This window comes from Pseudomonas sp. GW456-12-1-14-TSB6, from assembly GCF_059424205.1.
On the sequence record NZ_JBWKZE010000039.1, the window covers coordinates 1 to 48,916 of the forward strand.

The following is a 48,916-nucleotide window of genomic DNA, read 5'->3' on the forward strand; positions in this document are numbered from 1 at the left end:
GCCCCGCAGCCCCCGCATGACCCCGATAGACGCGACAAATCGTCCGACGCCTGCCGCTGGCCGGCGTAATTTGAGTACCCGCAGGCTTTGCTGTTAAATAGGCAGTGTGTCGCTACGCCCCGTTTTCCGGGCCTGCGCATAGGCTGATGCCGGGTACGTGTCCAACGCCTCTTTATTGTTCCGAAGCGAACCGTGCGCCTTCAGCTCTTCCTTGTGAGCCGTCATAACGTGAGTCAATAAAAATGTTGAAAATCGTCCACCTGCTAATGGGCGCAGCAGCCTTGCTGCTGTCCTTCATACCTAGCCTGAAGTCCGAAGCGGTACCTTACCTGCAACAACCCGATGCACTTTACCTGGCCTTTTTCGGCCTGCTGAACCTGATCCTTGCGCCAGTCATCCCTTACTGGAACAAAGGTCCGCGCCAGCATCTGCAAAACCTGGTCAGCGCCTTGCTGGTCCTGACCGTCGTCCTGCAAACCCTGACCCTGATCGCGCCGATGCCTGTCATCGCCGGCCAGCCAGCCGTGCTGTTCAGCCTGGTGATCGCACTGGTCGCTGTGGTTTTGCACCTGGCCGTCAGCTTCTACAAATCCTCACCGGCCGCCGCTACGCAAAGCTACGACATGAGCAATCGCGATACCGGCACCGTCAAGTGGTTCAACACCTCCAAGGGCTTCGGTTTTATCTCCCGGGATTCCGGCGATGATATTTTCGTGCACTTTCGCGCCATCCGTGGCGAAGGCCACCGTGTTCTGGTCGAAGGCCAGCGCGTGGAGTTCTCGGTGATGAACCGTGACAAGGGCCTGCAGGCCGAAGACGTGATCGCCGCCCTGCCGCGTCGCTGATTCACGTCTCCCGCAATAAAAAAACCGCGTACAGCCTGGCTGTTCGCGGTTTTTTTATTCACGGGAGCACGCCCGCGCACTTCTCAATAGTGTGGCGGCGGTGCGTCTTCTTCGAAAGAACCGAACTGGCCCACCATCTCTTCCTGACGCTTGAGTACAGCTGCCATCTGCAATTGCAGACGCTCAACCACCCGCTGCTGCTCCACCAGCACATCGTTCAATGCCTGAATGGTGTCATCCTGAAACGCCAGGCGACTTTCCAGCTCGGTAACACGTTGTTCGAGGCTCATCACTCAGCCCTCCAGAAAGGTGAAATCTTCGTCCAGCACCAGACGCAGGCGCTCGCGGATCGCAGCCACTTGCTCGGCACTGTAAGGCCTGGCGGGGTGCTTGCCCCAGACCGGCGCCGGCCAGGCGGCATCGTCCCGTTTACGCACGATCACATGCATATGCAGCTGGCTGACCACGTTGCCCAGAGTCGCGACATTCATCTTGTCGGCGTCGAAGGAATCCTTGAGCACCTCGGCCAGGGCCGTGGTTTCCTGCCACAAGCGCTGCTGGTCGGCGACATCCAACTGAAACAACTCGCTGATATCGTCGCGGCGAGGCACCAGGATGAACCACGGGTAGTTGGCGTCGTTGGACAACAGCAGTCGACAAAGCGGCAAATCGCCGATGGTCAGGGTGTCCTGTTGAAGTCGTGAATCTAAAGCAAACACTGCGCGCACTCCCGGCGGTTGACCTGTTTTCAGCTTAGCGCCCCACTGCGAAAGCAGCGCGCCAAACGACTGGACGGCAGCATACCTGCGATTGGAGTGACCTTCACGGCGAATGCGCCACGGCAAGGAATCTTACGCGCCCTGCAAAGTGACATTTGTGGCACGAGCGCACCAGAACAGAACCAGCACTGTATTCGAACGCGGGAAATGACCTGTTCAGGAAGCAACGTTTACGCACCATCGACGGCTCAACTGTATGAATTCAGTACAGCCATTGAAATTTTTTGCACCAAAACCGCACAGCACGTCTACGCTCAGTGCGTCGGGCATCCGCCGAATACTCACCGACGGGGTGAACCGGTAACGTTTTTGGTTGTCGCGTAGCGAAAACTCAAGGAGCAACACCATGCGAAGGATGGCGTCAAGCCTGATTGACAGGCCCTCGAAGCCCCCGGTTTTATGAGGTTTTTACAGCGTCAGACGAGCGCTCTGAAAAAAACCGGAACAATTCAGCGGTTTGTGCACGCTTGTTGCATTCATACCCATATGGACTATAAGCGCACCACAAGAAGTGGATGCCTTGAGCCCCATAAAAACAGTGGCAGGGTTGCCCGATGGAGATTCAAGCGTTTTGCCAAGGGACTCTTTTTTACCGATGCTCAAGCTCTGTAAAACAGCGCTGAAGTTGTCAGTCCCATTGCATTTGGACTGTAAATTTGCGACATCTACCAAGCCGTTTGCGACACGCTCGTAAAGAAGCTGAAAGGTTGGATTCGCAAGTATCGCCAACATGGTCGGCGTGATATAAGTTTGCGCCGACACAAAAAGAAAGAGCCGCCCAGATAATAAAACAGGTGGGACGGCAGTACTCTTCTAAAACCAAAGGAGCAAATCACGATGCGCGTGATGAAGTGGAGCATGATCGCACTGGCAGTTGCTGCAGCAGCCAGTACTCAAGTGGCTACGGCCGCACCGTTTGTAAGTGACCAGGCTGAAGCGAAAGGCTTCGTTGAAGACGCGAAAGCTGACTTGCTGATTCGCAACTATTACTTCAACCGCAATAACAAAGACGGCGGCAACGACCAGAAAGACTGGACTCAGGGTATCTGGGGCAACTTCAGCTCCGGTTACACTCAGGGCACCGTGGGTGTAGGCGTTGACGCTTTCGGTTACCTGGCAATCAAACTGGACGGCGGTGATGGCACCGGCGGTACCGGCAACATGAGCCGCGACGCTGACGGTCACGTCAACGACAGCCAGGGCAAAGCCGGCGCAGCCGTGAAATTCCGCGTATCGAAAACCGAGCTGAAAGTCGGCGACATGCAGCCAAGCACCGCTCCGGTATTCGCTGTAGGCGGCTCCCGTATCCTCCCGCAAACTGCCAGCGGTTTCCAACTGCAGAGCAGCGAAGTCAAAGATCTTGACCTCGAAGCCGGTCACTTCTACTCGTCGACCAGCCAGGATCGCAACTCCCGTGAAGGCGACCTGTGGGCCAACTATGCTGGCGTTACAGCCAACACCATCGACTACTTCGGCGGCAAGTACGGCATTACCGACAACCTGACCGCATCCCTGTATGGCGCGAAGCTGGAAGACGTCTGGAATCAGTACTACGCGAACGTGAACCTCACCACCCCATTCGGTGGCGACACTTCGTTGAACACTGACTTCAACATCTACCGCACCACCGACACCGGTGACAAGGAAGCAGGCGACATCAGCAACACCACCTTCTCCCTGGCAACCGCACTCTCCTTCCTGAAGGCGCACACCATTACTCTGGCCTTCCAGAAAGTTAACGGTGACACGCCATTCGACTACGTCGGTGTGGGCAAGAACAACCGTGGCGGCGACTCGATTTTCCTCGCCAACTCCATCCAGTACTCTGACTTCAACGGTCCGAAAGAGAAATCTGCCCAGATCCGTTATGACCTGAAAATGGCCGAGTACGGCGTGCCTGGTCTGAGCTTCATGACCCGTTACGTTAAAGGCTGGGATATCGATGGTACCGGTCTGGCCGCCAACAGTGTTTACCGTAAATCCAACGGTGATCCACTCTACGGCGCTGATGGCAAACACAACGAAACCAACTTGGAAGTCAAGTACGTTGTTCAGTCCGGCCCGGCCAAAGATCTCTCCTTCCGCGTTCGTCAAGCATGGCATAACGCCAACGCTGACCAAGGCGAAGGCGACATCAAAGAGTTCCGTCTGATCGTTGACTACCCGCTGTCGCTTTTGTAATCGCACCGAGTTAGTTGCGGTAACAAAACAAAAAGGCCCATCTTCGGATGGGCCTTTTTTATTGCCTGTCACTTGTAATAGATGCCTGACCGATAAGTCAGGCAATTAATTAGCAACCTATCATTACACTGCCGATTCCTGAACCACACGAATCACTCGTTGTGGAAAAGGAATATCAATGCCTGCAGTCTTTAAACGATCACGCGACTGTTCGTTAAACATGAACATCACATCCCAGTAATCCGCAGTTTTAACCCATACCCGCAGGGAAACAGTGATCGAACTGTCACCCAGTGTCGAAATAACGGCCTGAGGTGCCGGATCCTGCAACACGCGATCATCCTTGGCCAGATCCAGCAGCACCTGACGGGCCTTTTGCAGATCGGCTTCGTAATCCACACCTACGTCGAACACAACCTTGCGGGTCGGCTGACGGTTGGTGTTGGTGATGATGCCGTTCGACAGGTTGCCGTTCGGGACGATGATGGTCTTGTTGTCGCCAGTGCGCAGCACGGTGTGGAAAATCTGGATGCTGTCGACGGTACCCGCCACACCCTGAGCTTCGATCCAGTCACCGATGCGGAACGGACGGAACAACAGAATCAGCACGCCGCCGGCGAAGTTCGCCAGGCTGCCCTGCAACGCCAGACCGATGGCCAGGCCGGCCGCACCGATTGCCGCGACGAACGAGGTAGTCTCGACGCCGATCATCGACGCCACGCTGACGATCAGCAGCACCTTGAGAATGATGTTGGCCAGGCTGCTGATGAAACCTTGCAGCGCCAGGTCGGCATTGCGCAGGGCCAGCAGGCCGCCGAGCTTTTGCGTGACCTTGTTGATCAGCCACCAGCCGATGGCCAGGGTGATCACCGCCAGCAGCACACGGCTGCCGTATTCCATGATCATCGGAATCCACGCCTGGGATGCCTTGACCAGGTTGTCCACCTCAGCATTCAAATCCATGTTTTATCTCCTGATTGCCGGCTTCCCGGGCTGTAAAAACCAGCGGCAGAAAGACCGAACCGAACAGGGCTCAATCGTTTCTGCCGTTGCTTGGGCCTCGGACGCATTAAACGCCGAGAGGTTCCCGACCGAAAAGCTTAGTCGCGGAAGTTGTTGAACTGCAGTGGCATGCCGAATTCCTTGGCACGCAGGGCCGCGATGGCTTCCTGCAGGTCGTCACGCTTCTTGCCGGTCACACGCACCTGCTCGCCCTGGATGGCGGCCTGCACCTTGAGCTTGGCTTCCTTGATGTGGCCGACGATTTTCTTCGCCAGTTCCTTGTCGATGCCTTCCTTGAGGACGGCGTCCTGCTTCATCAGCTTGCCCGAGGCGAAGGAGTCTTTGACTTCCAGGCACTGCACGTCGATCTTGCGCTTGACCAGGGCCAGCTTGAGAATCTCGATCATCGCTTCCAGCTGGAAATCGGCTTCAGCGGTCAGGTGGACGGTCAAGTCCTTTTCCTTGTATTCGAAGCTGCCCTTGCCTTTCAGGTCATAACGACGATCGAGTTCCTTCACGGCGTTCTCGACCGCGTTGGTGAGTTCGTGTTTGTCCAGTTCGGATACCACGTCGAACGACGGCATGTAAGTTCTCCAATAAAAAGGCGCGCTCGTACGGGACGCGGCGCGCTTGGCTTGCGGTTAAAATCGGGCTCATTATAACGGGTCTTTTCCCACCGACACGGCGAGCCTTGCATGCCTGTACCTTACCGAGTGAAAAACTGATGTCCACCCCCTGGCATGTCCTGGGCGCCGGAAGTCTCGGCACGCTCTGGGCCACACGCCTGGCCCGTGCCGGCCTGCCGGTTCGGTTGATCCTGCGCGACATTGACCGCTTGCACGACTATGCAACAGCAGGCGGCCTGACTCTCGTCGAACAAGGCGTGGCCAGCAGCTACGCCATCCCCGGCGAAACCCCGGACAGCCCCGGCCCCATCCGCCGCCTGCTGGTGGCCTGCAAGGCCTACGACGCCGAAGCGGCTGTGGCCGGACTTGCCCACCGTCTGGCAGCGGACGCCGAACTGATCCTTTTGCAGAACGGCCTCGGCAGCCAGGAAGCGGTCGCCGCGCGAGTCCCGCAAGCCCGCTGTATCAGCGCCTCCAGCACCGAAGGCGCTTTCCGCGACGGCGACTGGCGCGTGGTGTTCGCCGGCCATGGCTACACCTGGCTAGGGGACGCCGGTCATCCGGTAGCACCGATCTGGCTGGACGATCTCGAGGCGGCGAAAATCCCCCATGAATGGAGCGCCGACATCCTCACCCGTCTGTGGCGCAAGCTGGCACTCAACTGTGCAATCAATCCGCTGACGGTGCTGCACGACTGCCGCAATGGCGGCTTGCAGCAACATCACTGCGAAGTCGCCACCCTGTGCGGCGAACTGACCGAACTGCTCGAACGCTGCGGGCAACCGGCCGCGGCGGACAATCTGCAACAGGAAGTCGAACGGGTGATCCAGGCCACGGCGGCGAATTTCTCGTCCATGTATCAGGACGTGGCCAGCAAGCGCCGCACCGAGATCAGCTATCTGCTTGGGCATGCCTGCAAGGTTGCAGAACGTCATCAGTTAAACCTTCCGCATCTGAAGCAATTGCAGGAGCGCCTGAGCGCTCATCTGCACAGTCTCGGATTGCCCGTCGACTGAGCAGCGGCTACGCTGGCCACTTGTTCCTTTGCTGCGATAAACCTGATGCCATTGCGCCAGCGTCTTGAAAACCTGCCGGTCGGCCAGAAACTGCTGGCCGCCCTGCTGGTGCTGTTGACCACTGTGTTGCTGGTCGCCAACCTGACCTTTATCAGCGCCGCCTATTACATTTCCCAGGAAAGCATGGCGCCCCAGGCGTTGCAGACCATCGGCCGGCTGGTGTCGAACCCGAGCCTGGTGGCCGACGCCTTGCAGTCGCCACAAAGCGCCGAGCGTCTGCTCAAGGAACTCGACAGCTATTCCCCGCTGCGCGCCGCGGCTCTGTACGACGGCAAAGGCGAACGTCTGGCGCAGTTGCAGCATGGCGACAAACTCAACCTGCCGGAACGCTACCGGCACATCGAAGCCTGGCAACTGACCGAGTTTCGCAGCAACCAACTCATCACCCTGCCCCGCCCCGGCACTGCGCCAGGCCATCTGTTACTGGTGGCCAGCAGCGAGCTGCCGGTGGCGTTCTACACCGGCACGCTCACGGCGAGTCTGGGGATTCTGATTTTCAGTGTGCTGCTGTGGCTGGTCATCGCCCGGCAGATCAAGCGCCTGATCACCCGGCCGATCCATCAGCTCGAAGAACTGTCCCGCCAGGTCACCCGCGAAGAGAACTACGCCCTGCGCGCCTCCCGGGGTAACCATGACGAAATCGGCAGCCTGGCCGAAGCATTCAACACAATGCTTTCGCGTATCGAGGCCCGGGAACAGCAACTCAAGCGCGCCCGCGACGACTCCCAGGCGGCCTACGATCAGGCCCAGGGTCTGGCTGAAGAAACCCGCCACACCAACCGCAAGCTGGAGCTGGAAGTCCAGGTGCGCAGCAAGATCGAGAAAAAACTCACCGGGTTCCAGAACTACCTCAACAGCATCATCGACTCCATGCCCTCGGCGCTGATCGCCCTCGACGAACAGCTCTACGTCACCCAATGGAACCAGGAGGCCAGCGCGCTTTCCGGCACACGACTGGACGAAGCGCTGAACCAGCCGATCTTCCTCGCCTTCGAGCCGCTCAAGCCGTTCCTCCCGCAACTCAAGCAGACCGTAGAGCAACACACGGTGGCGAAAATCGAACGGGTGACGTGGTTCAAGGACGACGAGCCCAAACACTACGCCCTCACCTTCTACCCGTTGATGGGCGGTGCCGGGCGTGGCGTGGTGATCCGGATCGACGACATTACCCAGCGCCTGTCGCTGGAAGAAATGATGGTGCAGTCGGAGAAAATGCTGTCGGTCGGTGGCCTCGCCGCCGGCATGGCCCACGAGATCAACAACCCGCTGGGGGCGATCCTGCACAACGTGCAGAACATCCGTCGACGTCTGTCGCCTGACCTGCCGAAGAACCTCGAGCAGGCCGAGCAACTGGGCATCGAACTCGATACCGTGAACCGCTACCTGCAAGGCCGGGAAGTCCCGCAACTGCTCGACGGCATCCAGCAGGCCGGCGCCCGGGCGGCGAAAATCGTCACCCACATGCTAAGTTTCAGCCGCCGCAGCAACCGCCAGATGGCGCCGTGCGACCTGCCGGCGCTGATCGACCAAGCGGTGGAAATCGCCGGTAACGACTTCGACCTGGCCATCGGCTTCGACTTCAAGGGTCAGGCGATCATTCGCCAGTTCGACCCGGCGCTGGGCCCGGTGCCCGGCACTGCCAACGAACTCGAACAGGTGCTGCTGAACCTGCTGAAAAACGCCGCGCAGGCGATCCACCAGCGCGAAGATGACAGCGAACCAGGGCGAATCACCCTGCGCACCCGGCTCAATCCGCCATGGGCCGAGATTCAGGTCGAGGACAACGGCATCGGCATGAGCGAGAACGTACGCAAGCGCACCTTCGAGCCGTTCTTCACCACCAAGGAAATCGGCCAGGGCACGGGCCTCGGGCTGTCGGTGTCGTACTTCATCATCACCAACAACCACAAAGGCCAGATGGAAGTACAGTCGGCGCCGGGGCAAGGCACCTGCTTCACCCTGCGTCTGCCGCTGGCGCAACCGGCGCCCATCGCCGCCGAAACCAATCAACTACCGAGGTAAACCATGGGCTTTCGCTTGTCGAAGATCTACACCCGCACCGGCGACAAGGGCGAAACCGGACTCGGCGACGGCCGCCGGGTGCCCAAGGATCACCCGCGCATCGAGGCCATTGGCGAGGTCGATACGCTGAACAGTCAGGTCGGTGTGCTACTGGCCGGGTTGATCGCCGAGCGCGAAACCTGCCCCGGACTGAATGAACTGATCGACGTGTTGGCGCCCTGCCAGCATCGGTTGTTCGACTTAGGCGGTGAACTGGCGATGCCGGAATATCAGGCGCTGAACACGGCGGAAATCGAACGGCTGGAAGCCGCCATTGATGTATGGAACGAGGAATTGGGGCCGCTGGAGAATTTCATTCTGCCGGGCGGTTCGATGCTGATTGCCCAGGCCCATGTCTGTCGCAGCCTGGCGCGCAGTGCCGAACGGCGTTGCCAGCATTTGAATGCGATCGAACCGTTGGCCGGAGTTGGTCTGGCGTACATCAATCGCTTGTCGGATCTGTTGTTTGTGGCGGCCAGGCTGATCGCCCGGCGCCAGGGTATTGCCGAGATTCTGTGGCAACCGGCGGCGAAACCCACAGAGGTGTAGCGCCTCTAAGTCAGTCATCGCTGGCAAGCCAGCGATGAGGCCTGAGCCTCTTATAGAGCCTCAGGCCAGAACGCCCGAATCCCCGCCACACCCTGAGCTCCGGCATCCCATGCTTTTTCGCGTTCAGCCGGACCGACTCCGCCCAGCAGAAATACCGGCTTGCTGAAACCTTCGATCAGCGTCGATGCCTGCTCCCAGCCCAACGGCTGCGCATCCGGGTGAGTCAGGGTCGGCTGCACCGGCGACAGGGTGACGAAATCCACGCCCATCTGCTCGGCCAGTGCCAGTTCTTCAGCGTTATGGCAGGACGCCGCCAACCAGCGCTCCGCCGGCAGCGGGCGCCCCGCCGCCGCGTATTTGCGCAACTGCGCAGAAGTGATGTGCCAGCCGGCCGCCGGGAAATCGCCCAGCCACTCGAACGGGCCCTTGATCATCAACTGCGCCTTGCCGGCGCACAGGCCGACCGCATCCACCGCCAGATCGCGGTACTTCGGGTCATAACCATTGGGCGCACGCAGCTGGATCAGCTTGATACCGCCGGCAATCGCCTTCTGGATACCGCGCAGCAAGGCCGGGGTTTCCAGGTCTTCCGGGGTGATCAGGTATTCGGCTGGCAGACGCGCCGCCGCGACGATCGGCTGGTTGGCCGCCGGGAATTCGTAATCCGTCAGCTCTCTGGCGGAAACCCAGGCCAAAGGCTGGCCTTCGACACCATGAGGTTCGCCGGTGAAGCTCGACACTTCCCAGACATCCAGCAACACCTGCTTGTCCGGGTAGTCATGACGCACCTTGATCAGCGGCCGAGCGGCGCCGACGACGATGCCCAACTCTTCGTGCAGCTCCCGAGCCAGCGCGGTTTGCACCGACTCGTCGGCTTCGACCTTGCCACCGGGAAATTCCCAGAGGCCGCCCTGATGCTGGGTATCGGCACGCCGGGCGATCAGAATCTTGCCGCTGTCGTCACGAATGACGGCGGCGGCGACGTGTACACGTTTCACGACTGCAATTCCTCCAGTCCTGCCTTTTGCCAGGCCTTGAAGGCCGGCCATTGGTAGACGGTTTCAACATAGGCTTGATCATCAGCCGGCAACTTCACCTGATAGGTGCGCAGGCGCACGGCAATCGGGGCGAAGAACGCATCGGCCAGCGACACCCGACCAAACAGGTAAGGGCCAGGCTCGGTTGCGACGGCGCGGCATTCGGCCCACAGCGCGAGCATGCGTTCGATGTCGACCTTCACTTCCGGCGGCACCGGGTTGAGCGGCGCGTCGTGGCTCAGATTGAACGGCATGTGGTTGCGCATGGCGAAAAAGCCGCTGTGCATCTGCGCGCAGGCGGATCGCGCCTGGGCTCGGGCGAAGATATCGGTCGGCCAGAGTTGCTCGGAAGGAAACTGTTCGGCCAGGTATTCGGCAATCGCCAGCGAATCGGCAATGGTGCCGCGGGCGGTTTTCAGCAGCGGCACCTTGGCGGTCGGCGAATGGGTAAGCAACCGCTCGCGGGTGTCGGGCTTGCCGAGTTTGACCAGTTCTTCGGTGTAGGGCGCGCCGGTCAGTTCAAGCGCCAGCGCCGCGCGCAGGGACCAGGAGGAAAGCAGTTTGTCGCCGATGATCAGGTGAAGGCTCATGTTCGGGTCCTTTCATGGGACAGAAGAAAAGGAGGTCCGCAGACCTCCCTCTTCGGCAGGGATCAGGTGCGGTATTCGGCGTTGATCTTCACGTACTCGTGGGACAGGTCGGTGGTCCAGATGGTTTCGCTGCAATCGCCGCGACCCAGTTCGATACGGATGGTGATTTCTTCCTGCTGCATCACTGCCGAACCCTGGGCTTCGGTGTAGGTCGCGGCGCGGGCGCCACGGCTGGCGATGCACACTTCGCCGAGGAATACGTCGATCTTGCTCACGTCCAGATCCGGCACGCCGGCACGACCAACGGCAGCGAGGATTCGGCCCCAGTTCGGGTCGGAGGCGAACAGCGCGGTCTTGATCAGCGGCGAGTGGGCCACGGTGTAGCCAACGTCCAGGCACTCCTGGTGATTGCCGCCGCCGTTGACTTCAACGGTCACGAATTTGGTCGCACCTTCGCCGTCACGCACGATGGCCTGGGCCACATCCATGCACACCTCGAACACGGCCTGTTTCAGCTTGGTGAACAGCTCGCCTTCGGCACGGGTGATTTCCGGCAGCGCAGCCTTGCCGGTGGCGATCAGCATGCAGCAATCGTTGGTCGAGGTGTCGCCGTCGATGGTGATGCGGTTGAACGACTTGTTGGCGCCGTCCAGGATCAGGTTGTGCAGCACGTCGCGAGAGACTTTGGCGTCAGTGGCGATGTAACCGAGCATGGTCGCCATGTTCGGACGGATCATGCCCGCGCCCTTGCTGATGCCGGTGACGGTGATGGTCACGCCGTCATGCTGGAACTGGCGGCTGGCGCCTTTCGGCAGCGTGTCGGTGGTCATGATCCCGGTGGCGGCGGCTTCCCAGTTGTTTTCCGACAGGTCGTCCAGCGCGGCCTGCAGGGCGCCTTCGATCTTCTCGACCGGCAGCGGCTCGCCGATCACGCCAGTGGAATACGGCAGGATCTGGCTGGCATCCACGCCGGTCAGTTCAGCCAGTTTGGCGGTGGTGCGCTCGGCGGCAGCCAGGCCCGGTTCGCCGGTGCCGGCGTTGGCATTGCCGGTGTTGGTCAACAGGTAGCGCACAGCGTTCTGCACGCGTTTCTTGGCCAGGATCACCGGCGCTGCACAGAAAGCGTTCAACGTAAACACGCCCGCCACGGTGGAACCTTCGGCGCAACGCATCACGACGACATCCTTGCGCCCCGGGCGCTTGATGCCGGCCGAAGCGATACCGAGTTCAAAACCGGCAACCGGGTGCAACGTTGGCAAAGGACCAAGACCAACAGCCATGAATGCGCTCCTTACTCAATGATGTCAGCACCGCCAAGCGTAGTGACGGTGGTGTAAATGGCAAAACGCCGCGACGGCTGGTGCCGGTCGCGGCGCGGGTATTTCAGCGATTGAAACGGGTTTTACTGGATCTGCCCGTGGCAATGCTTGAATTTCTTGCCCGAACCGCAGTAGCACAGTTCGTTGCGGCCCAGCTTCTGCTCGTTGCGCACCGGGGCGGTGGCAAGGGCCACGTCGACCTCTTCACCGACCAGTGCTTCCGGTTGATCCAGACCTGGCGCTTCAGCATGTTCGAACTGCATGCGGGCGGCCAGTGCTTCGGCTTCCTGACGCAGGCGTTGCTCTTCCTCGGCCGGATCTTCGCGGCGAACCTGAACGTGCGACAGCACACGGATCGAGTCGCGCTTGATCGAATCCAGCAGCTCGGAGAACAGCGTGAAGGACTCGCGCTTGTATTCCTGTTTCGGGTTTTTCTGCGCATAACCACGCAGGTGGATGCCGTGACGCAGGTGATCCATGGTCGACAGGTGGTCTTTCCACAGGTCGTCCAGAACGCGCAGCACGATCTGCTTCTCGAACGAACGCAGGGCTTCGGCGCCAGCCTGGTCTTCTTTCTCGTTGTAAGCGGCGATCAGCTCGTTCATCAGCTTCTCGCGCAGGGTTTCTTCGTACAGGTGATCGTCTTCGTCGAGCCACTGCTGGATCGGCAGCTTCACGCCGAAGTCGCTGGCGATCGACGCTTCCAGACCGGCCACGTCCCACTGCTCTGGCAGCGATTGCGGCGGAATGTGCGCGCTGACGGTGGCGTTCAGCACGTCCTGGCGGAAATCAGCGATGGTTTCGCCGATGTTGTCCGCAGCCAGCAACGTGTTACGCATGTGATAGATCACTTTACGCTGTTCGTTGTTGACGTCGTCGAACTCGAGCAGCTGCTTGCGAATGTCGAAGTTGCGGCCTTCAACTTTGCGCTGCGCTTTCTCGATGGCGTTGGTCACCATGCGGTGTTCGATGGCTTCGCCAGGCTGCATGCCCAGGGCTTTCATGAAGTTCTTCACCCGGTCGGAGGCGAAGATGCGCATCAGGCTGTCTTCCAGCGACAGGTAGAAGCGGCTGGAACCGGCGTCACCCTGACGGCCGGCACGGCCACGCAGCTGGTTGTCGATACGACGGGATTCGTGACGCTCGGACGCGATCACCTGCAGACCGCCGGACTCCAGCACTTGCTGGTGACGCTTCTGCCAGTCGGCCTTGATCTGGGCGATCTGTTCAGGGGTCGGGTTTTCCAGCGACGCGACTTCAACTTCCCAGTTGCCGCCCAACAGGATGTCGGTACCACGACCGGCCATGTTGGTAGCGATGGTCAGGGCGCCCGGACGACCGGCCTGCGCGATGATTTCAGCTTCTTTTTCGTGGAACTTGGCGTTCAGAACCTTGTGTTCGATGCCTTCCTTCTCGAGCAATGCGGACATGTGCTCGGAGGTTTCGATGGTGGCAGTACCCACCAGCACCGGACGGCCGGCGGCCATGCTTTCCTTGATGTCGTTGACGATCGCCGCGTATTTCTCTTCGGCCGTCAGGAACACCAGGTCGTTGTAGTCCTTACGGGCCAACGGTTTGTTGGTCGGGATCACGATGACCTGCAGGCCATAGATCTGATGGAATTCGAACGCTTCGGTGTCGGCGGTACCGGTCATGCCGGACAGCTTTTCGTAGAGGCGGAAGTAGTTCTGGAATGTGGTCGATGCCAGGGTCTGGCTCTCGGCCTGGATGTTCAGGTTTTCCTTGGCCTCGATGGCCTGGTGCAGGCCTTCGGACAGACGACGACCGGGCATGGTACGACCGGTATGTTCGTCGACCAGCACGACCTGACCGTCCTGCACGATGTATTCGACGTTGCGATGGAACAGCTTGTGCGCACGCAGACCGGCATAGACGTGAGTCAGCAGGCTCAGGTTGTGCGCCGAATACAGGCTCTCGCCCTCGGCCAGCAGACCAATGCTGGTCAGTTGGTCTTCGATGAACTGGTGACCGGCTTCGTTGAGTTCGACCTGACGGGTCTTCTCGTCAACGGTGTAGTGGCCTTCCTGGGTGACTTCGCCTTCGACTTCTTCGACGTGCAGCTTGAGTTTCGGGATCAGCTTGTTGATCTCGATGTACAGCTTGGAGCTGTCCTCGGCCTGACCGGAAATGATCAGCGGGGTACGCGCTTCGTCGATGAGGATGGAGTCGACTTCGTCGATCACGGCAAAGTTGAGTTCGCGCTGGAATTTCTCGTCCATGCTGAACGCCATGTTGTCGCGCAGGTAGTCGAACCCGAATTCGTTGTTGGTGCCGTAGGTGATGTCGGCAGCGTAGGCGGCGCGCTTCTCTTCCGGCGGCTGGAACGGCGTCACGATACCGACGCTCAGACCGAGAAATTCATACAGCGGACGCATCCAGTTGGCGTCGCGGCGGGCCAGGTAATCGTTCACGGTCACAACGTGCACGCCCTTGCCGGACAGCGCGTTGAGGTAAACGCCCAGGGTACCCACCAGGGTCTTGCCTTCACCGGTGCGCATTTCGGCAATCTTGCCTTCGTGCAGGGTCATGCCGCCGATCAGCTGGACGTCGAAGTGGCGCATGCCCATGACACGCTTGCCGGCTTCGCGGGCGACCGCAAAGGCTTCCGGCAACAGCTTGTCGAGGGTCTCCCCCTTGGCAATGCGGTCCTTGAACTCTGCGGTCTTGGCGCGCAGTTGATCGTCCGAGAGGGCGACCATCTTCTCTTCGAAGGCATTGACGAGCTGCACCGTCTTGAGCATGCGTTTGACTTCACGCTCGTTCTTGCTTCCAAAAAGTTTCTTTAACAAAGGCGCAAACATATCGGCAGGATCTTCCACACTAAAGGGATGGAGGGCGGCCCCGTGAGTCGCCCGTGCAGCCCTCATGGCCGCATGCGAACGAGCATTCTACCCGGAAACGGTGGTGAGGAAAGTGGGGATATTCCACGATGCTGGCACTGCGCTTTGACGGGGCTCACTTAAAATAGGGGCGTTTTGCTCAACTTCAAGCCGTACAGGGAAGAAGTTAGTCGTTGATTTAATGGGCAAAGCAGGGACAAAAGCAATGGGCGAGTGAAACGGGTGCCATCTGCTACCATGGCGCCTCTGTCACTTCAGGTTCTAGATCATGGCATTTCGCCCTCTCACAGCCAGAGCGCCCGCCGTTCTGCTACGCGAAGCCAGGCCGTTGAAAGCCATCCTCGGTCATGCCCAGCGCCTGGCCCATCTGCAACGTCTGCTCGAAAGCCAGCTGCAACCTGCCGCTCGCGCGCACTGCCACGTGGCCAAGTGGCGTGAAGGCGAGCTGCTGCTGATCGTCACCGACGGCCATTGGGCCACACGTCTGCGCTATCAGCAGAAACGCCTGCAACGGCAACTGCAGATGTTCGATGAGTTCGCCAATCTGACGCGGATCAGGTTCGCCGTGCGCCCACCGACCCTCCAGCGCGAGGCGAACGGGCCGACGATCGACCTGTCGACGGATGCGGCGGCGACCATCCAGGCCACCGCCGACGGGATCAGCGATCCGAATCTGCGAGCGGCACTGGAACGACTGGCCGCCCACGCCAAACCTAAACCCTGAGCCTTGGTTGATCAGCGGCGTTTGCTGCCCCCGAGCAATGACCCCATCAGACCACGCACCAACTGTTTACCCAGCGAATTCGCCGCCTGACGCATCGCCGACTTGAGCGCCTGCCCCGCCGCCGTCCCGAGGAATTCTCCAGCCTTGTCCGCCAGGCTCGGCTCTTCAGCGGCCGGTTTGCCCGGTGCCGCTTCCGCCTCCGGCGCCAGTCCTTTGCGACCCATCAGGATTTCATAGGCCGACTCGCGATCGATCGGCTTGTCATAACGGCCCTTGAACGGCGAACCGGCAATCAGCATCGTGCGTTCGGTCTCGGTCAACGGCCCGATTCGTGATTGCGGCGGCGCCACCAGCACTCGCTGAACCATTTCCGGTGTGCCCTTCTCTTGCAGCGTGCCAACCAGTGCCTCGCCAATCCCGAGCTCGGTGAGTACCGACAATGCATCGAACGCCGGATTCGGCCGGAAGCCGTCCGCCACCGCCCGCAGGGATTTCTGTTCCTTGGCGGTGAACGCGCGCAGGCCGTGCTGAATCCGCAGCCCCAGTTGCGCCAGCACGTCGTCCGGCAGATCGCCCGGCGACTGAGTGACGAAATACACGCCCACACCTTTGGAACGGATCAGCCGCACCACTTGCTCCAGCCGCTCCTGCAAAGCCTTGGGCGTGTCGCCGAACAACAAATGTGCCTCATCGAAAAACAGCGCCAGCAACGGTTTGTCGGCATCGCCGCGTTCCGGCAATTGCTCGAACAGCTCGGCCAGCAGCCACAGCAGGAAGGTCGCGTAGACCTTCGGCGCCTCATGTACCAGACGACTGGCGTCGAGCAAATGAATGCGTCCGCGACCATCGGCGGTCGGCTGCAGAATGTCCTCCAGTTGCAGCGCCGGCTCGCCGAACAACGCCTCGGCGCCCTGCTGCTCCAGCGTCGCCAGACGCCGCAACAGCGCCTGGCTGGAGCCGGTGGTGAACAGCGCCGCGTCTTCGCCCAACAGCTGCGGATTGTCCTTGAGGTGATTGAGCAGCGCTTTCAGGTCTTTGAGATCCAGCAGCAACAGGCCTTCGCGATCCGCCACCTTGAACGCTGCATACAGCGCCGACTGCTGGCTGTCGGTCAGCTCCAGCAGGGCGCCGATCAGCAGCGGGCCCATTTCGCTCAGCGTGGTGCGCAACGGATGACCGGACTGACCGTGAATGTCCCACAAGGTCACGGGATACGCCTGAGGCTTGTGATTGAGCCACGGCATGCCGGCGATGCGCTCGGCAATCTTGCCCTGGGGATTGCCGGCAGCACCGAGGCCGCACAGGTCGCCCTTGACGTCGGCGGCGAACACCGCGACGCCGGCGTCGCTGAACGCCTCGGCCAGGCGCTGCAAGGTGACGGTCTTGCCGGTACCGGTGGCCCCGGCCACCAGCCCGTGACGGTTGGCCAGGCGCATGGCCTGGGCGATCGGTTGCCCGGCGAGGTCGGCGCCGATTACGAGTTGCAAGGAGTCAGGCATTTGGTCACCCAATGGTTAATCTTTGTCGAGCATGGCCGATAGCTAAAGGTGACAGATGCGACTGACATCCGCATCGGAGATTTCCCTAAGGAGAAGCGGAAATACCTGCTTGTACTCATCAAGCCCACCTAGCGAGCATCTATAGAAGCACGCCCTGAATAATAAGACCTTAGCGGAACCCCAAGCCATGAACAAAAATCTGCGTTTCAGCCATAAAATTTTGCTTGCCGCCGCCCTCATCGTCATCGCCGCCTTCGCCTCGTTCACGCTGTACAACGACTGGTTGCAACGCAATGCGATCCGCGAGGACCTGGACAATTACCTCAACGAGATGGGCGAGGTCACCGCCGACAACATCCAGACCTGGCTCAGCGGGCGCATCCTGCTGATCGAGAACGCGGCACAGAACATCGCCATCAATCCCGAGCCTGCCGCCGTCGCCAGCCTGCTGGAACAGAAAGCCCTGACGTCGACCTTCATGGCGTCCTACCTGGGCGATGCCACCGGGCACTTCACCATCCGCCCGGATGCGAAGATGCCGGACGGTTTCGATCCACGGGTTCGCCCCTGGTATAAAGGTGCGGAAAGCAGCAGCACCTCGACCCTGACCGAACCGTACATCGACGCGGCCACCGGCCAGACCATCATTTCCATCGCCACCGCCGCGAAAAAGGCCGGCCAGAGCGTGGGCGTGGTGGGCGGCGACCTGAGCCTGCAAACCCTGATCGACACCCTCAGCGCCCGAGATTTTTCCGGCATGGGCTACGCGTTCCTGGTCAGCGCCGACGGCAAGATCCTGGTGCATCCGGACAAGGCCCTGGTGATGAAGTCCCTGAAGGAAGCCTATCCGCAGGACACCCCGCGCATCAGCAGTGACTTCACTGAAGTCACCGTCGACGGCCAGACCCGCATCGTCAACTTCACCCCGATCAAAGGCCTGCCGTCGGTGAACTGGTACATCGGCCTGTCGGTGGACAAAGACAAAGCCTTCTCGATGCTCAGCGAATTCCGCACCTCGGCCGTGATCGCGACCGTGATTGCAGTGGCGATCATCATTGCCCTGCTCGGCATGCTGATCCGCATCCTGATCCAGCCGCTGCATGTCATGACTCGCGCCATGGAAGACATCGCCGACGGCGAAGGCGACCTGACCAAGCGCCTGACCATCCAGAACCAGGACGAATTCGGCGTGCTTGGTACCGCGTTCAACCGTTTCGTCGAGCGTATTCACGGCTCGATTCGCGAAGTGTCGTCGGCCACCGGCCAGGTCAACGAAGTCGCTTTGCGGGTAGTCGCCGCCTCGAACTCGTCGATGTACAACTCCGACCAGCAAGCCTCGCGTACCAACAGCGTGGCGGCGGCGATCAACCAGCTCGGCGCCGCCGCCCAGGAAATCGCCCGCAACGCCGCCCAGGCCTCGACCCAGGCCAGCGACGCCCGTGGCCTGGCCGAAGACGGTCAGCAAGTGGTGGAGCGCAGCATCAAGGCGATGAACCAACTGTCGAGCATGCTCAGCGCCTCCAGCAGCAATATCGAATCGCTGAACAGCAAGACCGTGAACATCGGCCAGATTCTGGAAGTGATCACCAGCATTTCCCAGCAGACCAACCTGCTGGCGCTCAACGCGGCCATCGAGGCAGCGCGTGCCGGGGAAGCCGGGCGCGGATTTGCGGTGGTGGCGGACGAGGTGCGCAACCTCGCCCACCGCACCCAGGAATCGGCGCAACAGGTGCAGACCATGATCGAGGAACTGCAAGTCGGCGCCCGCGAATCCGTCAGCACCATGAGCGACAGCCAGCGACACAGCCAGGACAGCGTGGACATCGCCAACCTCGCCGGCGAGCGCCTGAACAGCGTGACCCAGCGCATTGGTGAAATCGACGGCATGAACCAGTCGGTGGCGACCGCGACGGAAGAGCAGACGGCGGTGGTCGAGTCGATCAACGTGGATATCACCGAGATCAACACGCTGAACCAGGAAGGCGTCGAGAACTTGCAGGCGACGTTGCGTGCCTGTTCGGATCTGGAGCAGCAGGCTTCGAGATTGAAGCAACTGGTTGGCAGCTTCCGGATTTAAAGCCGTTCTGTCGGTCGTTTTCGTCGTTCACAACTGTCCGACGAAGACGACCGACAATCCTTCCGAAACCGACCTTGCGCCCCACCGCGAAACCCCGACCGAACATCTATTCTTGATAAAGGTCAACCAAGGGAGATTACTGCGGAGGGACGTTCACCGTGCATATCGCTGACATCACCATGTTCTACGCCCCGGCCAGCGGCGGCGTGCGCACCTATCTGGATGCCAAGCACCGTCGGCTGGGGGTCAAGCCCGGCATCCGCCACAGCCTGCTGATCCCCGGGGCGGATTTTGGTGAGTCTGACGGCGTTTATACGGTTCCCGCCCCTGCCCTGCCCTTCGGCAAGGGCTATCGTTTTCCCCTGCGCCTGGCCCCTTGGCGAAACGTCCTGCAGGATCTGCAACCCGATCTGATCGAAGTCGGCGACCCGTACCTCACCGCCTGGGCCGCGCTCGATGCACGGCGACAACTGGATGTGCCGGTGATCGGTTTCTACCACTCGGACCTGCCACTGCTGGTGGGTAACCGCATGGGCCATTGGGTCACGCCGAATGTCGATGCGTATGTGCGCAAGTTGTACGGCAATTTCGACCGGGTGCTGGCACCCAGCCAGGTCATGGCCGACAAGCTCAGCAGACTGGGGGTGCGCAACGTATATGTGCAGCCGTTGGGCGTTGACCTGCAAACCTTCCACCCGGATGCCCGCGACGCTGGATTACGCGCCGAGCTGGGGATCGCCGAGGACACGCGCCTGCTGATCTTTGCCGGTCGCGGTTCCAAAGAGAAAAACCTGCCGGTGCTGCTCGACTGCATGAAACGCCTGGGCCCGCGTTATCACTTGTTGCTGGTCGGCTCGTCGATGCCGGCGTCCGTCCCGGACAATGTCAGCGTGATCGATCGGTTCTGCCCGGCCGCCCAGGTCGCGCGGTTGATGGCCAGCGCCGACGCGCTGATCCATGCCGGCGATCAGGAAACCTTCGGTCTGGTGATCCTGGAGGCCATGGCCTGCGGGATTCCCGTGGTGGCGGTGGCGGCCGGGGCGTTCGAGGAAATCGTCAGCGAATCCTGCGGCCTGCTCTGCGCGCCGAACAATGCGCAAGCCATGGCCAATGCCGTGCGCGAACTGTTCAGTCGCGGGACTGACGTAATCGGTCGACAGGCACGCCAACATGTCGAACGGCATTACGCCTGGGACACGGTGGTCGACAGCCTGCTGAGCCATTACCACGCGGTACTCGGCGATTCGGTTCCTCGGGTGGCCAATGGCTGAATTTCAAGAACGCCCGGCGGTAATGCTGGTGCTGCATGACGTAGCGCCCTCTACATGGGCCGATTATCGAGGGTTCGTCGAAGCCGTTGACCGGTTGGGCAACGTCCCGATGACGTGGCTGGTGGTCCCGGACTTCCATCGCCACGATGCCCTTGAGGCCCACCCGGAGTTCTGTCGCATGCTCGACGAGCGCGTCGCCCGCGGCGATGAACTGGCCCTGCACGGCCACTTTCATGAGGACACCGAGCCCGGCCCGCGCACCGCTCGCGACTGGTTCATGCGGCGGGTCTACACCCATGAAGGCGAGTTCTATCAGTTGTCCCGTGAAGCCGCCCTCGCCCGACTGCGCCCGGGCATCGATCTGTTCCGACGCCACGGCTGGCCACTGCACGGTTTCGTCGCCCCGGCCTGGTTGATGAGCGCCGGCACGCGCGAGGCACTGCGCGAATTGCCGCTGCGCTACACCAGCGATCCGCAGCATCTTTATCACTTGCCGGATTTCGCGGCGGTCGAGGCCCCGGGACTGGTGTGGAGCGCGCGCAGTGCCTGGCGTCGCGGGGTGTCGAAGATCGTCAGCGAACAGCGTGAGCAGCGCTGGCGTCAGGCGCCGGTGATTCGTCTAGGCTTGCACCCGGTGGACATGCGCCACCGCTCTTCACGGGATTACTGGTGGCGCACCCTTGAACGACTGCTGGCGGACGGACGCGTGCCCATGACCAAAATCGACTGGCTGACACGCCAGCGCACTCAAGCCGAGCGTGCCGCTTGAGTCGCGGCATTCTGTTGCTGATCGGCCTGTTGGTGGCCGTGGCGGTGCCCGTCCTGCTCGGCGGCGGCGAGACTTGGGAGCGCTTGCAGGCTTTCCCGCTGAATTGGCTGTTGATCATGTTCGCCATGGTGCTGCTGTGTTGGGGCATCAACACTTTGCGCCTGCGGCTGCTGCTCGGCGATCAGCGTGACCGGGTCACGCCCGTGAAAAGCCTCGGGGTGGTGATGGCCGCCGAATTTGCCTGGTGCGCCACGCCCGGCGGCAGCGGTGGGCCGTTGACGATCATGGCGCTGCTGGCCCGCAGCGGCGTGCGCCCGGCCCGGGGCAGCGCCGTGTTTGCGATGGATCAGTTGAGCGATCTGCTGTTCTTCCTCTGCGCCCTGAGCGGGATCCTGATTTACGCGCTGTTCCAGCATCTGAGCGATCGTATGGAATGGCTGCTGATTGTCAGCGCCGTGTCATTGTCCGGGGGCTTGCTGAGCTGCATATTGGTCGCGCGCTTTCACCGCCGTTTGATCCGCTTGAGCGGACGACTGCTGGCCGGGATGAACATCAAACCGCGAACTCGACGGCGCTGGGCGCGGCAGTTGCTGCACTTTCTGGCAGCTTTCACCGATGCGCTGAAGTTGCCGTGGCAGACATTGATCAAGGTGTTCGTCCTGACCTGCGTGCATTGGTCGCTGCGTTACAGCGTGCTGTATCTGGCGTTGCGCGGTCTGGGGGCGGATGTGCAGTGGGCCTGGACGTTTCTGATCCAGATGCTTTCGCTGGGGGCGGGGCAATTCAGCCTGTTGCCGGGCGGTGCCGGTGCAGCGGAATTGACCTCGGCGGCGCTGCTGGCGCCAATGGTCGGCAAATCGACCGCGGCGGCGGCGATCCTGATCTGGCGGGTGGTGACGTATTACTTCTATCTTCTGGTCGGTGGCCCGGTGTTTCTATTGATGCTGGGCCGGCCATTGCTGAAAAAACTGCTGAGCGTCAGACAGGCTTCTTGAGGTCATCCTCTTCGTCCTTGAGTTGTTCCCACAGTTCGGCAGCACCGGGAAACTCCGTGCCGTCCTCCGGGCTCAGGTCATCCGGGTCATAGCGGCTCAAGCAGCCTTCGCCCAAGGTGGCGGGTGCCTTGGAAGTGGCTTTGTCCAGTGGATCGCTCATCGGTCATTCCTCACGGTCCATGGATCGCTCCCACGCTCTGCGTGGGAGCGAACTTGAATCAGAACACCACGGTCTTGTTGCCGTGCACCAGCACGCGGTCTTCCAGGTGATAGCGCAGGCCACGGGCCAGCACCATCTTCTCGACGTCACGGCCGAAACGCACCATGTCTTCGATACTGTCGCTGTGGCTGACGCGGACCACGTCCTGCTCGATGATCGGGCCGGCGTCCAGCTCTTCGGTCACGTAGTGGCAGGTCGCACCGATCAGCTTCACGCCGCGCATCGAAGCCTGGTGGTACGGCTTGGCACCGACGAACGACGGCAGGAAGCTGTGGTGAATGTTGATGACCTTGTGCGCGTATTCGCGGCACATGTCCGGCGGCAGGATCTGCATGTAACGCGCCAGCACCACCACTTCGGCGTCGTGCTGCTTGACCAGACGCGACACTTCGTCGAAGGCCGGTTGCTTGTCCTGCGGATTGACCGGCACGTGGTAATAAGGAATGCCGTGCCACTCGACCATGCTGCGCAGGTCGTCGTGGTTGGAAATCACGCAGGAGATCTCGCAATCGAGCTCGTCGCTGTGCCAGCGGTGCAGCAGGTCGGCCAGGCAGTGGGATTCGCGGCTGGCCATCAGCACCACGCGTTTTTTCTGCTCGGTGTCGGTGATGCGCCAGTCCATCGAGAACTCTTCGGCGATCGGTGCAAACTTCTCGCGCAACACCTCGATACCGAAAGGCAGGGAATCGGCACGGATTTCGTGACGCATGAAGAACCAGCCGACCTGGTTATCCGAGTGGTGGCTCGCTTCGGTGATCCAGCCATTGTGGGCCGCCAGAAAGTTACTGACTTTGGCAACGATGCCAACGCGGTCCGGGCAAGAAATCACCAGCCGAAAAGTGCGCATGAGGGGGAAACTCCAGAACTTCGCAAAGGCGGCCATTCTAGCGACTGCGCGGGAAAACTGCAGTATTGATGACCCTCGGAGGCTCACGGCAGCCCGTCGCAGCTTTTTTGACGCTGGTAAACGCCAGAATGATGGCGCAGCAATAGCCATGCATGAACAGACTGATGTGAATATCTGTGAAGACTCCATCACATTATTTAACTGAACATTCAATTCAGGGCTTTTCAACGTAACTAATTCAAATAAAAACCCCGGTTAAATGTTTACTTGATGAAACAGCCTGACTATTATTGCCGCACTGTCCCCTGCCATCGCGCACTCCCACATAAGGTAGTAATCATGTCCTTGATCAACGAATATCGTGCCACCGAAGAAGCTATCAAAGAGCTGCAAGCCCGTTTGAAGAACCTGTCGCAAGACGACAAACTGCAAGCCGAGCTGGAATTCGAAGGCAAACTGCGCACACTGATGGGCGAATATTCCAAATCCCTGCGCGACATCATCGCGCTGCTGGATCCAGAGTCCAAAACCAAGGCTCCACGTGGCGGCGCAGCCAAAACTACCGGCACCAAGCGTGCTCGCAAAGTTAAACAATACAAAAACCCGCACAACGGCGAAGTCATCGAAACCAAAGGTGGCAACCACAAAACTCTGAAAGAGTGGAAAGCCAAGTGGGGCGGTGACGTGGTTGAAGGCTGGGCTACCCTGCTGGGCTAAGCCGCAACCCTTGTCGCAGAGCGCTTCTGTGACACAAAAAAACGCCAGCGAATGCTGGCGTTTTTTTATGCCCGGCATTCAAGCTCCGGACATGTTCGATTTCAAAGATTCAAACGTTTGCGCAATGCCTGGACATAGTTCTGCCATTCAACCAGCACCTCGGCCTGCATCGGCGCAGCACTAACCCGCCATTGCTCCATGGCCTCGGCAAAAGATTGCAAGGTATTAGGCGCCCCCCACTCCGGCTCGGACAGGCGTTGCCGACAAAAGATTTTCCAGCGCTCTTGCTCTTCGAAATTCAACGTATCGGGAAAGTTACGTGCTCGATATCGAAACAACAATTCAGGCAAACGTTCATCATCGAACGGCCATTGCTCTCGCGCCAATTGAGCAGGATCGGTCGCCCTCACTTGCTCACATAAACGACGATCGCGATCACCGATAAATCCGTCGTACAACTGTTGTTCGGGATCTTCACTCGAGGCGAAATCTTCGCTGGCATAAATCGCCGAGACTTTATCTTTCCAAACTTGTTGTGCGTCACTTAGTCGCAATGTACGCGCCTGATACAACGCCATGTCCAGACCCAGACGCTGCTGATCGTCAGCACGCAGCACCGCCAACGGCGCCACCACCGGGCACTTGTTGATGTGGATGAGTTTGAGCGGCACCGGCAACTCGCCTTCGGCCAGATCGTCACGGCGGGTATACAGGCGCTGACGCAATGTTTCGGCATCCAGGTCGAGCAGACCCTGCGGATCCAGGTGCAGATCACACACGATCAGCGCGTTCTTGTTGCGCGGATGCCAGGCCAGCGGCAGCACCACGCCGACATAACTGCGCGCAGCGGAGAAGCGTCCGGAAATGTGCACCATCGGCTGCAACAGGCGAATCTGGTCCATGACCTTCTGTTTGCTGCGCAGCTGGAACAGCCAGTCATACAGCTTCGGCTGCTTCTCGCGGATCAACCGGGCCAGGGCGATGGTGGCGCGTACGTCCGACAACGCTTCGTGAGCATTGCCGTGGTCGATGTTGTTGGCGGCGGTCAGACGTTCGAGCTTGAGCGTCACCTTGCCTTCGTCGTCGGTCGGCCAGACCAGCCCGTCCGGGCGCAATGCGTAGGCGGCGCGCACCACATCGATCAGATCCCAGCGACTGTTGCCGCCCTGCCATTCACGGGCGTAGGGATCGAAAAAGTTGCGGTACAGGCTGTAGCGGGTCATCTCGTCGTCGAAGCGCAAGGTGTTGTAACCCGCGCCGCAGGTACCGGGAGCCGCGAGCTGGGCGTGGACCCGGGTCATGAAGTCGGCTTCGCTCAAGCCCTGTTCGGCGAGGCGACTCGGGGTGATGCCGGTGATTGCGCACGCCGCCGGGTGCGGCAGGATGTCTTCGCTGGGCTGGCAGTAGAGATTGACCGGCGCGTCGATTTCGTTGAGTTCGTGGTCGGTGCGGATCCCGGCCACCTGCAACGGGCGGTCGCATCGGGGATTGATGCCGGTGGTTTCGTAGTCGTACCAGAAAATGGAAGTCACGGGCGGTTCCTGAACTGAAGATCGGCAAAGTCTAGGCGTTCGACTGCTGTCGCGGCCAGCACCGCATCATTCAGTCACCTTTGGTTGAAAGATGTGTATGACATAGTTATGTCGTTTCCCCCCGAGAGACTGCTAGCATCGGACGCACTTGCATCCCGATCCGGCAACATCAGGTAGCCCATGCTCGAGACCACAGCACCGCCAAGGAAAGCACCGCTGGCCACGCCACTGGACACACGGCATCAGGTCGAAACGCCGGAAGGCATCGACCTGCCGCTGCGTCCCGCCGGCCTGATGGTGCGCGCCGTGGCGTTCACCATTGATCTGGGGTTGCGCGGGCTGATCCTGGGCTTGCTGCTCATGTTGCTGGCGCTGCTCGGAAAACTCGGTATCGGCCTGGGCTCACTGCTGCTGTTCGTGGTGAGCTGGTGGTACATGGTGTTGTTCGAAGTACTGCGTCAAGGCCGTTCGCCGGGCAAGCAATGGATGGGCTTGCGAGTGGTGCACGACGATGGCACGCCGGTCGGCTGGTCGGCTTCCCTGCTGCGCAACCTGCTGCGTTTTGTCGACCTGATGCCGTTCGGCTATTTCCTCGGTGCGATCAGTTGCCTGCAACACCCGACCTTCAAACGCCTCGGCGACATCGCGGCCGGCACGCTGGTGATCTACAGCGAACGCCCGCTCAAGCGCCCGCAGTTGCCCGATGCCGAACCCCGCCGCTCGCCGATCCCGCTGACCCTGACTGAACAACGCGCCCTGCTCGCCTTCGCCGAACGCCAGGGCGAACTGTCGACGGCGCGGGTCAACGAACTCGCTGCACTGCTTGCTCAGCCACTGCACATCAGCGCACCGAAAGCCGTTGGTGAACTCAACGGCATCGCCCGCGGCCTGTTGGGGCCGACATGAAGCAAAGCCTTTTCGAATCCCGCCACAAGGCCGAATGGGAGCGTTTCAGCCTCGCCCTCGAACGTCTGGAACGGGGCAAGGAAACCTCGCAGGTCGCGGAATTTCCCAAGGCCTATCGCCGACTCTGCCAGCACTTGGCGCTGGCGCAGGAACGTGGCTACAGCAGTTTTCTGGTCGACTCCTTGCAACAGTTGGTGCTGCGCGGTCATCAACAACTTTACCGCCATCGCAGCCAGCTCGGCGCTAACGTGCTGGGTTTCATCCTGGCCGGTTTTCCACGATTAGTCCGCGCAGAATGGCGCTTCGTGCTGGTCGCCGCACTGCTGTTCTTCGGCAGCCTGATCGGTTTCGGTGTGCTGGTTTTCCTGTTTCCGGAGCTGGTCTACAACCTGATTCCCGCCGATCAGGTGCGCGAGATGCAGAGCATGTATGACCCGGCCGCCGGCCATCTCGGGCGTTCGGCCGAGCGCGCGGCGAGCGAAGACTGGGTGATGTTCGGTTATTACATCATGCACAACATCGGCATCGCCTTTCAGACCTTCGCCAGCGGTTTGCTGCTGGGAGTGGGCAGCGCGTTTTTCCTGTTCTACAACGGCCTGATCATCGGCGCGGTGGCCGGGCATCTCAGTGAGATCGGCTTCGGCCAGACCTTCTGGTCGTTCGTGATCGGGCACGGTGCGTTCGAACTCAGCGCCATCGCCCTGGCCGGTGCGGCGGGGCTGAAACTGGGTTGGGCGTTGATCGCGCCGGGACGCCTGACACGAATCGAGGCCCTGCAGATTGCGGCGCGCCAGAGCATCCTGCTGATCTGCGGCGTGATGCTGTTTCTGTTGATCGCCGCGTTTATCGAAGCCTACTGGTCGTCGCGCAGCGGGGTTTCGCCGCAGACCAAATACCTGGTCGGCGCCGGGCTCTGGCTCGGCGTGGCGATCTATCTGCTGTTCGCCGGAAGGACCCGTCATGCGCCTGAGTGACGCCACCGTGGCGATCCGTCCGCGCACCACCTGGGAAGCCATGGACCTGGGTGTGCTCATGAGCCAGCAACATCGGCGCCTGCTGCTGACCAGTTGGGCCCTCGTCACCCTGCCGCTGTTCGCAATACTCAGCCTGTTGTTGTGGGATTCACCGTCACTCGCCGTGTTCATCTTCTGGTGGCTGAAACCGGCTTACGAGCGCCTGCCACTGTACATCCTGTCCAAGGCGCTGTTCGGCGAAACACCCACCTTGAAACAAGCCTTGCGCCAATGGCCGCGCCTGCTCAAGCCGCAACTGCTCGCCAGCCTGACCTGGCGTCGCTTCAGCCTGAGCCGCAGCTTCCTGCTGCCCGTGCTGCAACTCGAAGGCCTCGACGGCACCGCTCGCCAACAGCGTTTACAGGTGCTGCTGCAACGCAATGCCGGCGCCGCGCAATGGCTGACGATCATCGGCGTGCATCTGGAAACGGCGCTGTGGATCGGCCTGATGGTGTTGTTCTACCTGCTGCTGCCGCAACAGGTCGAAACCGATTGGGACTGGCAAAGCCTGATCTTCGCGGCCGACTACGAATGGCGCTGGCTGGAGCATCTGACCAATGCGTTCTATGCGCTGATCCTGGTGATCTGGGAACCGGTGTATGTCGCCTGTGGGTTCAGCCTGTATCTGAACCGCCGCACCGTCCTCGAAGCCTGGGACATCGAACTGGTATTCCGCCGCTTGCGCCAGCGTTTGAACAGCAGCGCAATCGGCTTACTGCTGGTGGTGTGTCTGCTGTTGCCGGGGTTGCCCTCAGCCTGGGCTGCCGAACCTGCCACGGCTCCAGATGCACCGCGTCTGTTGAACCAGCCGCTGACCAGCGAGGCATCACGCGACAGCATCAAGGCCTTGCTCGAACAACCGCCGTTCAAGAACAAGGAAACCGTTACCCGTTATCGCTTTGGCGAAGATCCCGCTGCTGCCGAAAAACCCAAGGAAGGCGAGGCACCACAATGGTTGAAAACCCTGCTTAAGTGGCTTGACGGTCGACACCTCGACGGCCTGGCCAAGGCGATCGAAGTCGTGCTGTGGGGCGCGGTGATCGCCGGGCTCGGCTGGCTGGTCTGGCGTTATCGAGATCTTCTGCAAACCTTCGTCGGCCGTCGTCCGCGCTTGCCCGAACCGAACAAAAGACCCTTGCCGCAACAGGCCTTCGGTCTGGACCTGCAAAAGCAAAGCCTGCCCGATGACATCGCCAGCCACGCGGAACAGCTCTGGCAAACCGAGCCGCGCGCAGCCTTGGGTCTGCTTTATCGGGCGCTGCTCAGTCATCTGCTGCACGACTTCAACCTGACCCTGAAACCCGCCGACACCGAAAGTGAAGTGCTGGCCCGGATCGAACAGTTGCAGCGCCCGGATCTGCTCACTTATAGCCTTCACCTCACCGGTCACTGGCAGAACATGGCCTACGGGCACCGCGTGCCGGCGGCGCATCTGCAACAGGAATTGTGTGATGGCTGGCGGTCCCTGTTCGGCCACGGAGTTGCCCGTTGAACCGGCGCGCACTCTGGCTTTTGGGCGGCGCGTTGATCGTCGCGCTGCTCGGTGCGCTGGGCATTTATCTGTACCTCAAGGCCACGCCGTACCAGGCCGAAGTCGATCACGGCCCGTCCCCCGCTGCGCAAGCCAATCCTTATCTGGCAGCGGAGATGTTTCTGCGCGAGCGCGGGATCGACGTCAGTCATGCCGAAAGCCTTGCCGTGTTGCCCGACATCGATCCGCGCCAGCACACGCTGCTGATGTTCAACGACCGCTCGAAAATGACTCCACGCCAGGTCGATCAGGTTCTGAACTGGGCCCGGGCCGGCGGAAGGCTGGTGTTTGTCGCCGAGTCGATCTGGGATGAAAAGACCGGCCAGAGCAACGACCTGCTGCTCGACCGCGTGCAACTGCATCAACTCTTCAGCAGGGATCTCAAGGATCCGCCGCCGGATGCCGCCGAAGACCCGTTCCCGAATCTGACCAAACTCTATCTGGAAGACGAGGACGCCCCCGCCTACGCCGGATTCGACACCGCCTTCCATCTCGAGGACCCGAAAAACCTCGCCCAGGCCTGGGCCAACAGCGCGAAAGCCACGCACATGATGCAACTGGCTTTCGGCCTCGGCACGATCACCGTGGTCACCGATGCCGATCTGTGGAAAACCCCGGCCATTGCGCAACACGACAATGCCTGGCTGCTCTGGTACCTCAGCGCCGACACGGCCGTGACCTTGTTGTACAACACTGAACACGACAGTCTACTGACCCTGCTCTGGCGCTATTTCCCGCAAGCCATCGTCGCCCTGCTGGCGTTGATCGGTCTGTGGCTGTGGCATGTCGGCGTGCGTCACGGCCCGGTGCAGGCGCCGTCTCCGAGTGGTCGTCGACAGTTGATGGAACACCTGCGCGCCAGTGCCGATTTCATCCTGCGTCACAACGGCCAGCAGACCTTGCTGCAAGCGTTGCAGCAGGACGTTCTGCGCCGCGCCCGTCATCGACATCCCGGTTTCGACCAACTGAATGTCGCCGAACAATGGCTGGTGCTGTCGCGCCTGACCCGCCAACCGACCCGTGCCATCAGCCAGGCCCTGAGCCCGGCACCGAAGCGGCGCCTGTCCAGCGCCGAATTCTGCCGTCAGGTCGCCCAACTGCAAGCCTTGAGGAACACGCTATGACCGAACACATCGAACCCGGTTCGCCCAGCCACGTGGCCCAGCAACGCCAGCGCGCCAGCCAGTTGGCCCAAGCGGTGCGCGGTGAATTGCAAAAAGCGCTGATCGGCCAGAACCCGGTGATCGACGACGTGCTGACCGCGCTGATCGCCGGCGGCCACGTGCTGCTCGAAGGCGTTCCCGGCCTCGGCAAGACCCTGTTGGTACGCGCCCTGGCGAAGTGCTTCGGCGGCGAGTTCGCGCGCATTCAGTTCACCCCGGACCTGATGCCCAGCGACGTCACCGGCCACGCGGTCTACGACCTGCAGACCGAGCAGTTCAAACTGCGCAAGGGCCCGCTGTTCACCAACCTGTTGCTGGCCGACGAGATCAACCGCGCCCCGGCCAAGACCCAAGCCGCCCTGCTCGAAGCGATGCAGGAACGTCAGGTCACCCTCGAATGCCGGGCCTTGCCGATTGCCCAGCCATTCATGGTGCTCGCCACGCAGAACCCGATCGAACAGGAAGGCACCTATCCCCTGCCGGAAGCCGAGCTCGACCGCTTCATGCTCAAGGTGCGCATGGATTACCCCGACGCCGATCAGGAGCTGGACATGGTGCGTCAGGTCAGTCGCTCGACCCGCGCCGACATGCTCGATGTGCAGCCGCTGCGCACCGTGTTGCAGGCCAAGGATGTGCAAGCGCTGCAACGCATCGCCAGTGATTTGCCGCTGGACGATCAGGTCCTCGATTACGCCGTGCGTCTGGCCCGCAGCACCCGTACCTGGCCGGGGCTGAGCCTCGGCGCCGGGCCACGCGCCTCCATTGCACTGGTGCGCTGTGCCCGCGCCCGGGCCCTGTTGCGCGGCGGTGAATTCGTGATTCCGGACGACATCAAGGGCTGCGCACTGGCGGTGTTGCGCCATCGCGTACGCCTTGCACCGGAGCTGGACATCGAAGGCCTGCAAGTCGATCAAGTCCTTCAGCAACTGCTTGACCAGATCCCGGCGCCGCGCCTGTGAAACCCTCGCGCCTGTTGTTGATCTGGCTGGCGATCCTGCTGACCATCAGCATAGTGCTGGGCACGTTGCAGGCGCTGAACTTCGACGTACCCGCCAGCCTGCTCTCGATCAACTGGGGATTGTTGCTGGCGCTGTTTGCGCTGAGCCTGCTGGACGCGCTGCGTCTCAAGCGCCTGCCCTCGCCCCGCGTGCAACGACACATGCCCGGCAGTCTGGCCCTCGGTCGCTGGAGCGAAATCCGGCTGGAAGTCGAACACGATTTCGACCAGCCACTGACCATTCAACTCTTCGACCATGTACCCGATGGCCTCAGCCACGAAAACCTGCCGCTTTCCACCGAGCTGCAACCCGGCCAGCGCAGCCTGATCGGCTATCGCCTGCGCCCGCTCAAACGCGGCCACTACACCTTCGAAACCTGCGAACTCAACCTGCCGAGCCCCTTCGGCCTGTGGTCCGGCAAACGCCTGCTGACCATCACCGACCACACCCGCGTCTACCCCGACTTCGCCCGTCTCTACGGCGGCCAGTTGCGGGCAGTCGACAACTGGCTCAGCCAGCTCGGTGTGCGTCAACGACAGCGTCGTGGCCTGGGAATGGAATTCCATCAGCTCAGGGAATTTCGCGAAGGCGACAGCCTGCGCCAGATCGACTGGAAAGCCACCGCCCGCCATCGCACGCCGATTGCCCGGGAGTACGAAGACGAACGGGATCAACAGATTGTTTTCATGCTCGATTGCGGGCGACAGATGCGCAGTCAGGATGGGGAGCTGTCGCATTTTGATCATGCGTTGAATGCGTGCCTGCTGTTGAGTTATGTGGCGTTGCGGCAGGGGGATGCGGTGGGGTTGTACACCTTCGCCAGCGAGCAGTCGCGGTTTATTGCACCGGTCAAAGGTGCGGGGCAGCTCAAGGTGTTGCTCAACGGTGTTTACGATCTGGATAGCACACGACGTTCTGCGGATTATACGGCGGCGGTGAATCAGTTACTGATAAGGCAAAAGCGTCGGGCGCTGGTGGTGCTGGTGACGAATGTGCGGGATGAGAGCAATGAAGAACTGCTGAGTGCCATGACACAACTGGGCAAGCAACACCGCGTACTCATCGCCAGCCTGTACGAAGAAAGGCTCGAAGACGTGCGGCTGACTCCGGTTCAATCGCTGACGGATGCGCTGGCCTATTGTGCAACGGTGGATTACTTGAACGGCACGGCAAGACTCCACGAGCAGTTGAGGACTCACGGAGTACCGATCATCAATGCCCGACCCTCGGAACTGGGCGCCGAGTTGGTGGCGCGATATCTGGCCTGGAAAAAAAGCGAAGTCTTGTGACTGCCGGATCAACGTTCCACAACAGGCACAGTCACCCCCTTGCTGACCGAACTACCGCCGGGGTTTTCCAGGGTTACCCAGAGAGAAACCTGCTCGGAGGTTGAAGTCGGCGACCAGGAATGCGAGAAGTTGCCCTGACTGTCAGTGCGCGCTTCCTGGCTTGCTTGCCCATTTCTGGAAACGAAAATTTTCCTGTTGGCCATGGGTTGTCGGGACTTCGTTCCCACGATCAGCGCGGTCATTGTGGTGTATGTGTTAATAAGTACCGGACTGATCGAAGCAGTCACTGACTCGATATCCGCATGATCAGGAGAATCAAGTGGATCCAGAACCTCATAACCCAGAGTCTTCGATCCGGCGGCACCTTCGCGGACATGGGCAGCCAACTGATGCAAGCCAACATGCGCAGCAGTCACCTCCACCTTTGCCAGCCCGTTTTCATTGGTCATGGACGTGCGCGACTGCAAATGCGGAAAGTGCCAAACCACCGGTACGCCGGGTGCGACTCCCCCGTGTTGCTCATAGTGCACCAGGGCTTGTGCTGTCATGGTATCTCCCAGCCAAAAACTGGTTTTTTCACTGGTCAACTCTGCTACGACCAATTCATCCTGCGGAGCAGACACCATCAACGACTTCACATTGCTACCGACCAAACCGCTTTGAACCGATGCGATCAATCGGGTTTCACCTGGCACCCTCCAGAACTCGATCGTTGCCTTGCCTTGCGCATCGGTGAACGTCGAAGGCAATGTTTGACCGCCGTGTTGCCACCTCACTTCGATTCCCGACAGCGCCTTCTCACTGAGGGCCGAAACCACCAATACATGCGCCGACACTGATTGCCCGGGATGACCACTTGGCGAATCAACGACCAACTCTTCAATCCGGCACGGTTCGCTCATTGAATAACGAAAGTCGACTGAAGCCGAATCAGCGCCACCCGCAACAGAAGCGGTGACGATACCTGGACCCGCGACTTTGGGAACAAAGCTGATCCGAGCGACACCCCAATAGTTGGTGGAAGTCACCCGCGATTCCTGCTCCGAAAACTCCCACCGGATCGGTAAACCTCTCATGGCCTTTCCGGTCAACGCATGCTTTACGGTGACTTCAGCCTTCACTGCTGCTCCCCAATCAACGACCTCATGAACACTACTGGTCGCGGTAATCCGGGCGACAAAGGCTCGATTTCCCAAAGACAGGTGCTGAACAGAAGATCGTTCCAGCAAGCAAGAGGCTGCCAACTGAAAAGACACACTGGCATCCTTCACATCTCCATCCTTGAACCGAAACTCCAGCCCCGACTCACTCAACGGGTGGAACTCACCCAACGGCCGGTTGAATTCAAGCCCGAGCTCACTCCTGCCGGGTTTGACCAGACCGAGCGCCAACATTTGATCGCGCAAAGGGCTGCCATCATTGGCAAGAAGGCGAAAACCGAACTCTTCACCGCGCCTTGGAAAGAGTGACCTTCCGGCCCACGCATGCTGCTCTGAATCGTTGATGGCTATCAAGAGATCCCGCCAAGGATCCGTTGCCAAGGCATTGAGTTCAGCACTGGTTTGGGCCGTTGAACCATCGTAAGGGTTTGTGACGACAGCGGTGACACGACTTACACCCGCCTGATTCGGCAGGGCATCATGCCGCGCCCAGCCATCGGTGTCTGTCCGTAAGAAAACCGGCTCGGAACTCCCGATCTGCATCACGATTTCTGCACCCTCGACCGGCTGATCATTGAACGACGAACCCAGCCGAACCTCGATCCGGGCACGCTCGCCTTTGCTCATGACGGGATAAACCGCCGGACCGCGCCTGGCAAGAATCTTGAGTTTGTTATGGCCCAGTTTCAATTGAGTCCTTGTCGTCAGCGACTCTCCATCGATCACGATGGTAGTGGTCTGAGTCATCTCGACACCGACGGCACTACTGGTGAAGTCCAGTTGCCTTTCCGCGCCCCCCGCCGTCATAAAGACATCGTCAATCAGTGGCGGCTTGACCACCATTCCCGGTGCCAATGGTGTGATAGCCGACTTCACTGGCAATCCATGTAAAGCGCTGAGCCCACGCGGCATGAGTATCGACTGGTGAGTCGCCCCCAGGCAGGGATACAACGTGTCCTTACCCGATTCAGCTGGAACATGGTCGAGCATCGCCTGGATCTCAGTGGCGAGATTGTTGTCCAGCAGCCGAACGGGAAACTCGTACTCTTCCTGCAAATGGGAACTGCGGAACGCCAGGGTCGAGAGTCCACTCTTGTCCGGGTCAGCAATGATGTCCCACTCAAGACCGTCAGCGCTCATCACTCGAGCGACACCGGCTTCCGGACTCAGTTGGAGTCCCGGCAAAGGGGGCGTATTCCCATTCCACGCCAGTAAAATCGGCTTGCCAATAAAGCTGCTGTTCGCAACGGGATCAATACGCAGCTTGCGCGCTCTGCCACGCCAACAGACCACGCCCTGAATCAGTGGATCGACCGGCTTCCCGTCCAAAAACACGTTGACCTGCCCTTTCCATGCGTTGGTGAGCAGAGGCTTGACGGCGAATGAATGTTCTTCCACTGGCGCGTCTTCGTGGCGCTGTATCCGCGCAGTAATTGAGTAGTCATTGGAATCGATTGGCTGGTGATCCACACTTGCCCAACCATCCACGCCCGTCAGTGATCTGACCGTCCCGGTCTGTGTATTAAACTCGACCTCGACATTGCCGATCGGTAGTCCATCACTCCTTTGCACTTTCACCATACAGGTGACGATGTCGCCTTCGTCCACCACCGGCGACTTGTTCGGTCCCCAGATCCCGCCGATCTTGACTCTGTTGTACGCCAGCGACAGGGCATTGCCTGGCGATAAATGCTGCAACCTGGAACAACCGAGGGCCCAGTCAAATTGGCCGTCGCGCTTGTCCTCGAAGGTCGTTGTCCAGAGGACTGTACCGTCAACAACAGGCGCTGGCGCCCCGAAGTCCGGTTGAGCGGTTGCCCCCACGTCCGCTTGAGAATCACCTTTTGCCCAGATCAGAAAAAACCGGGCAGCGCTCAAAGGATGCTCCGCAGGCATGTCCAGATTGACGAGGAAGCGCTCGCCGCGCTCCGGATAGCGGGTTTGCGCTCCCCAGACGGCCGGAGTCCCTCCATTGAACCGGGCCTGCAAGGTTTTGAATGGATCAGTGGCAAACGCCCGAACCTCGAAGGCATGCGTCGCTTCACCATCGTCGGACAAAAGACTGGCAACCGAGGCGGTAACCCTGCTCACCCCCTCCTCGGTTGGAGTGTAAAGATACGTCGCACGGCCTTGAGCATCGGTGGGTGCCCGGTGCAGAACCTTCCCCGCCTCACCCTCTACTCGCCAGACCACCTCACTCGCAACCGGGTCTTGGGTATAGAGAGATCTGACCCGAACCTGCAGTTCCACCGATTGGTTGTACTCGACGACCGGGTACGTCTCGGCCTCTTTGAGCGCGAGCAGCTCCAACAGATGATGCCCCCAGGAAACCAACAGCGTACAAGGTGGCGCCGAGTATTTGCTGTAGATCTTCGCTTTCAGTTCATGAGGTTCTTTGCCTGACGGCTCCGGACAATCCAGCAGCCAGTCCAGACTGATGGGCTGAGCTTTTCCCAACTCGGGCTCAGCGGTAATGGCCTCTTGCGGGTTGCCCTCAAGCCACAGGCTGGCCTCGAGATTTTTCCAGACACTCTGCGGGTCAACCTCAAAAGAAACCCTGTGACGCTGATCCCCGGTAGCCCCCAGGCAGATCGGCAGGACGCTGCCCGCGACGAAACGTTTGCCATCATTGATGACTGCCTCCAACGCCAGCGCCGGAAGAATCAGCTTTACCTCTATCCCGGTCAGACGAATTTCCACAGAGCTGGGTTCGCCCACACCCCTTGCCGGGCTGCTCAAATTGATCTCCAGCTCATCACCCGCTTGTAAACCCAGGCTGTCCGGCAAATCCTCGCGCATCTCGGTCAGATCAACCGCCAAAGGATCGGCATCCTGCACCCTCGCCTTCACCGGCAATTCGATTTCAAACTTTTCTACACTCCCTCTTTTATTGAGCACCACTAGCCCGGGCGATGACGAATAGGTGTTCTCGTAGAGAAAACGCAGGCTATACCGGGCCTCCTCCTGCTGTCCGATCGGCACGATCATCCTTTGCCGAACCGCAGCGCGGTGGGTGAGCGTCATGATCGATACGATGTCGTCTCCCCATGTGTCTTCCCGAATACCAACACCTCCCGGATTGACCACATCGACCCAGTGGGCATAGCCCTGAGTCATGTCGCCGTTCTTAACGAAGTTATATTCCGTGTCGATATCTCTTTCGCTCATGATTGCGTTCCCTTGGTCTCGACCTTGCGCTCAGCTTCGTTAACCAGTTCCTGTACTTTTCTGGAGAACGCCAGATCCCCGACCTTGGCGGTGTAAAACACCTTGAGCACGATATCGGTCAGCGATAACAGCATCGGCTTTTGCTTCAAATGCCAGGGAAACACGATCCGCCAGCGCGAGACGGCACCAGTGTTTTCAAACGGCAGCGTCATGCCTTCGTCAGCTCTCAGAGAGACAATGCCCATGTCGTCCAAACCAGAGGACAGGGAAACCTGCTGCCCACTGCTCAGATTGATCAGCACGTCGACAGGCGCAACGCCCTCACCGGAGTGCAGATACTCCAGCGATTCGGTCGTCGGTTTTGTGGCGATATAGCTGCCGACCTGCATCAGGTTCGCCACCACATTTTCGAACGGCCCCGTGAGCACCGGCAGAGTGACTTCAACGCGTAAAATCTGGCGGCAGTAATGATCGTGGTAATCGCGGTCGAACAGCAGCTGAATCAGCTCGAAATCCAGTATGCCCTTATCCACCAATTGCCCCAGCGCATCAGTCCAGTTGTCATAACCCTTGGGCCGGGTCGCCGGATCGTCGAACAACCGTTGCAGCGAAACGGTCTTGACGATCTCCTGGCGTCGCTCATGGCGTTGCAAATATTCCGACCGCATTCGCAACAGTCCGGACTGCAATGTCGCGCCAGCCGTCAAGCCGCGCCGCTGGTCGCGCCAGACATAGGTGTCCAGTTGATAGGCATCGAACTCACAGGTTTCCGCTCGCAAGGCTGTCTGAGCGCTCAGGCACAGTGCAACAGCGGCGTCATACGCCTGAAAGTGCAGGGTCTGCAGTTGCCCCATCAGCCACTGGTAGAGCTCCAGGTTGGTCGCCCGGGTCTGCAGGAACTCGAACAGTTTGAGCGCCTGACTATTCACGGCCAGGGTGTGTTCCAGATTGATCCTTGCTGCATTGATCGCCCGTTCCTGGCCCGCAATCTGGGCACTGATCGCATTTTTTTCAGTAATCGCCTGATTGCGCAGCAACTGCCATTCCTCTCGGCGGCGACGATAGCTTTCGGAGGTAGCCGTCTTGTCGGCATTGGCGCGCTGCACGTCTGCAGCGATCTGGAAACCAAACCCCACGGCGCTTACCAGGTGACCTGGCTGATGACCGCCATTGGCGCCCACTCCGAAAATGTTGGGGAACGCATGGATAACCGCCGCCCCCATCTGAAAGCCGGTGGCCAGAGAAGCCAAGCCCGAAGCAGCTTCAACATGCTCCATGACTTTGAACTCATCGGGAGAAATGTGCTTGTCGTACAGATCGGCGTAATGCAGTTCACGCTCCTCGGCCATGGCTCTACTGTGCTGCAGCGCCGTAAGACTCTCGACCTCACGTGCGATGGATTCTTCCTGTGCCCGACGAGCGAATTCGCCCAACTCAGTCAAGTGGCGTTGCTGCATCGTCTCCTGCTGGACACGATCCTGCTGTTCAAGCAGGCGCTGCACTTCGTTCCCCAGCTCCTGCAAGTGCTGCACCATCTGCAACGCTGCATCGAACAGTACGTTCCAGCGATAGACTGCCACTCGTAACTGCCCACCCATCGGTCGCACCGGTCCCGCGTTACCGGCTGCCAGGCGGCTCAACAACTCCCTTGGATCCATGGCGGTAAAAAGAGGGATGGATGCAAGCTTGCCGTCAATTGTCCGACCATGACGAATGTTGGCGATACGCTGATCAGGCAGGTCAAAGAACGTCAGCAAGCGCGGGCTGACCGGCATCTTGAAAGAACGCGTGCCGTAGACACCCAAATGCTGAGTACGCGCAGCCCTGACAGGTAAATCCTCTGCTCGCAGCTGCAGTGTCTTTTCAAAATCCGCGAGGGCCGGTCGGGTCTGCATCTCTCCCACAAGTTCACCAAGCTCCTTTGCAAACCAGCGATTGACGCTACGGGTATCCGGCCTGGCCCCCATCAGCGATCTGGCCCGAACATACTGCAGCTTGGCAGCCGTCAGGCTGTCTCGCGTCATCTGGCGAAAGAGCCAGTCGCCCCAGGCTATGAGGTTGTTCACGTAGTCGAGGAAAATCACGACCTGGTAATGCCAGGGCGATGAATAGGCGATAGCATCCGGATCCCCCGGTGCGAAGACTTCACAGGCGATGTCGGGCTTTTCCGCGTCCAGAGGCCGGCAATTCCAGTATGGTGGTTTTGGCGGGACATGACCGTCCGCCGGTTTCGCAGGCGACTGAGGGTCGAATATGTAATGCAGCCATCGCTGGGCCGCTTCAAAACGGTTCTCGTCACGCAGCCGGGCGGCAATCAGGTGCGGAAAGTGAAAAAACAGCTCCCAGAAAAACAGACCGTTGGCGCCATCGAACGGACCGTTCGGCTCGACCTGGCCCTCGGGCAAAGGCGGCTCCTTCGGAAACTGCGTCGCCCAGTCCAGCAACGCCCCGATCGATACACTGGATTGCAGCACCAGTTCGTGCCCGATCAACGTATTGAGCCGGACGTATTTCAGCTTGAGAACACTCGACGGTTGATTGAAGGCCAGAAACTGGGCGCCCTGCGCATCGGTGTCATGGATATACGGCAGAGGTCCATGCTCACCGAGCTTGGCGGGGACCCTCAGGACGAGGGTTCGCTCACCATTGTCTGCGGCGCCTGTCAGCGTCACGGTGATCGTGCTGCTGTTGAACGCCGTCCGTTTGATTTCCAGCCATTTCGTTGCCCATCCGCCGGAGGACGGATACTTGTCGGTAGGCAGCTCCGGGTCATCACCGGTGGAACCCTTGACGGTCAGCGTGAAATCTATCCCAGTGCCATCGCCATATGAGACATGAGCACAATAGCCCTGAACCCAGAGCGAGTACCCGGTAGGGCTGTTACGCACGATATAAGCCTTGATCCCAAGGTACTCGGCCAGCGTGCCGGGTTTGGTGATCTGGCTGTCAACGGAAGGAAACAGCTTCGGCTGCATCTTTTGCTGAAGCGTATGGGGATCGACAAACAGGTGATTGGCCAGGTAATCCATGACCGCCGTTTCATCCTTCACTTTGCGAAACAGCGAGTCACGGGTTTCATAAATCGCGACAGACCGCGCTGACGACGTCAGTGCCTTGGGCTGGGCATTGGTCACATGCACCGCCAGCCTGCCCTTGGGATACGAGGTATCGATCTCGTCGCGCAAGATCACCGCGACCAACCGGCACCCCTTCGACACGTCCTTGTCCGTCTGCAGCAGATGCAAGCGAATGGGTGGCGACCAGCTGTCGTCCAGCGCGATAAACGCCACCCTGAGTTCCAGCTCATGGGGGCGCTGCATCTCACCTGTTTTATCGAAAAGACCCGGGCGCCATTGAAGCCAGACCATGCATGACCGGCCCTCCCAAAAGACCATCCGACAGTCCAGCACGGTGTCATCGGTGGGAATGTCGGCAGATTTCCATTCTCGCCAGTCAGTCGGGTTGACCGATGGCGAGTCGACCGCGAGTTTGATATTGGCCTCACGCCAGAACCAGCCATAAGGTGCAACGCGTTCCCTGCCCACCAGGTAATAACGTGTGTCCAGCGGATTGGCACCATCCAGATATCCGCTCAGTACGTTCAGATTGCAGGTTTCTTCGAAGCTGCGTAAATAGCGCTGTGCGCCCTTGAGCACCGAGTCGTCAGTGATCGAGGTCTGATTCACATGACTTTCAAGAGCTCTGAACAACTCGGTTTTACGGATGCGCACATAGGGCGTGATGTAATCCTCAGGTGTGCACAACAGCAGCATCATTGCAGACCACGACCCGTAACTGCCGGCCAGCTCCCACTCTTCCAGAAGGGTGGGCTCGAACTCCCGCCCGTCGTACCCCGGTTCGAGTTTCTGGAACACCGCATGAATGTAAGCCTGCAAACAGCTCACGGCCTCCGCTACCCATGAGGTTTCAATCTCATCGCTGTCCAGCGGGTCGGAGCGCAGCCATTCCCAGAGATCATCCGCCGATTGGGTATTCATCGGAAAGGGATGATTGGCCTTGTCATGCTTTGCGTGAAGACAGAAATCAATCAACGCATTGCGACGCAGGGCTGACAGCTCACCTGAAATTTTATTGAGCATCACCGTCTCCTGTCACTGTTTGCGTTGTTTGCGGGGCGCCGGTACTCGTCGGCGCGCGGGAAGGGCTGCGACAAACGTCACATCGCGGAACGTAACGGTCGTCGAGTTTTCAGCCTTCGCTTTAACCCCCACGGTAAGCGGCTCGCCTCTGGTGAACGTCAACTCGGTGCGTCCTTGCTGGTCAGTAACAGTTTTGATCACACCCTTCGTCGGTGGATCGAGTATCCAGGCCACCAATGTGCCTGCGATGGGGTTGTCGTAGTCGTCCAGAGCGATGGCGCGGTAGGTCACCGGCGTTCCGATCAGCACCGTGCTGTCGGGCACGGGGAAAGAGTTTTGGGATTTCAAATGGAGTGAGGCCATATCCGGCCCGATCTCGACCCTCGCTGCGGCCGTTTGCTCACCCAGATCCAGCCAGAAAACGGGAGTGACGCTGCCCATCCGGCTGCCCGGGAAAAACTTCACTTTCGCCGTGCCGTTACTGTCGGTGGTGATCATTGAGGTTTCAAACCGGCCCAGCGTGGTGGCGCAATGAACATTGACGTTCAATCGCGCCTGGTCTTCGCGGTTCTTTACCGTTACGGTAAATTCGGCAAATTCGTCCGGTTTGTTGGCGATCAACCTGACGGGATCGGGCTCCGTCGTCCAGCGCACGATCACGTCCAGTTCCACGGCCATGACGTCGTCAGCATAAGTCGGTTCGGTCGTGGTCGTCAGGCTGGCTCTGAAAAGGTCTGCGGCGTGCTCATAGTCGGCATATTTGCTGTCCGGTGACAGCGTCGCGAGCTCGAGGAGTGTCCTGGCACTCTGACCGGTCTTTTTGGCCAACAAGCGAATGCGTGTCAGCACATCGAGTTGTTGCAGGGTCACGACCAGGCCTTTCGACGGGTTCACATGGGCGGCGCAGATGCGCACTTCATCCACGCTCCAGTTGAACAGCTCGGCGAGCCTCTTCGCGGCACGCTCCTGAACCAGCTCAAGACCGTGATTGCTGAGGTTGGCCGGTAACGCGTTTATGCGGTGCAGATAGTCAACCAGCCTCGTTTCCGGCTGATCGCTCATGCCCAGGGCACGTTTGTAGACTGTCAGGTAATACAGCGCTGAAAGGTCGAATGCGTCGACCGAATTGAGACCGAACCATTCGCGATACCCGGTCGCGATGAAGTGATTCAGGAATTCACTGCTGAGTTCCAGCCTCGCGACCACGGCACTACGTCTCGAGAACTCGGCCAACACCTGCAGAACAGGATCGCTCGGCGGGTCTTCCCGCCGCAGCATAGTGCCGCTGTCCTCGAAAGCTTCCGGCAATGCGAGCACTTGAGCCAATACAAAATGCACATTTGCACCGGACCAGCCAAGCACCTGCAGAACCATATCCGGCTTCAGACCGCTATACGCAGCCAACCCTTCCTGCACCATGCTGTTCTGACTGGCTCGGCAACGCAGCACGACCGCCAGAATCAGCTCCACCAGACCTGTATCGAGGCTTCCCGTCTCCGACACCACGGCCCGCTCCGTCATTTCCCGGGCATGGTCTTCGTAGCTCTTATCCGCTGATTCAACAAAATCACGAATCAGTCCCTGTTCGTCAACCAACGCCGCCAGCGCCCGCAACCACTGGCGATTGTTCGACAAAGGTTCGATACCGGCCATTTTCAGTACTTCTTCCGTCACCCGAGCCACCGGGACCTGCCGACGCAATTGATCGAACAGCGCGAGTTGTCTTTCATCGGGGCGACTCGGTGGCCAGACCGATGCTTGTTGCACCACCCAGTGCACCGGCAACTCTGCGGTTTGCGCCCATTGCACGCAATCCATCAGGGCATGCATCACACTCAGTACGTCCGGCGTCTCGGCTGATTGTTGGTTGTTGATCTGCGGCACGCCGGCCAGCGTGTTCACCCACGCCTGCCCTCCCATCAGGTTCAACAACAGGACCGCCTCGATCGGAGTGATCCCCAATAACCGGGGCAGCCGGACCATGCGATGAAAACTGGAGACGATCGGCAAGCTGCATTGGAGATCCGTCAGACCGTGAGCGGCGGCAATCAGGTTGGCAAGGTAAAAATAGGTTTCCAGATCAATGCCCAGGCCTGCGCACAGTTGCTTGACCGTAAGCAGGTCGGCAGCGGTCTCGGGAATCACCGGGAAGGATCGGTCATCCAGTACCAAAGGACGAGAACTGGCGGCACCACTGTTGAAAATTCGATCGTATTGGGCACGCTCCGTACCGCGCCCGAAAACGGAAAGCGGCCCGAGAAAGGCGGCGAAGTCTTCTGCGGGGCATCCAAAAATCTCCCGAAGTTCCTGGAACAGCCCGAGAGCTCGCAGCGTATTGGCAGTAATCCAATAGCGAGAGGGGGACGGCGAGGGCTCCTCGGCGAGCATTGCCGCAACGATCAGTCGATCGGTTTCGTGACTGGCCAACTGCAACCAGTCAGTCAGTCGCACTATACGATTGGCACGGTCAACTCGGTCGGGCTCCATATCCTCGAAACGGTTGAGCAGGTCCACGCCGGTATTGACGATGCTGATGTGAGGGGACTTGGCCTCATGTATGAACACAGACCCATGATCCCGGCCTGTTACAGGGTATGGGCCAGGGCTCATCGGGGAACGCGGCGCATTTTCGGACAGGGCGGGAGCAAAACCTTCAATCGAAAGCAATGCCTCAAGCGCCGGCGTACCCAGTTTCATTCGTTCGTTGAAAACGGCGACGAGCCTTAGATTGCCCACCGAAATGTCCTTGAGACCGAGGTATTTCAGGTAGAACTCGTCTGCCCCGTCTGGAAAATGACTCGCCTCGGTCAGGATTGTCCGCTGTGATGGACTCAACCGTGAAGCTTGAACGAGGGCGTCATCCGACTTGTCGCTCCACGGTGTCGAACGAAGCAAGTACGGATACTGCAAATCGCACAGACGCACCACGCTGCCCACCGATTCGCCATGCCCCTTCAGTACATGATCGAGGTTGACCCAGGGCCAGTGAAAGGGCAGCTCACGGGGAAATGCCTTCTGGCTCAACGCCTCGTCGAGGTTTTGAATAGACCCCAGCGTGGCGGTGATGAAGCGCTCCATGATGTGGCTGATCACTTCCACCGACGACACTACACCATGGACGGCCTTGACATCGATCAACAGATTTTCGAGGTCCGTACGCCGGCCAACGAGCGGAAAGTCCGTGCCATCGGTCATGCCCAGTCGATGCAACGCCCAATGCAACAGGGTTGTCAGATACGCCGCAGGCGAGTGAATGGCTTCGATCGCTCCCGGCGGGCACAAGTCGTCGAAGTTCGGATTGAACAACAAGGCGTAAGTCGGACCGTTATTGAGCCCCTTGCGCGCAGCGGGCCGGGAGTCTTTCGCGGTCAATTGGTGCTCGATGAATTGCCGCAATACCGCGGTCGACAGCACATTGAGGCGCTGCTGGAACTCGCCGGCCTGTTGCCGGGTCAGGCCATAGTCGTGCATCAACCCGTCGACGCCTTTCTGCGCCAGTACGGCGACCGATCCCCCCGCCTTGAAAAAACGTGTCAGTGCCGTCGTGGACGAGCGTTTGGGTTTACCGACCGCTTGCGTGAACATCTTCTGAGCGATCTGAGCGGGAGAGCGGTTCATGTTAATGCTCCTGGGTCCGAACCGTTTCCAGTGAAGGAACGGCGCATTTCGCATAGTGCCTGCAACGGATTTGGCGCCATCGCACGGGCGGCGTCTACTGTCAGAACTGACAGTAGACGCGACCATTGGTCGGATCACTCGGGGTTCGGATGAAGGCTTGACGGCTCGTCAGATATTTCGAATCGTTTGCTGTCAGCGGGCATGGAGCGTTTTCCACCCACGACCTGCACGGCACGTGCCCAGTGCGGGCCGCCAGGCAGATTTCGCTCGGATACACCGGCCCAATGTTCACCGTCGGTCACAAGAGCGTTGACATGTTTCTTGTCGGGGTCGTACCAGGCGACCACATCAACCTTCGAGCCCGCCCGAGCACCGCCCGCAAATTCGGGTGTTGCGCTCTTCCATTCGCCCTCTGACGGTTCATTGAATGTGGGTGCGGCCTCAAGTCGCTGCACGGATCTGGGATCAGACCAACCCGAGCGGAATTCGCCCTGGCGCTGCTCGGTAACGATTGAAAACTCGGTGCCGGTTCCAGGAAGCTCGACCTGACAGCACCACGTCCCGTCCTCCTGAACCTCGGTCTGCCCCAACTCCGTACCATCAGGCAAGGCAACCACGACTATATATCCCGGATATCCGAATCCACAGACCACCACAATCTGTCCGACACCCTCATCGGTGCCTGGTGTTTCAATGAGTGCCATGTCAGGAACAACAGTGACAACTACATCCTGGCCAAGCGGCGACTCCTGATCCTTGAAGTACTGCTTGGCGTTCAGTACGCATGACCCCAAAGGCAGTGTGAAAACCTTGTTGAAATATCCATCGTCAAAATGCGGATAAACAGGATGGGGAACGCCGTCGACGTACACATTGACCTCAGTCCGGTCGAATCCATTTCCCGCTCTGGCAGAGCCTTCTACCGTAAATGTCTGGGGGACCGATTTGCCTGTTTCTGGAAAGGTGATCCTTGGTGCAAACAACACCACTGTGAAATCGACCGGATTACTGGGTGGCGATCGCAGGTCACCCTGCACCTGTATGGCGAAAACGGCGTATGTCAGATAGTCGAGTTCCTTGAGCGGTACCGACCAGACATCCCCTGTTGCGATCGCCTCTCCCAGCGGCTCTCGAGTCACGTAATCGAAAACCATGATCGTGAAACCGTCGATCCCGCCGGTGCCGTGCAACACCGGCAAATGATCCGTCTGCCCACCGGGTGGCGGATTGATTACCGGTACGCTCACCGCTATCTCGAAGGGCATGGACACCGGGTTGGAGGTTTCCCCACCGAAAGTCTGCTTGACTGAGACCGTGTGCCTGCCGGGGCGAAACGCCGTGGAGCGCTGGAACTCCCACTGCCCGTTTTCGTCCGTATCCACAACCGTATGTAAGGCAGGATTGTCGCTGAACGTGATCGTCAACTCGGCTCCCCGCCAGCATTGGCCAACGACCTCTGCAAACAAACCCTTCGGGATCACTTTTTCGATAACGGCAAGGGGCGCGGGGATGACCACGGAAACAGGATAAACCGGTTCTGATTGCAGCGCCTTGAAACACTGAATGGCCGTAATCGCATACGTACCGGGAGCCCAGCGTGCGGTTGCCGTGGCGGACCATCGCGTATCCGTGCCAACCTCGGCGATTGGCACGTTCGCAGAACTGCCGCCTACCAACCGGACCTCTACAAGGGAGCGCGGTTGATCGGACCAGTTCCTGCCCGTACCGGAGAACCTGGGAATGCCGTCCGGGCTGACGCTGAAAGTCAAGGTCGGAGGGGGAACAGGCACCACGACCCGGGTGTTCTCCGGCGCCCAATCCGAATAGATCGGCTGCCCTGTAGTGTCGAGCAGACTTTGTCGACCGCCGATCAGCGAATCACCCGGCAACCAATCAGGAAAGAGAACCGTCCAGGGCGAAGTTGTTACGGGAAAAGAGTGGAAAGCCGTCATGTTGCTCTGAACGTAGAGATGGAACGTCGCCCCGATATATCCGACACCTCCGAGGGTCACATTGCTTTGGGCATCGACCTGTACCGTCAGTTTGGTCGGTGTTGGAGGGGGTATCTTGAACGTGCGCAAATTACCGCGTCCGGAACTCTTGCCTCCAAAAGATTGTTCGACCACCAATGAAACCGGACCCGATCTGACTGTCACAGGTATGGTCCAGGTACCGTCACTTCTCACCTGACTTTCACCGACAGAATCGTTCGTCAGATCGTAATAGGCAGCGACCTTACTTTGAGCCAAACCATTATCGCCACTGAGATCAAAGTTTGGGTTCTGAGTCGAAGCCGCTGTGGGGAGAGTAATTCGCGGATAGCCCAGTACTTTGAATGCAACTGACTCGGTGTAGCCATAGCGATTGTTGGCTGGATCGTCGTAGAAACGGACTTTTACCACTGCGTCGCCAGAGGGCAAGACTTTGATAGAGGGGCCTGCCCATAATCCGGACGGATCAATTAGATCTCGATTTGCCCAACTTTCATAAATATTCGAAGCATTCAATGCGAGCATTGCCGACCCTGGTGCACCGATGGCTTTATAGACAAGGTCCTTCATTGGCACCACGGCTCCAGCCGTTGGGTAGGTCAGTTTTGCTCGATACATGTATGTCAACTCACTACGAGGCGAATTTACACCTTCAACTTGCTGATACGCCACCATCTTCTGAGAGTTTCTGTTGTCCGCAACAGTCAGCGGCACTAACCATTCTCCGCCGGTTGGCTGAACGCGCGCTGCCAACGTTCCACCTCCGTGATCAAGTACCATAAGGGCCCCGGCAAGACCTTGCGTTCCAGTGACATCAAATGTTGAATTAGCGAAGTTCCGGGAGCCAATCACCGGTGTCGGGGGTGGAGTTGGAGGTGTCCAAGTAATATATTCGGCAGTTTCCAAATCGACTGGAATTTCAATCCCGGACGATGTATCCCGATAAGTAAAAGTAAAACCTATTCGCGCTTTCCGTGTGCTAATGGGTATATCGGCTCCCAAGTTCAAATTCATCCAGCTGCCATTCTGTGAAGCATTCTGATTCGTTGAGTAACCTTCAGTCGATCCTGGAGGGCTCTGGTAGAGAGAAAACCAAAGCCTGCCGCTAGTACCGCCGTTCTTGGCACGATATTGTTTTGCTCGGCAATCAAACGAGGTGCCATTGGCATTCCAAAAATATTCGACTTTAAGCTCTGCCCAGAGTCCTGACTTCTCGGCCCTCAACGTTTTGGCGACAAACAGTCGGTTTTCATCGGGTCCCGAGGATTCGAAATCATCGTCGTCCTTGCTCTTTGGTTCCACCCCGCTGTCAGGAACATCTTTTTCGTCGTCGGTATCCATGATCTTCTCCAACACGGTTCAGGAAGGTGCCGGTGCATGCGAAAAATTGGCTCACTCATTAATGGCAACTTTTTGTACTCCCACACCTGACAGATCTGACAGTCCCGACAAACGGTAACTCTTCCCACAACCCGGTCCGGCAGCGTCCTGCAAGTCGTAACAGCGGGCTACGACACCTTGTGCCATTGCCTACAAATCCCTCAGAATCCGCCGGCTTGTGCGCCTTGGCGTTGCCCCGTAACTTGACTCCCGTCGCTGCCAATCAGCGGCCGGGTTTAGTCGCCCGGGGTAAGGTAAGGTTTGCAAACGCGCCATAAAGTCGGGTACTCCCTATCCCCGCACTCGATGGTGGCTGTGAGCAGGGCGTCCTCGGACGCGCCGGAAAAAGCCTTACTTCCCCGGTCGACTAACCTGCTTACAGCTGCCACCCCCTCGTTTAGTCGCGACGAGGTGGCGGCCCAACTTAAAAGGAAGTTAGGCATGTTCAAAGCAACTCCAAATCCACCGCTGGACACCGATCCAAAGGACCCGACCGATCAATCCGACCCGGTTTCCCCCTACACCTCCAACGACTCGAAAAAACTCCACGACGCCGCCCACAAGGCTCTCGACTTCTACCTCAATCCCAAACCTGAAAAGCCACGCAACTCGGTGGATCGCGGCATGCAGATGTTCAAGGTCGATCCCGAGATCAACCCCGAGGCGATTGCCATCCAGACCTACGAGACCTTTTCCTCGGTCAGCATTCTGTTGCTGGATCTGGCGGACAGCCTGGACGACAAGCCGCGGCACCTGGCGATGGCGATCTATCAGTTGAGCGAGATGGGATTGCTGCTGGCGGAGAGGACGCTGGATAACGAGCGGGCGATTGCTATCGGCTAGCCAGCCGTCAAATAGACGGTGTCAGTACTGGCGCCTTCGCGGGTAAGCCCGCTCCCACAGGGTTTCGTGTCATTCACAAAAAATTGTGACTGCCGCAGGAACTGTGGGAGATTCTATGTTGCAGGGGAACCCTGCAATCTTAGATTCGGTTGGTATTCGCTCTGGTTCTTCATGAGGGC

At 59.5% G+C, this 48,916-nt stretch carries 34 protein-coding genes and 1 pseudogene; 19 read left to right on the forward strand and 16 right to left on the reverse strand.

Annotated features, from left to right (window positions below; genetic code table 11):
* Positions 1–242: 242 nt before the first annotated feature.
* Positions 243–845, forward strand: coding sequence for a cold-shock protein (locus AC07Y2_RS25815; RefSeq protein ID WP_011335647.1), 603 nt, complete (start codon positions 243–245; stop codon positions 843–845).
* A gap of 83 nt (positions 846–928) precedes the next feature.
* Here AC07Y2_RS25815 and AC07Y2_RS25820 read toward each other — a convergent pair whose 3' ends face one another.
* Positions 929–1,135 carry a SlyX family protein gene (locus AC07Y2_RS25820; protein ID WP_007951214.1) on the reverse strand — a complete coding sequence of 69 codons (207 nt, stop codon included), beginning with the start codon at positions 1,133–1,135 and terminating at the stop codon, positions 929–931.
* Positions 1,136–1,138: 3 nt separating this feature from the next.
* Entirely contained in the window at positions 1,139–1,564 is a 426-nt protein-coding gene (locus tag AC07Y2_RS25825; protein WP_103387190.1) for an HIT family protein, read from the reverse strand.
* An 897-nt stretch (positions 1,565–2,461) separates the two neighbouring features.
* Between AC07Y2_RS25825 and AC07Y2_RS25830 the strand changes: the two genes are divergently transcribed.
* Entirely contained in the window at positions 2,462–3,805 is a 1,344-nt protein-coding gene (locus AC07Y2_RS25830; RefSeq protein ID WP_103387191.1) for an OprD family porin, read from the forward strand.
* Positions 3,806–3,928: 123 nt separating this feature from the next.
* Here AC07Y2_RS25830 and AC07Y2_RS25835 read toward each other — a convergent pair whose 3' ends face one another.
* The gene (locus tag AC07Y2_RS25835; RefSeq protein WP_007951217.1) at positions 3,929–4,768 is read right to left on the reverse strand and encodes a mechanosensitive ion channel family protein; all 840 of its coding nucleotides are present in this window, start codon (positions 4,766–4,768) and stop codon (positions 3,929–3,931) included.
* A 137-nt stretch (positions 4,769–4,905) separates the two neighbouring features.
* The gene (locus AC07Y2_RS25840) at positions 4,906–5,391 is read right to left on the reverse strand and encodes a YajQ family cyclic di-GMP-binding protein (RefSeq protein WP_011335651.1); all 486 of its coding nucleotides are present in this window, start codon (positions 5,389–5,391) and stop codon (positions 4,906–4,908) included.
* A 140-nt stretch (positions 5,392–5,531) separates the two neighbouring features.
* Between AC07Y2_RS25840 and AC07Y2_RS25845 the strand changes: the two genes are divergently transcribed.
* Genes AC07Y2_RS25845 through AC07Y2_RS25855 form a run of 3 tightly spaced genes read left to right on the forward strand, consistent with a single transcriptional unit; the run spans position 5,532 to position 9,119 of the window.
* Positions 5,532–6,449: a putative 2-dehydropantoate 2-reductase gene (locus AC07Y2_RS25845; protein WP_085667951.1), complete on the forward strand. Its 918-nt coding sequence runs from the start codon at positions 5,532–5,534 to the stop codon at positions 6,447–6,449.
* 45 nt (positions 6,450–6,494) lie between these two features.
* Positions 6,495–8,531, forward strand: a complete 2,037-nt coding sequence (locus AC07Y2_RS25850) for a sensor histidine kinase (RefSeq protein WP_039765991.1) — start codon at positions 6,495–6,497, stop codon at positions 8,529–8,531.
* A gap of 3 nt (positions 8,532–8,534) precedes the next feature.
* Positions 8,535–9,119 carry a cob(I)yrinic acid a,c-diamide adenosyltransferase gene (locus AC07Y2_RS25855; protein ID WP_039765988.1) on the forward strand — a complete coding sequence of 195 codons (585 nt, stop codon included), beginning with the start codon at positions 8,535–8,537 and terminating at the stop codon, positions 9,117–9,119.
* 50 nt (positions 9,120–9,169) lie between these two features.
* On the opposite strand, the gene AC07Y2_RS25860 is transcribed toward AC07Y2_RS25855, so the two are convergent.
* The 4 genes from AC07Y2_RS25860 to secA form a co-directional block, all read right to left on the reverse strand.
* The gene (locus AC07Y2_RS25860) at positions 9,170–10,117 is read right to left on the reverse strand and encodes a Nudix family hydrolase (RefSeq protein WP_103387192.1); all 948 of its coding nucleotides are present in this window, start codon (positions 10,115–10,117) and stop codon (positions 9,170–9,172) included.
* Positions 10,114–10,746, reverse strand: a complete 633-nt coding sequence (locus AC07Y2_RS25865) for a glutathione S-transferase family protein (RefSeq protein ID WP_103387193.1) — start codon at positions 10,744–10,746, stop codon at positions 10,114–10,116. The genes AC07Y2_RS25860 and AC07Y2_RS25865 overlap by 4 nt, the downstream gene beginning before the upstream one ends.
* 62 nt (positions 10,747–10,808) lie before the next feature.
* On the reverse strand, positions 10,809–12,026 hold the full coding sequence (gene argJ, locus AC07Y2_RS25870) for a bifunctional glutamate N-acetyltransferase/amino-acid acetyltransferase ArgJ (protein ID WP_039765981.1): 1,218 nt from the start codon (positions 12,024–12,026) through the stop codon (positions 10,809–10,811).
* 122 nt (positions 12,027–12,148) lie between these two features.
* Positions 12,149–14,887, reverse strand: a complete 2,739-nt coding sequence (gene secA / locus AC07Y2_RS25875; protein WP_103387194.1) for a preprotein translocase subunit SecA — start codon at positions 14,885–14,887, stop codon at positions 12,149–12,151.
* 307 nt (positions 14,888–15,194) lie between these two features.
* On the opposite strand from secA, the gene AC07Y2_RS25880 reads away from it, so the two are divergent.
* Positions 15,195–15,650: a DUF721 domain-containing protein gene (locus tag AC07Y2_RS25880; protein ID WP_039765977.1), complete on the forward strand. Its 456-nt coding sequence runs from the start codon at positions 15,195–15,197 to the stop codon at positions 15,648–15,650.
* An 11-nt stretch (positions 15,651–15,661) separates the two neighbouring features.
* Here AC07Y2_RS25880 and AC07Y2_RS25885 read toward each other — a convergent pair whose 3' ends face one another.
* Positions 15,662–17,149 (reverse strand): helicase HerA-like domain-containing protein, encoded by a 1,488-nt coding sequence (locus AC07Y2_RS25885; protein WP_039766209.1) that lies wholly within the window; start codon positions 17,147–17,149, stop codon positions 15,662–15,664.
* A 187-nt stretch (positions 17,150–17,336) separates the two neighbouring features.
* Between AC07Y2_RS25885 and AC07Y2_RS25890 the strand changes: the two are divergent.
* From AC07Y2_RS25890 to gpgF, 5 genes and pseudogenes are all read left to right on the forward strand, one after another.
* Positions 17,337–18,368, forward strand: a pseudogene (locus tag AC07Y2_RS25890) (HAMP domain-containing protein); the annotation flags it as partial.
* Between the two features lie 93 nt (positions 18,369–18,461).
* Positions 18,462–19,226: a methyl-accepting chemotaxis protein gene (locus tag AC07Y2_RS25895; RefSeq protein ID WP_371855245.1), complete on the forward strand. Its 765-nt coding sequence runs from the start codon at positions 18,462–18,464 to the stop codon at positions 19,224–19,226.
* 158 nt (positions 19,227–19,384) lie between these two features.
* A complete protein-coding gene (gene gpgS, locus AC07Y2_RS25900; protein ID WP_103387196.1) occupies positions 19,385–20,497 on the forward strand; it encodes an N-acetylglucosaminyl phosphatidylglycerol synthase in 1,113 nt (370 codons plus the stop codon).
* On the forward strand, positions 20,490–21,266 hold the full coding sequence (gene gpgD / locus AC07Y2_RS25905) for an N-acetylglucosaminyl phosphatidylglycerol deacetylase (protein WP_103387197.1): 777 nt from the start codon (positions 20,490–20,492) through the stop codon (positions 21,264–21,266). The genes gpgS and gpgD overlap by 8 nt, the downstream gene beginning before the upstream one ends.
* A complete protein-coding gene (gpgF, locus tag AC07Y2_RS25910) occupies positions 21,263–22,261 on the forward strand; it encodes a glucosaminyl phosphatidylglycerol flippase (RefSeq protein WP_103387198.1) in 999 nt (332 codons plus the stop codon). Before gpgD ends, gpgF begins: the two co-directional genes overlap by 4 nt.
* On the opposite strand, the gene AC07Y2_RS25915 is transcribed toward gpgF, so the two are convergent.
* Together AC07Y2_RS25915 and purU are read right to left on the reverse strand one after the other, a co-directional pair.
* Positions 22,245–22,421 (reverse strand): hypothetical protein, encoded by a 177-nt coding sequence (locus tag AC07Y2_RS25915; protein ID WP_007951232.1) that lies wholly within the window; start codon positions 22,419–22,421, stop codon positions 22,245–22,247. The genes gpgF and AC07Y2_RS25915 overlap by 17 nt on opposite strands.
* A 58-nt stretch (positions 22,422–22,479) precedes the next feature.
* The gene (gene purU, locus AC07Y2_RS25920) at positions 22,480–23,328 is read right to left on the reverse strand and encodes a formyltetrahydrofolate deformylase (RefSeq protein ID WP_011335666.1); all 849 of its coding nucleotides are present in this window, start codon (positions 23,326–23,328) and stop codon (positions 22,480–22,482) included.
* A gap of 339 nt (positions 23,329–23,667) precedes the next feature.
* Here purU and mvaT point away from each other — a divergent pair, with 339 nt between their 5' ends.
* Complete coding sequence (mvaT, locus tag AC07Y2_RS25925) at positions 23,668–24,045, forward strand: histone-like nucleoid-structuring protein MvaT (RefSeq protein WP_007951234.1); 378 nt, start codon at positions 23,668–23,670, stop codon at positions 24,043–24,045.
* 101 nt (positions 24,046–24,146) lie between these two features.
* Here the strand turns inward: mvaT and sbcB are convergent, their stop codons facing one another.
* Positions 24,147–25,577, reverse strand: coding sequence for an exodeoxyribonuclease I (gene sbcB / locus AC07Y2_RS25930; protein ID WP_103387199.1), 1,431 nt, complete (start codon positions 25,575–25,577; stop codon positions 24,147–24,149).
* Between the two features lie 180 nt (positions 25,578–25,757).
* On the opposite strand from sbcB, the gene AC07Y2_RS25935 reads away from it, so the two are divergent.
* Genes AC07Y2_RS25935 through AC07Y2_RS25960 form a run of 6 tightly spaced genes read left to right on the forward strand, consistent with a single transcriptional unit; the run spans position 25,758 to position 32,477 of the window.
* Positions 25,758–26,483, forward strand: a complete 726-nt coding sequence (locus AC07Y2_RS25935) for an RDD family protein (RefSeq protein ID WP_039765965.1) — start codon at positions 25,758–25,760, stop codon at positions 26,481–26,483.
* On the forward strand, positions 26,480–27,457 hold the full coding sequence (locus tag AC07Y2_RS25940; RefSeq protein ID WP_103387207.1) for a stage II sporulation protein M: 978 nt from the start codon (positions 26,480–26,482) through the stop codon (positions 27,455–27,457). Before AC07Y2_RS25935 ends, AC07Y2_RS25940 begins: the two co-directional genes overlap by 4 nt.
* Positions 27,444–28,988, forward strand: coding sequence for a DUF4129 domain-containing protein (locus AC07Y2_RS25945; protein WP_103387200.1), 1,545 nt, complete (start codon positions 27,444–27,446; stop codon positions 28,986–28,988). Before AC07Y2_RS25940 ends, AC07Y2_RS25945 begins: the two co-directional genes overlap by 14 nt.
* Positions 28,985–30,151: a DUF4350 domain-containing protein gene (locus tag AC07Y2_RS25950; RefSeq protein ID WP_103387201.1), complete on the forward strand. Its 1,167-nt coding sequence runs from the start codon at positions 28,985–28,987 to the stop codon at positions 30,149–30,151. The genes AC07Y2_RS25945 and AC07Y2_RS25950 overlap by 4 nt, the downstream gene beginning before the upstream one ends.
* A complete protein-coding gene (locus AC07Y2_RS25955) occupies positions 30,148–31,149 on the forward strand; it encodes an AAA family ATPase (RefSeq protein ID WP_103387202.1) in 1,002 nt (333 codons plus the stop codon). The genes AC07Y2_RS25950 and AC07Y2_RS25955 overlap by 4 nt, the downstream gene beginning before the upstream one ends.
* A complete protein-coding gene (locus tag AC07Y2_RS25960; protein ID WP_103387203.1) occupies positions 31,146–32,477 on the forward strand; it encodes a DUF58 domain-containing protein in 1,332 nt (443 codons plus the stop codon). The genes AC07Y2_RS25955 and AC07Y2_RS25960 overlap by 4 nt, the downstream gene beginning before the upstream one ends.
* Before the next feature lie 8 nt (positions 32,478–32,485).
* Here AC07Y2_RS25960 and AC07Y2_RS25965 read toward each other — a convergent pair whose 3' ends face one another.
* From AC07Y2_RS25965 to AC07Y2_RS25980, 4 genes are all read right to left on the reverse strand, one after another.
* A complete protein-coding gene (locus AC07Y2_RS25965; RefSeq protein ID WP_103387204.1) occupies positions 32,486–36,805 on the reverse strand; it encodes a hypothetical protein in 4,320 nt (1,439 codons plus the stop codon).
* The gene (locus AC07Y2_RS25970) at positions 36,802–40,905 is read right to left on the reverse strand and encodes a Tc toxin subunit A-related protein (RefSeq protein ID WP_103387205.1); all 4,104 of its coding nucleotides are present in this window, start codon (positions 40,903–40,905) and stop codon (positions 36,802–36,804) included. The genes AC07Y2_RS25965 and AC07Y2_RS25970 overlap by 4 nt, the downstream gene beginning before the upstream one ends.
* 12 nt (positions 40,906–40,917) lie before the next feature.
* On the reverse strand, positions 40,918–44,523 hold the full coding sequence (locus AC07Y2_RS25975; protein WP_158248870.1) for a Tc toxin subunit A: 3,606 nt from the start codon (positions 44,521–44,523) through the stop codon (positions 40,918–40,920).
* A 134-nt stretch (positions 44,524–44,657) separates the two neighbouring features.
* The gene (locus AC07Y2_RS25980; protein WP_146040498.1) at positions 44,658–47,855 is read right to left on the reverse strand and encodes a hypothetical protein; all 3,198 of its coding nucleotides are present in this window, start codon (positions 47,853–47,855) and stop codon (positions 44,658–44,660) included.
* A 480-nt stretch (positions 47,856–48,335) separates the two neighbouring features.
* Here AC07Y2_RS25980 and AC07Y2_RS25985 point away from each other — a divergent pair, with 480 nt between their 5' ends.
* Positions 48,336–48,737, forward strand: a complete 402-nt coding sequence (locus tag AC07Y2_RS25985; RefSeq protein ID WP_074688389.1) for a DUF6124 family protein — start codon at positions 48,336–48,338, stop codon at positions 48,735–48,737.
* Positions 48,738–48,916: the final 179 nt, after the last annotated feature.

Bases quoted from the DNA above. Each gene is read 5' to 3' on its own strand.
- AC07Y2_RS25855 (WP_039765988.1), top strand. From the start codon at position 8,535: ATGGGCTTTCGCTTGTCGAAGATCTACACCCGCACCGGCGACAAGGGC.
- AC07Y2_RS25835 (WP_007951217.1), bottom strand. From the start codon at position 4,768: ATGGATTTGAATGCTGAGGTGGACAACCTGGTCAAGGCATCCCAGGCG.
- AC07Y2_RS25865 (WP_103387193.1), bottom strand. From the start codon at position 10,746: ATGAGCCTTCACCTGATCATCGGCGACAAACTGCTTTCCTCCTGGTCC.
- AC07Y2_RS25975 (WP_158248870.1), bottom strand. From the start codon at position 44,523: ATGAACCGCTCTCCCGCTCAGATCGCTCAGAAGATGTTCACGCAAGCG.
- AC07Y2_RS25915 (WP_007951232.1), bottom strand. From the start codon at position 22,421: ATGAGCGATCCACTGGACAAAGCCACTTCCAAGGCACCCGCCACCTTG.
- AC07Y2_RS25885 (WP_039766209.1), bottom strand. From the start codon at position 17,149: ATGCCTGACTCCTTGCAACTCGTAATCGGCGCCGACCTCGCCGGGCAA.
- AC07Y2_RS25850 (WP_039765991.1), top strand. From the start codon at position 6,495: ATGCCATTGCGCCAGCGTCTTGAAAACCTGCCGGTCGGCCAGAAACTG.
- AC07Y2_RS25935 (WP_039765965.1), top strand. From the start codon at position 25,758: ATGCTCGAGACCACAGCACCGCCAAGGAAAGCACCGCTGGCCACGCCA.
- AC07Y2_RS25965 (WP_103387204.1), bottom strand. From the start codon at position 36,805: ATGAGCGAAAGAGATATCGACACGGAATATAACTTCGTTAAGAACGGC.
- AC07Y2_RS25945 (WP_103387200.1), top strand. From the start codon at position 27,444: ATGCGCCTGAGTGACGCCACCGTGGCGATCCGTCCGCGCACCACCTGG.
- AC07Y2_RS25895 (WP_371855245.1), top strand. From the start codon at position 18,462: ATGTACAACTCCGACCAGCAAGCCTCGCGTACCAACAGCGTGGCGGCG.
- AC07Y2_RS25840 (WP_011335651.1), bottom strand. From the start codon at position 5,391: ATGCCGTCGTTCGACGTGGTATCCGAACTGGACAAACACGAACTCACC.
- AC07Y2_RS25955 (WP_103387202.1), top strand. From the start codon at position 30,148: ATGACCGAACACATCGAACCCGGTTCGCCCAGCCACGTGGCCCAGCAA.
- AC07Y2_RS25970 (WP_103387205.1), bottom strand. From the start codon at position 40,905: ATGCTCAATAAAATTTCAGGTGAGCTGTCAGCCCTGCGTCGCAATGCG.
- AC07Y2_RS25940 (WP_103387207.1), top strand. From the start codon at position 26,480: ATGAAGCAAAGCCTTTTCGAATCCCGCCACAAGGCCGAATGGGAGCGT.
- argJ (WP_039765981.1), bottom strand. From the start codon at position 12,026: ATGGCTGTTGGTCTTGGTCCTTTGCCAACGTTGCACCCGGTTGCCGGT.
- AC07Y2_RS25880 (WP_039765977.1), top strand. From the start codon at position 15,195: ATGGCATTTCGCCCTCTCACAGCCAGAGCGCCCGCCGTTCTGCTACGC.
- AC07Y2_RS25845 (WP_085667951.1), top strand. From the start codon at position 5,532: ATGTCCACCCCCTGGCATGTCCTGGGCGCCGGAAGTCTCGGCACGCTC.
- purU (WP_011335666.1), bottom strand. From the start codon at position 23,328: ATGCGCACTTTTCGGCTGGTGATTTCTTGCCCGGACCGCGTTGGCATC.
- secA (WP_103387194.1), bottom strand. From the start codon at position 14,887: ATGTTTGCGCCTTTGTTAAAGAAACTTTTTGGAAGCAAGAACGAGCGT.
- AC07Y2_RS25830 (WP_103387191.1), top strand. From the start codon at position 2,462: ATGCGCGTGATGAAGTGGAGCATGATCGCACTGGCAGTTGCTGCAGCA.
- mvaT (WP_007951234.1), top strand. From the start codon at position 23,668: ATGTCCTTGATCAACGAATATCGTGCCACCGAAGAAGCTATCAAAGAG.
- AC07Y2_RS25815 (WP_011335647.1), top strand. From the start codon at position 243: ATGTTGAAAATCGTCCACCTGCTAATGGGCGCAGCAGCCTTGCTGCTG.
- AC07Y2_RS25980 (WP_146040498.1), bottom strand. From the start codon at position 47,855: ATGGATACCGACGACGAAAAAGATGTTCCTGACAGCGGGGTGGAACCA.
- AC07Y2_RS25820 (WP_007951214.1), bottom strand. From the start codon at position 1,135: ATGAGCCTCGAACAACGTGTTACCGAGCTGGAAAGTCGCCTGGCGTTT.
- gpgD (WP_103387197.1), top strand. From the start codon at position 20,490: ATGGCTGAATTTCAAGAACGCCCGGCGGTAATGCTGGTGCTGCATGAC.
- AC07Y2_RS25985 (WP_074688389.1), top strand. From the start codon at position 48,336: ATGTTCAAAGCAACTCCAAATCCACCGCTGGACACCGATCCAAAGGAC.